The sequence below is a fragment of the Curtobacterium flaccumfaciens genome (assembly GCF_004361695.1).
In the GTDB taxonomy this organism is placed as follows: Bacteria; Actinomycetota; Actinomycetes; order Actinomycetales; family Microbacteriaceae; genus Curtobacterium; species Curtobacterium flaccumfaciens_B.
In genome coordinates, this window is record NZ_SNVW01000005.1 from 1 (window position 1) to 55,833 (window position 55,833).

Here is a 55,833-nt window from a genome sequence, read left to right on the forward strand (position 1 = left end):
ACGACGCGGTACCACCCACACGAACCATCCCCGGATCTCGAACCGACTAATCAGTCCAAGAACCGGGGACCAGTCCACTGGCACCGCGCCTCCAGTCCGTCCACCGGTCCCGCCCACTGCGCGCGGATCGCGTACCCGGGTTCGGCATCCCCCCACGAAATGCCGACCTGACGGGCGGGCCGGACCCTGGCAGAGTGGTCGGGACTGGCCGTCGCGCTGGTCCAGTTTTATCATGTCTGAGACAGATGTAAAGGGTGGGACGACGTGATCGAGTACAACGACGACGACGCGCACCGGCGCGAACTCTCCCGGAAGCTCCAGCTCCTGATGGACGTCGTCGAGGCGAACTCGGGCCAGCGACCCTCCTACAAGGAGATCGCCGCCGAGATCGAGACGCAGGGCGTCTCGATGAGCCGGCCGCGCTGGGGGTACATGCTCGGCGGCAACGGACCCGCCGTCCGCGACCAACGGCTCCTCGCCGCCCTCGCCGACTACTTCGGCGTGCCGGCGGAGTACCTGACCGACCCCGCGGGCAGCACGGACGTGCCCGAGCGGGTGCAGGCGCAACTCGAACTCGTGCTCGAGCTGCGGAAGCGCGAGGTCGTCGCGTTCGCGACCCGGCGCCTCGGCGAGTTCGCGACGGCTGACGAGATCCGCGACTTCACCGAACACGTCCGACGGCTCGACGAGTCCGGGGGTGCGTCGTGACGGCCTTCCGCGACCGGCTCGGCGCGATCCGCCGGCAGACCGAGGCGCGCCGGCGGGTGGAGCGCCTGGGACTCCCCCGCCGCCTGTCCCTGCCCGAACTCGTCGAGCGGGCCGAGACAGCGCTCGGCAAGCCGATCCGGGTCCGCACCGCAGACCTGCCCGGCGACCTGTCGGCGCGGCTGATCCAGCGCGCGGACCACGCCCTGCTCGAGACCCGGCCCGACCTCTCCGAGCGGTCGCGGGTCGCGTGCGTCCTGCACGAGCTCGCGCACGTGTTCATGGACGACCGCGGGTGCGACCACCAGGCGTACACGGGGCTGCTCACCGGCCGGACCGCGTTCACCCGCTCCCTCGACACCCCGCACGAGCACGAGGTCGAGCTCGTCGCCGACCAGCTCGCGCTCCGGATCGGGCTGCTCGACCCGGACGGCCAGCAGCCCGGGATCTTCCGGTGACGCTGCACGTCTGGGGCTCGCTCCCGGTGTGGTTCATCCTGGTCGTGCTCGTCGCACGGCTTCTGCTGGTGCGGACGCAGTCGGCGAGCGTGACGTGGCTCATGGTGTGCTGCGCCTTCGTCGCGGTGGGGCTGACGATCAACCAGGCGGACGTCCTGGACTTCCTCGCCACGGTCACGCACGAGCCGAACGTCGCCGACCTGCTCGGCCGCTGCCTGATGGTCTGCGGCCTGTTCGCCCTCGCGCAGTCGGTCGAGGCCGCCGCGAGCTCCGCGAACCTGCTCCGGCCGAGCCGCTTGATCGGCTGCGTCGCGGTCCTCGTCGCGCTCGTCGTGCTGTTCTCGTTGATCGACGCCCCGCACCCGACGTCGTCGTTCATGGCGGAGTACGGCGACCAGTGGCCCACCGCGCTCTACTCCGCCGTCGAGATGACCTACATCGCGATCGTCATCGCACGGTCGGCACTGGCGGTCCTCCGGGCGTTCCGGACGGGCGACCTCGGTCGGATGTACTGGCTGTTCGTCGTCGGCGCGGGTGCGATGGTGCTCCTCGCCGTGATCGCGATCGGCCTCGACGCCGTGCACGTCCTGGGCGCGGACGCCGCCACGAGGGTGCTCTCGGCCGTCTACGCCCCGGTGTTCCTGACGTCGATGGTGCTCCTCGCCGTCGGCGCCGCGGGCGGAGTGCTGCCCGACGCCGCGCGGGAGTTCCGCGACTGGCGCCGGACCCGCCGGCGCTTCCGGGTGCTCGAACCGGAGCTCCGCCGGCTGGAGGCCCAGTCGGGCAACCACGGCCTGTACTTCACGATCGTCTGGCAGCGTCGCCAGTGGCGGAGCCGGTTGCACCGGTTGTCCGTCGAGATCGAGGACCGCGCGCGCGAAGCCGGGCAGGACGTCCCGGCGGTCGCCGCATCCACCACCACCGCAGGCACCACCGCACGCACCAGGGAGACCACATGACAGGCGGACGCTTCGCCGCACTCGGGACCACCGTCGGCGCGGCCGGCACGCTCGGCCTCGGCGCCCTCGTGGCACGGCGGCTGATCGTCCCGACGCCGTACACCGCGACTGCCACGGTGCGGAGCTCCTCCGCCACCGAGGTCGACCTCGTGGCGACGCGGGACACCCGCCTGCCGGGCACCTACCGCCTCACGCGCGACGGGCACGACGTCCGTGTGGGCGAGGTCCTCGGCTCCGACGCCGACGGGGTCCGTCGGCGGACCGACGCCACGGCGGCCACCGGCGAGTGGACCTGGGACGCGATGCTGTTCGACGACGCCGAGGACGCCCCCGGCACCGAGCCCGCCACCGGCGACACCCACGTCGTGCACGTCCACGGGCAGTCCCTCGGGCCGCGTCAGGTCCTGCGCGGTCTCGGGGTGTGGCGTGGCCTCGGGGCGACGTCCGAGGTGCTCGACACCACCGACCTCCCGCTCCGCTCGCTGGACCCCGTCGCGGTGGACCGCATCGTCGCCGCCGTCCGGGCCGCTCGTGCCCGGGGTGTCGCCCGAGTCGTGCTGCAGGGGTGGTCCGCCGGTGCGCTGGCGTGCTCGGTGGCCGCGTCGCGCGAACCGGTCGACGGGATAGTCGGGGTCTCCCCGCTCTTGGACGTCCGGTCGGCGCTGCGCGGCGCGGTCGGGGCCGCGCGGCTCCCCCGCTTCGTCGGCACCGTGGCGGCGCGGATCGCCACGACGCCGGTGGCCTCCCGGCTGGCCGGCGCCGCACAGCCGGTGGGGACGCCCTCGTGGCAGGACACCCGGACCCCGACCCTCGTGCTGCACTCCGAGGCGGACGCGCTGGTCGCGGCCGACGACGTCACCCGGCTCACCCGACGCCGTGACGTGCGCGCGGTGACGTTCCGCACGGCACCGCACACGCTCGAGTGGAACGAGGACCCGGAGCGCTGGGAGACCGCGGTGCGCGAGTTCGCCGCGACCCTGCAGGCCTGACGCCGCAACCCCGGGAACGAGCAACGGCCCCGGTCTCCGAAGAGACCGGGGCCGCCGGCGTCTCGACCCGTTGGGGGGAACCGGTCGATCGCTGTGCGCGAGGTGTTGGGGGGAACGCCTCGCGCAGTCATCACCGTACCCCCGCAAGGGGGTCGGAGGACACACGACGCGCACACGGGACCCGGGAACGACGGGAGGCGCGGTGCCAGCTGGCACCGCGCCTCCTGTTCGGACGGGTCCTAGGACTCGATCTCGCCCTGCGGGGCGTCTGCGGCCTCGACCGCTGCTGCCCCGGCGAGGACCTCTTCGCGACCCGGCTGACGCCCGGTCTCGAACTCGAACTTGCCGTCGGCGAAGTCGACCTTCACATGGTCGCCGGCGTTGAGCTCACCCTGCAGGATGTGCTCGGACAGCTGGTCCTCGACCTCGTGCTGCATCGCGCGGCGGAGCGGGCGAGCACCGAGGGACGGGTCGAACCCGACCTTGATGAGCTGCTCCTTGGCGGCGAGCGTGAGCTCCACCGTCATGTCGCGGTCGAGCAGACGGTCCGACAGACGCTTCACGAAGAGGTCCACGATCTGCAGCAGCTCGGGCTGCGACAGCTGCGGGAACACGATCGTGTCGTCGACGCGGTTGAGGAACTCGGGCTTGAAGTGCTTCTTCAGCTCCTCGTTCACCTTGCCGCGCATCCGGTCGTAGCCGACGCCCGAGTCACCCTCGACCTGGAAGCCCACCGGGCCACCGGCGATGCCCTGCGAACCGAGGTTCGTGGTCATGATGATGACGGTGTTCTTGAAGTCGACCACGCGGCCCTGACCATCGGTCAGACGACCCTCTTCGAGGACCTGCAGCAGCGAGTTGAAGATGTCCGGGTGGGCCTTCTCGATCTCGTCGAAGAGGACCACGGAGAACGGCTTGCGGCGCACCTTCTCGGTGAGCTGGCCGCCCTCCTCGAACCCGACGAACCCGGGAGGGGCACCGAACAGGCGGGACACGGTGTGCTTCTCGCCGAACTCCGACATGTCGAGGGAGATCAGCGCGCCCTCGTCGTCGAACAGGAACTCGGCGAGCGCCTTGGCGAGCTCGGTCTTGCCGACGCCCGTGGGGCCGGCGAAGATGAACGAGCCCGAGGGGCGGTTCGGGTCCTTGAGGCCGGCGCGGGTACGGCGGATGGTCTTGGACAGGGCCGAGATGGCCTCTTCCTGACCGATGACGCGCTCGTGCAGGGCCTTCTCCATGAAGACGAGACGCGAGGTCTCCTCTTCGGTGAGCTTGAACACCGGGATGCCCGTGGCCTGCGCCAGGACCTCGGCGATGATGCCCTCGTCGACGGTGCCGGACGCGGCGACGTCACCCGCACGCCACTGCTTCTCGAGGCGGAGACGCTCGCCGAGGAGCTTCTTCTCCTCGTCGCGGAGCGAAGCGGCCTTCTCGAAGTCCTGCTCCTCGATCGCGGCTTCCTTCTGCCCGCGGACCGCCGAGATCTTCTCGTCGAACTCGCGGAGCTCCGGCGGCGCCGACAGGATCGAGAGACGCAGGCGTGCGCCGGCCTCGTCGATCAGGTCGATGGCCTTGTCCGGCAGGAAGCGGTCCTGCACGTAGCGGTCCGCCAGGTTCGCCGCGGCGACGATCGCGCCGTCGGTGATGGACACCTTGTGGAACGCCTCGTACTTGTCGCGGAGACCCTTGAGGATGTTGATCGCGTGCGGCAGCGACGGCTCGTTGACCTGCACGGGCTGGAAGCGACGCTCGAGTGCGGCGTCCTTCTCGAAGTGCTTGCGGTACTCGTCGAGCGTGGTGGCACCGATGGTCTGAAGCTCACCACGGGCGAGGAGCGGCTTGAGGATCGACGCGGCGTCGATCGCACCTTCGGCAGCACCGGCACCGACGAGCGTGTGGATCTCGTCGATGAAGACGATGATGTCGCCGCGGGTGCGGATCTCCTTCGTGACCTTCTTGAGGCGCTCCTCGAAGTCACCGCGGTAGCGGGAGCCGGCGATGAGCGACCCGAGGTCGAGGGAGTAGAGCTGCTTGTCCTTCAACGTCTCGGGCACGTCGCCCTTGACGATCGCCTGGGCGAGGCCCTCGACGACGGCGGTCTTGCCGACGCCGGGCTCACCGATCAGGACGGGGTTGTTCTTGGAGCGGCGGGAGAGGATCTGCATGACCCGCTCCATCTCCTTCTCGCGCCCGATGACGGGGTCGAGCTTGCCGTCGCGCGCCGCCTGGGTGAGGTTCCGACCGAACTGGTCGAGGACCTGCGAACCCTGCTGCGCGTTCTGCTGCTGCTCGCCGCCGACGGCGACCGCTTCCTTGCCCTGGTAGCCGGACAGGAGCTGGATGACCTGCTGGCGGACCCGGTTGAGGTCGGCGCCGAGCTTCACGAGCACCTGGGCTGCGACACCCTCGCCCTCGCGGATGAGGCCGAGGAGGATGTGCTCCGTGCCGATGTAGTTGTGGCCGAGCTGCAGCGCCTCGCGCAGGGACAGCTCGAGCACCTTCTTGGCGCGCGGCGTGAACGGGATGTGCCCGGTCGGCTGCTGCTGGCCCTGCCCGATGATGTCCTGGACCTGCTCGCGGACGGCATCGAGCGAGATGCCGAGCGACTCCAGCGCCTTGGCGGCGACGCCCTCGCCCTCGTGGATGAGGCCGAGGAGGATGTGCTCGGTGCCGATGTAGTTGTGGTTGAGCATCTTCGCTTCTTCTTGAGCGAGGACGACAACACGACGGGCTCGGTCGGTGAATCTCTCGAACATGTGCTCTCCCTTGCCGGACTCGTGGAAGACCGGTGACGTACATCGAGAGTAACCAGCGCTCACCCCGGTGGCTGCCCCTGTTCGCCGTGGGCGTGACCTCGTTGCGGGTTGTGCGCAGTGAGCGGACGGAACGGCGGCCTGGAGGCCCGTGGCGGGCCCCGCCACGCGCCTCCAGGCCGTGTCCTGGTCGCGTCGACTACGCCTGCCGCGCCGCGCGACGCACGGCCCGTCGGAACCGGCGCGGCTCGACGCCGAGGTGCTCGAGGACGTCGTGCGCGGCCCCCGTGAACGGGTCGTCGATGCCGTCGAGGACCGCGAGGACCACGTGGTGCGGCCGGACTCGTCCGTCCGCTCCGGAGAGCTGCGCCGCACGGGCCAGCACACGAGCGGCGGCGGGTGTGCAGGCGATCCGGTCGGGTTCCTGCGGTGTGGCGCCGCGAGCCCCGACGAAGGCGCTGCTGGCGGCTCGGACCCGTGCCGGGGAGACACCGTGCGCGTCGAGCACGGGGCGGAACCGGGGCATCCCGGCGCAGAGGGTGACGGCGGCGAGGAGCAGGTGCTCGGCGTCGAGGAACCCGAAGCCCGTCTGGCGCGACTCCTGCTCGGCCAGGAGCACGATCTCGCGGCCGTGCCGGAGGGTGGGCACGGGGACCGAGAGCGTGGCGATCTGCATGCATGCAGAATATCGCACATCTGCGATGAGAACCAGGGGCGTTCGGGACGAGGTCGGTACGATTCCGGCATGGAGCAGCCCGTCGTCGGCCTCGTCGTCCACCCGACCAAGAACGTGCAGGAATCGGTCCGGACCCTGCAGCGCTGGAACGCGTCCGGCCGCGGGCGTCTCGTCGCCCGTCGCGCCGACGCCCAGCGCATCGGCGGCGGCGTCGACGTCATCGGGGACGAGGACTTCACGGAAGAGGTGGACCTCGTCGTCGCACTCGGCGGCGACGGCACGATGCTCGGCGCCATGCGGCTCGTGGCGAAGCGTCCGGTGCCGGTCCTCGGGGTCAACTACGGCAACGTCGGGTTCCTCGTGGAGATCGAACCGCCCGAACTCGAGGCTGCACTCGAACGCCTCTCCGCCGGCGAGTACCAGCTCGAGCCGCACCACGCCCTCGAGGCCCGGCTGTTCTGGAGCGGGGCACGCACGGACTACCTCGCGTTCAACGACCTCACCATCGTGCGGCGCCCAGGGGCCGGTCAGGTGTCGGCCGACCTCAGCGTCGGCGGGCTCGGCTACGGCTACTACCGCGCCGACGCCATCGTCGCCGCGACCCCGGCCGGGTCCACCGCGTACAACTACGCCGCCGGCGGTCCGGTGCTCTCCCCCGCGCTGTCCGGCTCCGTGGTGACCCCGGTCGCGCCGATGGCGGGGATCGACCGCGCGGTGGTGCTCGCCGCCCGCGAGCGCTACCGGTTCGACATCGCCGAGGGCACCCGCAGCGCGGCACTCGAGGTGGACGGGCTCGTCGTCGGCGAGGTGGCCACCGGGGCGCAGCTCGACGTCCGGCTCCGGAAGGACGCCGGCAGTGTCGTCCGCCTCGACGCCGAACGGCACGGTCGGACCGGTCGGGTGAAGCTGAGCCTGCTCGACCTGCCGGTGCGGCCGGACCAGCTCATCGAACTCATCCCGCAGGACCTCCGGCAGAAGCTGGGCCGCGAGGTCGAGGAGTAGCAGGGGAATAACCGTCCTGGGTGGTTTGGTTCCTCGGACACACGCCCGAGGAGGCACTCATGTCCAGCACCGGCTCGACCCGTCCGAAACTCGCGCTCAACACCTTCGGCATCGCCTTCGGGACGGCCGGGATCGCCGGTACGTGGACGGCGGCCGGTGTCGAGCTCCACGCCCCGCAGGCCGTCGGCGAGGCCCTCTGGATCGTGACCGCGGTCGTGTGGCTGACCACGATCGTGCGGTACGCCGTCCGCGCCGGCGGCCTGCGCGGCATCCGCGATGACCTGCGGCACCCGGTGTTCGGTCCGTTCGCCGCACTCGTGCCCGCCGTCGGCTCCCTGCTCAGCGCACACCTTGCCGGGTGGCTGCCGGTCGTCGGCGCGGTCGGGGTCTGGGCGACCGCCGCCCTGTCGACCGCCTTCGGTGCCTGGTTCGTCGCGTCGCTGCTCACCGCACCCCGGGAGCCGGGGACGCTGCACGGCGGCTACCTGCTGCCGACGGTCGCGGCGTCGCTCCTCACCGCGCAGTCCCTCGCGGTGATCGGACAGCACACGCTCGCACTCGGGTTCTTCGCCGCGGGGATCCTCTTCTGGCTGCTCATCGGCGCCGTGCTGCTCGGCCGGCTCGCCACCGGACCGGCGCTCCCGCCGCCCCTCTTCCCGACCCTGGCGATCCTGTCGGCACCCCCGGCCGTCGCCGGTAACGCGTGGTGGACGATCACCGACGGCGCGTGGTCGACGATCGACACGGTGCTGGTGTCCACGATGGTGGCGTTCCTGCTGCCGCACGTCTTCCTGGTCCGGCGGTACCTGCGCACCGGCTTCGCGATCGGGTTCTGGGCGATGACGTTCACCGCAGCTGCGAGTGCCACCTACGGGGTCCGCGTCCTCACGACCACCGGGCTCGGTGGCGTCGGGACGGTGGCGGCCTGGGTCGTGGTGGCTGCGGCGACCGTGCTGGTCGGCACGATCGCCGTGCGGTCTGTCGGCCTGCTCCGCGCCGGTCGGGTCCCCGCGCGCCGGGCGTCGTGACCGCTCTCCGTGCCCGCTCTCCGTGGCGGTGGGACGCCCCGGCGCGTTCCGGTCGCCCGGAGACGTGAATGGCCCGCCCAGGCAGTGCCTGAGCGGGCCGTCCCATCACCCCACCGAGCCGCCTTCCCACGGAACGACCCGGTTCCCCGAGCCAGCACTCACGCGCCGGCCGAAGCGTTCTGACCTCAGTCGGTCAGGTACAGCTGCATGTCCTGCGAGACCGCCTTGGCGAACAGACGGAGCTTGGCGCGGGACTCCACACGGCTGACCGCCTGGCGGGTCGTGTGGACGATCTTCGAGATCTCGTCGAGCGTCATCGGCTTGTCGTCGTCGAGGCCGTAGCGCATGCGGATCACGTTCGCCTCATCGCTCGGGAGCTCGGCGACGATGGAGCGGATGTCGCGGTGCAGGAGCGTCGTCTCGGTGAGCTCGTTCGGGCTCGCGGCGTCCTCGTCCTCGATGAAGTCGCCCAGCTCGCTGTCGTCCGAGTCGCCGACCACGGTGTGGATCGAGACCGGCTCGTGCGAACGGCCCTTGAGGTCGACGAGCTCCTCGACGCTCATGCTCAGCTCGGCGGCGACCTCGTCGGGCATCGGCGCACGGCCGAGGTCGACGGTCAGGTCGCGCTCGGTGCGCGAGATCTTGTTGATCAGCTCGACGGTGTGGACCGGGATGCGGATCGTCCGGGCCTTGTCGGCGAGACCACGCGAGATCGCCTGGCGGATCCACCAGGTGGCGTAGGTCGAGAACTTGTAGCCCTGCGTGAAGTCGAACTTCTCGACCGCACGGACGAGGCCGAGGTTGCCCTCCTGGATGACGTCCATGAAGGGCAGGCCGCGCTGCGAGTAGCGCTTGGCGATGCTCACGACGAGACGCAGGTTCGACGTGATCATGCGCTCCTTGGCACGCTCACCGTCGCGGACGAGCCAGCGGAGTTCGCGCTGCAGGGTCTTCGCGAGGTCCTTCTCGGTGTTGAGCTTCTCTTCGGCGAAGAGCCCGACCTCGATGCGGCGGGCGATCTCGGCTTCTTCCTCAGCGGTGAGGAGCGAGAGACGGCCGATGTGGCGGAGGTAGTCGCCGACCTGGTCGACCGAGGCACCGCGGACGCCGGCGAGCTGCTCGTCGGCTTCGACCTCGGTGTCGAGCGTGGTGGTCTCGTTCGTGGCGGCGGAGGTCTTCGATGCTGCCGTCTTCTTGGTGGTCCGGCGCGCGGTGGTGCCAGTGGTCGTCGTCTTCGGTGCTGCGGTCGCGATCGTCATGATGACTCTCCCTGCGTTCGACGGTGTTGGCCTCGGTGGGGTGATCACGAGTAAAGCGGTCACGAGGTGTACCCCACAAACCGATCCGATCGATTCTCAGGCATCTCCGTGCTTCACCATCGGAACCGTCCCCCACGGGGTACGCCACAACGACAGTCTGGTCCCCCATCCGGCCGGAGATCAAGCCGGATTCGCCGTGTTTCCGGCGTTGCTCTCGTGTTTCGGCAGCGTTTCCGAACCTGTACCCCGCACGCTTGCGTCCTCTGGACACGAGAACGGGGTACGGCGGCCCGGATCGGTGTGATCCGGTCGCCGTACCCCGAAAGTGGAACGGGTGGGGGTCACCAGGAGGGCTCGAGCCACCCTTCGCGGCGCTTCGAGACCTCGAGATCGGCGTCGCGGTCGAACTCGTCGTACTCGCTCTCGATGTCGCCGACCAGGCTCCGGCCGGTGAAGACGGTGCCGCGGCCGGTACCGACGGCGCTCCCGCCGCTGACGACGGCGCTCCGGCCGGCGAGGATCTGCGTGATGGACATGCGGACGATCGTCACCCCGCGACGCGTCGTCCGGGTGAACGGCCGGTGACGAGCCCCGGACGGTCAGACGTCGATGTCGTCCTCGTCGCCGTCCGACCACACGGCGTCGTCGCGGGCGGCGTCGGCGATCACCGGGTGCCCGAAGGCGTCGTCGGCGTCGAGGTCGTCGACCGGCCCGGCGGGATCCGTCGCGGCAGGATCCATCGCGGCAGGGTCGTGTGCGGCGCGCATGAGCGCCAGGGTCACACCGCGCAGTGAACGCCGGGTGAACCCTCGACGGGTGGACCCTGCCCGGCGGCGCTACTCGGCCGAGGCCGGTGCCGGCGCGGGGACGCCGTGCTCACGCTCGAACCGGGCGCGCTCTTCCGCCTCGACCTTGGCGTACACGGCACGCTCGGTGCGGTCGGCCCGCATGATGGCACGCATCACGAACCAGAAGATGAGGCCGACGACGACGGTCGGCGTCAGGGCGAAGATGATCCCGGTCACGACTCCATGCGGCACCCGAGCATGGTACCTCGCCCGGCTGGGGTCACTTCACGAGCGGGAACAGGATCGTCTCGCGGATGCCGAGCCCGGTGATCGCCATGAGCAGGCGGTCGATGCCCATGCCCATGCCACCCGACGGCGGCATCGCGTGCTCGAGCGCCCGCAGGAACTCCTCGTCGACGCGCATCGCCTCCGGGTCGCCCCCGGCCGCCAGCCGCGCCTGGTCGACGAAGCGCTCACGCTGCACGACCGGGTCGACGAGTTCGGAGTACGCCGTCGCGAGCTCGAAGCCGCGGACGTAGAGGTCCCACTTCTCGACGATGCCCGGACGGGTGCGGTGCTCGCGGGTGAGCGGGGAGGTGTCGACCGGGAAGTTCATCACGAACGTCGGGCGGTCGAGCGAGTCGATGACGAAGTGCTCCCACAGTTCTTCGACGTACTTGCCGTGGGTGGCGTGCGCGACCTCGACGCCCTCGGCCGCGGCGAGCGCCTGCAGCTCGGACAGTGGCGTCTCCGGGGTGATCTCGCGACCAGCGGCCGAGGACAGCGAGCCGTACATGTCGATGCGCGGCCACTCGCCGCCGAGGTCGTACGCGCTGCCGTCGGCCAGGGTGACCTCGAGCGGCCCGCCGGTCACCGCACGAGCCGCGTTCTGCACGAGCTCCTGGGTGAGGTCGGCCATCTGCTCGTAGTTGCCGTACGCCTGGTACGCCTCGAGCATCGCGAACTCCGGCGAGTGCGTCGAGTCGGCGCCCTCGTTGCGGAAGTTCCGGTTCACCTCGAACACCCGGTCGATGCCGCCGACGACGGCGCGCTTCAGGAAGAGCTCCGGGGCGATGCGCAGGTACAGGTCGGTGTCGAAGGCGTTCGAGTGGGTGACGAACGGGCGCGCCGAGGCCCCGCCGTGCTGGGTCTGCAGCATCGGCGTCTCGACCTCGAGGTACTCGTGTCCGGCGAACGTCTCGCGGAGCGACGCCATCACGGCGGCACGGGCGCGGACGGTGGCCCGCGCGTCCTCGCGCACGATGAGGTCGAGGTAGCGCTGGCGGACCCGCGTCTCCTCGTTGAGCTCGTTGTGCAGGTTCGGGAGCGGCAGGATCGCCTTCGCCGCGATGGCCCACTCGTCGACCATGATCGACAGCTCGCCGCGGCGCGAGGAGATCACCCGGCCGTGCACGAACACGTGGTCACCGAGGTCGACGAACTCCTTCCAGCGCGCGAGGGACTCGTCGCCCACCTCGGCGAGGGACACCATCGCCTGCACACGGGAGCCGTCGCCGGACTGCAGGGTCGCGAAGCAGAGCTTGCCCGTGTTGCGCGAGAACACGATGCGTCCGGCGACGCCGACGACGTCCTGGGTCTCCTCGCCGGTCTCGAGGTGCGCGTACTGCGCCCGGACGGCCGGGATCGTCGTGGTGATCGGGAGCTCGGCCGGGTAGGCCTCGATGCCCGACTCGAGGAGCTTCGCCCGCTTGTCGAGCCGGACCTGGCGCTGCTCGCTGGTCTCCTCGGCTGACAGGACGTCTGCGGCGGTCTCTTCGCTCATGCTGGTGCGGCTCCGATGGTCGTGGGGGTCGCGTCGATGCTACCCGCGCGCGGGGTCGGACCCGGAATCGAGAGGGATCTCGCGACGCGCCGGCAGGTGGTCCGACGAGTGAACAACTAGCACGCAACTCGCCGAACTGTGGATCGGCAACCGGGGGTGCGACGGCGGCGTTTCGGTAGCCGTCACGACTACTCCCTGGGAGTGCTTACCCGCGGCCCCCAGCGGTCGGTCGCGATGGGAATCGAACGCAGTCCGGAGGACTGCGATCCGACGCCGGTGTTCAGGCGTGTAGTCGCGGTGCATAGGAAATGAGGTGAAGCTCTTATGCCTTTTTGTGATGCTCGTTCTGGCACCGGCGCCCCTCGGCGCTGTGAATACGCACTCGGTTCTGACCACGATGCTCGATCTGGTCGCTTCTGTCGTCGAGCCGACCATCGCACTTGACCGTCGTCGCCAGCTGACTCGAATGACGATGAGCACCGCCCCGCAGCAAGTGGACGCCCCAACCGAGTCAGGAAGAACGCGGAGCGTCTCCAATCCGTCGACGAACGGAGCCCGGCGCGGGCCGCCCCTGGGCGCGGAGCACCAGGAGCGTCACCGACGAGCCGGCGTAGGCGGCCGCGATGAGGACGGACGTCACGAGTCCACCGACGTCGACCGCCGAGGTGGTCAGCCCGCGCGCGACGACCGCGTCGGCGAGGAAGTACGCGGCGAGCAGGAACCCCACCACCGGGCCGGCGGTCATCCGCCACCACGGACGGGGCGGCTCGACGGGTTCGTCCGGCCCCCGGAACACGCGCACGCCGACGACGACGATCGCCAGGGACCACAGGGCGCCGATGAACGGGACGAGCGCACCGGGGACGCCGAGCGCGGCGAGCAGCAGCATGCCGAGCACCTCGATGACGACGGCACCGACGACGTAGCCGACCTTCGCCTGCGCGCCGAGGATCCGGAACGGCTCCGTCCTCACAGCGTCGCCTGCCCGTCGGCGGCGGCCAGGGCGTTCTCGACCGCCGAGCGCACCAGTGCGCCGAGGACACGGCCGGGGTGCTCCACCCCGATGCCCTCGAGCGTCCCCGCGGACTGGTCGACGATCGCCGTCGAGAAGCTCACCGCGGCACGGACGGCGTCGGCGTACGCGGGTCGGTCCTGCTCGGTCACGACGAAGGGCTCGGCCCCCATCTCGACGACGAGCGCCTGCGCGATCGGCAGCACGGGCGACGGCGCGGTCACGGCGCAGTAGGCGTCGCGGAGTCGGGCGAGGTCGACGCTCGTGCCCGTGAAGGCCATCGCCGGGTGGATCGCGAGCGGGATCGCACCGGCTGCCATGGCCGGGGCGAGGATCCCGACGCCGTGGTCCGGGCTGGTGTGCACGACGAGCTGTCCGGGCTGCCAGATGCCCGCTTCTGCGAGCCCCTGGACCAGGCCGGCGAGCTGGTCGTCCGGCACGGCGAGGAGCACGAGCTCGCTCCGCTCGACGAGGTCCGGGGTGGCGAGGACGGGGGCACCGGGCAGCATCGCCTCGGCGCGGTCGCGGCCCTCGTCGGACACGGCGGTCACCCCGACCACGGCGTGCTCCGCGTTCGCCAGGGCGGCGCCGAGCACGGGTCCGACACGTCCGGCGCCGACCACGCCGACACCCAGCCGTCCGGCCCTCACCGCGCGGCTCCCGGTGGCGGGACGGCACCCCAGGGCGAGTCGGGAGGCACGGTGCCGGTCGACGGGGTCGGCTCGGCTCCGCGCGTCGCCGGGTCGGCCCCGGTGGGGGCGGTCGTGCCGGTCGGCGCGGAACCGGCGGGGGCGGTGGACGCGGCGTCCTGCGGGACCGCGGCGTGCGCGCCGGGCCGCTGCCGGGCCTCCCGTTCGCGCCACCGGTGGGACGTGTCGGCCGCAGCGGCCTCGACGGCGCGCTCCGCGGTCTCCGCCCACAGACGCTGCGCGTCCCGCGCGTCCAGCGCACCGACGCTGGCGGACACCGGACCCTGGACCGTCTGCACGTGCACCGAGGCCAGCCGGAGCGCACGCTCGAGCGGCCCCTGGGACACCTTGATGCTCTGCACGCGGGGCAGCGGGACGATGACGAGCGACCGCCAGACGGCACCGAGCCGGAGCAGCACCGCACCCGGCACGAAGCGGTAGCCGTTGCGGCGGAAGGCGAACGGTCGGAGCCACGCACCGCGGCGCGGGGAGTGCACGAAGCCGCCCCGGTCACCCGTCGTCGTGAGGCTCTCGTCGACGACGTTCACCGCTTCGGAGGAGCCCTCGCGGAGCTCTTCCTGCGACGCCGACGCCCCCATCACCGCGGTGCCGACGAGCCCGGGCAGGATGATGTCGAGGACCTCGCGGACGTCCGTCGCGGTGCCGACCGGCAGCACGATCGACGACACCTGCTGGTTGTTCGAGGCACCGTTGCCGGCGTTCGTCGCACGGTTGATGCGCACGTCCCACCAGCCGAACGGCCGCCAGAGCAGCGGCTGCGCGACGCTCACGGCGTGGATGCGACCGGGCGGGAGCGTCTCGTTCGAGGTGGACACCAGGCCGAAGCCGATCCGGATGCCGTCCCGGGTCTCGGCGATCGTGTACTGCAGCGAGCGCGAGAACTTCCGCACGTAGTACCCGCCGGCACCGATCACGGCCGGGAACAGGCCGAAGAGGATCCCGTACTCGCCGGTGAGCGAGACGCTGACGATCATCGCCGCGACGGCCAGCAGGATGAAGATCGTCGTGCCGGAGAGCAGCATCGACGCGATCAGCCGCCCCGGGTGCACCTTCACGATGCGGGTCGCGTGCACGGCGGACGGGTCGAGCTCGGGGGCGAAGACCTGGTCGACCCGGTCCTGCAACCGGCCGTTCGAGGCGCGCGCGGGCCCGTGGCCGGTGTCGGCCTCGTCCTCCTTCGCGCCGGAGGCGAGCACGAGGATCCGCTGCCGCAGGTCGTCGGCCGCCGTCGTGCCGAGGTACGCGAGCTGCACGTTCGCGTCGTTGCCGGCCTGGGCGATCTCGAGCTTCGCGGTGCCGAAGATCCGCGGGACCAGCGGGCGCGAGATGTTGATGCCCTGGATGCGGTCCAGCCGGGCCTTGCGGTTCGTGCGGAACAGCACGCCCGAGCGGACCTCGACGATCTCGCCCGTGACGCGGAACTCGTGCATCCGCCACGACAGGTAGAACAGGCCGATCAGCACGACGAGCAGCACGACGATGCCGAGCAGGACCCAGCCGACCACGCCGTGCTCGTACACGTAGCGCACCGGGTCGCCGTCGTCCTCGGGGCCGCTGCCCGGGATGAAGAACTCGACGAGCTGGTCCCGCAGGCTGTTGAGCACGTACCCGAGGATCACGATGAGGAAGATGCCGCCCTTGAGCAGCGGTGTCAGCGGGTGCAGCCGGTGCCACTCGCCGTCGGTGAGCGGCGCGGCGGCGGCGGCGTTGCCCCGCGCGGACGGCGGCGTGGGCGGCGGCGGACCGGGTCGGAACGTCACGTCGACCCCTACAGCCCGGCCCGGCGGGACTCGGCGAGCTCGACGAGTCGATCGCGCAGCTCGTCGGCGTCGGTGAAGGGGATGCCCGGGATCCGGACGTTCGTCGACGCGGCGGCCGTCACGAACTTCAGCTCGCTCATGCCGAGCACGCGGTCGAGCGGTCCGCGGTTGACGTCCACGAGCTGCATGCGGCCGTACGGCACGGCCGTGAAGCGCTGCCACATCAGGCCGCGCCGGAGCACGAGGTCGTCGTCGCGGAGCGCGTACCCGATCGCCCGGACACGGCGCGGGGTGAGGGCGGCGGTGACGGCCGCGATCACGAACACGACGATCGCGATCGACAGCCAGACGGTGCCGGCCGTGCGTTCGAAGCCGCCGTTCACGACCCCGATGAGGACGCAACCGGCGGTGACGACGAGGCCGATGACCGCGGTGGTGATGAGCTCGGTCCAGACGAGCTTCGGCGACACCCGCGTCCAGGTGGTCCCGGTCAGGCCGAGGCCCGGCTCGTCGAGTCGTTCACGCGGCATCGCGGGTCTCCTGCGGTCTGGTCGGACGACGCACCGGGTCAGTGCGCCTGCGTCGTGCCACCCCGGGGGAGGTCGTCGTCGTCATCGTCACCGGGCGGTGCGATGCACATCCGCTCCGCCACGATGGCGCACACCGTCAGCACGAGCCCACCCCCGACCGCCACGGCGTTCGGCAGGACCGAGCCTAGCGAAGGGAACGCCGAGCGGGTCAGGAGGTACACGAGGAGCCCGACGGCGAACCCTCCGAACAGTGCTCCGGCGATGCTCGACGCCTTCGCGAGCACGACGACGCGGATCGCGTAGAGCGGGTCCACCGGACGCTGTCGGGTCGCGCCGTCGCGGGCGTGCCGGCGGACCGGGCGCGCCATCAGGACGACGGCGATGCCGATCAGGGCGAGGGTGACGCCGAGGGGCGTCGCGAGGAACAGCGTGGGCGCCTGGCGCGAGGCCAGGACGGCGTCGAGCGCGAAGCCGGCCACGGCCGCGACGACGGCGACGCTGATGAGGGTGGAGGCGCGGGTCGGCTTCACGGGCGGGCCTGCGTCCGGTCGGCGGGCGTCGCGGTTGCGGCGGGCGCGGCCGGCGCGGGCCTGGAGGCGCGGGTCGGCTCCTCGAAGAGGCGCGGCTCGTCGACGCGCTCGGTGTCGTCCCCCACCGCGGCGAGCAGGTCGGCCACCGGTCCGGCGCCGGGCAGCACGGCGTCCGGGTCGGCGTCGAGCCACGGCGCCAGCACGAAGGCCCGCTCCCCGGCGCGCGGGTGCGGGACCGTCAGGGTGTCGGTGTCGAGGGTCAGCTCGTCGAACGCGACCAGGTCGAGGTCGAGCGTCCGGTCGCCCCAGCGCACCTCGCGGGTGCGGCCGTGCGTGTCCTCGATGCCGTGCAGGGCGTCCAGGAGCTCCTGCGGCTCGAGCTCGGTGTCGACCACCACGACGGCGTTCCGGTAGCGCGGCTTCGTCGTGTCGGGGCCGTCGAGGGTGACGGCGATCGACTCGACCTCGCGGCTGGACGCCACCGGACGGACCCCCGGCAGCGCGGCGATCGCGGACGCCGCGGCGCGGAGCGTGCTGCCCCGGTCGCCGAGGTTGGCGCCGAGGGCGACGACGGCGCGGCTCACTCTTCCTCCTCCGCGCCGTCGGCGGGCAGGGAGCCCCCGCGGGTGCGTCGGACGGTGATCGAGACGTCGGTGAACGGCACCGTGATCGGCGCCTGCGGCTTGTGCACCGTGACCTCGGTCGCCAGGGCCGCACGGTGCGTGAGCACGGCGGCTGCGATGCGCTCGGCCAGGGTCTCGATGAGGTCCACCGGGTCGCGCTCGATCTCGGCCACGACCTGCTCGGCGAGCACGCCGTAGTGCACCGTGGCGTCGAGGTCGTCGGAGCCGGACGCCGCGCGGGCGTCGACCTCCACCGCGACGTCGACGACGAAGTCCTGGCCGTCGGCGCGCTCGTGGTCGAACACGCCGTGGTGTCCCCGGGCACGGACCCCGGTCAGTCGGATGGTGTCCCTCACGATCGAGCTGCCCTCCAGGCGTCCCAGACGTCGAGCACGGCACGGGTCGGTGCCGGGTCGTGCACGCGCACACCCCACGCGCCGCGTTCGGCGGCGAGCAGGCTGATGGCGGCGGTGGCGAGGTCGCGGTCCTTCGCCGGGGCACCGGCAGCGCTGCCGATCCCGTCGAGGAAGCGCTTCCGTGACGCGGCGACGAGGACGGGCAGCCCGATGGAGGCGAACCGCTCGTAGCCGGCCAGGATCTCCCAGTTCTGCGCGCCCTGCTTGGCGAACCCGAGGCCCGGGTCGATGACGACCTGCTCCTGGCGCACGCCCAGCACGATGAGCTCGGCGACGCGGAGCTCGACCTCGCGCCGGACCTCTTCCACGGCGTGCGCGTACTCGGCGTTCCGGTACATGCGGTCGCTGTGTCCGCGCCAGTGCATCACCACGAAGCCGGTGCCGGTGTCCCGCACGACGCGGGCCATGTCGGGGTCGGCCAGACCGCCGGACACGTCGTTCACGATCACGGCGCCGAGGTCGACCGCGCGCTCGGCGGTGGCGGCGTTCATCGTGTCGACGCTCACCGCGATGCCCTCGGCGACGAGCTGCTGCACGACCGGCAGGACCCGACGATGTTCGACCTCGACGGGGACGCGGTCCGCACCGGGACGGGTGGACTCGCCGCCGACGTCGACCAGGTCGGCACCGGCGGCGACGAGGGCACGGGCGTGCTCCACCGCGGCGTCGTACGCCTGGTGGAGGCCGCCGTCACTGAACGAGTCCGGGGTGACGTTGAGGATGCCCATCACCCGGGTGCCGTCGGACGTCGGGGTCCCGCGGTCGCGGTCCCGCCGCCGGCCGGTCACGATCTCCGGCACCGGTGCCGGTGCACGCAGGTCGATCGCGACCGTCGGCGGTTCTGCGGCAGCGGCACGCGCCTGGCTCACCTCGGCGAGCCGACGCGACCGCCTCGTCGGCAGGTCGGTCATGCCGGCCTACGCGGGGGCGATACCCGGGTTGCCGAAGGGACGGCGACGGGGCTTCGACGACTCGGTGTCGGAGGGCTCCGCGGCAGTCGACGCGGCCTTGCCGGGGACGCCGATCGCGGGCAGGTCACTGACCGGGCGCTTGTCGCTCGACAGCCACTGCGGGCGCTCCGGCAGCTTCCGGACGTCCTTGAAGATCTCCACGAGCTCCGGGGCGTCGAGCGTCTCCTTCTCGAGGAGCTCGCCGGCCAGGCGGTCGAGGATGTCGCGGTTGTCGTTGAGCACCTGGTAGGCCTCGTCGTGCGCGGCCTCGAGCAGGGCACGGGTCTCGGCGTCGACGGTCTCGGCGATGTTCTCCGAGTAGTCGCGGCTGGTCCCGCCGCTCATGTCGCGGCCGACGAACGGCTCACTCGACCCGGACCCGAGCTTGACGGACCCGACCGCACGGCTCATGCCGTACTCGGTGACCATCTTGCGCGCGGTGCCGGTGGCCTTCTCGATGTCGTTCGACGCACCCGTGGTCGGGTCGTGGAAGACGATCTCCTCGGCGACGCGGCCACCCATGGCGTAGGTGAGCTGGTCGAGCAGTTCGTTGCGCGTGACGGAGTACTTGTCCTCGAGCGGGAGCACCATCGTGTACCCGAGGGCACGGCCGCGCGGCAGGATCGTGATCTTCGTCACCGGGTCGGTGTGCCGCATCGCCGCCGCCGCGAGCGCGTGGCCACCCTCGTGGTACGCGGTGATCAGGCGCTCTTGGTCGGACATGATCCGGGTGCGGCGCTGCGGGCCGGCCATCACGCGGTCCACGGCCTCGTCGAGCGCGCGGTTGTCGATGAGCTGCGCGTTCGACCGTGCCGTCAGGAGCGCGGCCTCGTTGAGGACGTTCGCCAGGTCGGCACCGGTGAACCCGGGCGTCTTGCGGGCGAGGAGCTCGAGGTCGACGCTCGCGGCGAGCGGCTTGCCCTTCGCGTGCACCTCGAGGATCTGCTTGCGACCCTGCAGGCCGGGGGCGTCGACACCGATCTGGCGGTCGAAGCGGCCCGGACGGAGGAGCGCGGGGTCGAGCACGTCGGGACGGTTCGTCGCGGCGATGAGGATGACGTTCGTCTTGCCGTCGAAGCCGTCCATCTCGACGAGGAGCTGGTTGAGCGTCTGCTCGCGCTCGTCGTTGCCACCACCGATGCCGGCACCGCGGTGACGACCGACGGCGTCGATCTCGTCGATGAAGACGATGGCCGGGGAGTTCTGCTTGGCCTGCTCGAAGAGGTCACGGACACGGCTCGCACCGACACCGACGAACATCTCGACGAAGTCCGAACCGGAGATCGAGTAGAAGGGCACGCCCGCCTCGCCGGCGACCGCACGTGCGAGCAGCGTCTTGCCCGTTCCGGGAGGGCCGTACAGCAGCACGCCCTTCGGGATCTTCGCGCCGACGGCCTGGAACTTGGCTGGCTCCTTGAGGAACTCCTTGATCTCCTGGAGCTCCTCGATCGCCTCGTCCGCACCGGCGACGTCCGCGAAGGAGACCTGCGGGTTCTCCTTGTTGTTCATCTTCGCGCGGGACTTGCCGAACTGCATGACCTTCGAGCCGCCGCCCTGGGCGCTCGAGAGGAGGAACCAGAAGAGGGCGCCGATGATGAGGAACGGCAGGATGATGCCGAGCAGCGAGAGGAACCAGTTCCCCTGCTGGACGGTGTCGTTGTAGCCCTTCGGCAGGTTCGCGTCGTTGACGGCCTGGATGACCTCTTCACCGCGGGGCGTCGAGTAGTAGAACTGCTCGTGCGCGTTGCCGTCCTTGAGGGTGAGGTCGACGCGCTGCTCGGTGGAGTTCACCACCACCGACGAGACCTTGCCGTCGGAGAGCTGCTCGAGGCCCTTCTGCGTGTCGATCTGCTGTGTGCCGGACTGGCTGATCACGGCCCAGCCGATCCAGATCCCCACGATCGCAATGAGCACGTAGATGTACGGCCCGCGGAGGATGCGCTTGAAGTCCATGTGATCCGGGCAGAGCGCCCGACACCTTTCTCTGCCGAAGTTGCGTGCTGATCAGCATACGGCTGCGATTCTGTGGCGAGAATGGGTGTCCTCTGCGGGCGAACTCCCCGTTCCCCGCGACCCAGCGCGGAGCCGCGAGCCGCCTACGAGTAGACGTGCGGGGCGAGGACGCCCACGCCGCGCAGGTTGCGGTAGCGCTCGTCGTAGTCGAGGCCGTAGCCCACCACGAACTCGTCCGGGATGTCGAAGCCCACGTACCGCACGTCGACCTCGACCTTGGCGGCCTCGGGCTTGCGGAGCAGCGCGACGATCTCGACGCTCGCGGCACCGCGGGACTCGAGGTTCTGCTTGAGCCACGACAGCGTCAGACCGGAGTCGATGATGTCCTCGACGATGAGCACGTCGCGGCCGTGCAGGTCGGTGTCGAGGTCCTTGAGGATCCGCACCACGCCCGACGACTTCGTGCCGGAGCCGTACGACGACACCGCCATCCAGTCCATCCGGGCCTGCATCTTCAGGTGCCGCGAGAAGTCCGCCATCACCATGACCGCGCCCTTGAGGACACCGACGAGCAGGGGATCGCGCCCCGCGTAGTCACGGTCGACCACCGCGGCGAGCTCGGCGAGCTTGTCGTCGATCTGCTCGGGGGTGAAGAGGACTTCGGACAGGTCTGCCTGGACGTCGGAGAGTTCCACCACCCCAGCCTAACCGCCCCGACGTCACTGTCCGGCGGGGCGCTCCCCGGCGCTGAACTGCAGGCGGTCGCCGGTCCGCGATGCCCGGACGCCCGGCAGGTCGATCGGCCCCTGCCCGGTCCAGTCCGTGACGAGCCGGCACACCTCGAGCGTCTGGACGCGGGACAGCGTCACGCCGAACTCGCTCTCCACCGCGAGTCGGACGAGCCGCTGCCGGAGCGCCGGCGGGTTCGCGTGCAGTGCCCGGGCGGACAGCGAGATGCCGGCCTCCGAGTGCTCGGCGATGTCCTCCGCCATCTCCTCGGCGAAGTGGTCGAGCGCCGCGGAGTCCTCGCGGAGCTGGTCCGCCGTCCGGGCGAGGGCCTCGGGGACGCCGGCACCGAGCTCGCGCTCCAACGCGGGCATCAGCGTGTTCCGCACCCGGACCCGCGCGAACGCCGGGTCGCCGTTCTGCGGGTCGTCCCACGGCACCAGTCCGGCCGCGGCGCACACCTGGCGAGTGGTGTGCCGACGGAGCCCGAGGAGCGGCCGCCCGTACGCCGGACCGGCGTCGCGTCGCGTCAGCGGCGCCATGCCGGACAGCGAGTCCGGCCCGCTCCCGCGGGCCAGGCCCAGCAGGACCGACTCGGCCTGGTCGTCGAGGGTGTGCCCGAAGAGCACGAGTGGTGACCCCGTCTCGGAGGCGACGTCCGCGATCGACGCGTGTCGTGCCTCCCGGGCGGCCCCTTCGGGACCACCCGCGGAACCGACGGCGACCCGGCGGACCGTCACCGGTGCGAGTCCCAGCTCGGATGCCTGCCTGGAGGCGCGGCTCGCCACCGCCTCGGAGCCCGCCTGGAGCGCGTGGTCGACCACCACGGCGCCGGCTCGCAGTCCTTGCTTGGGTGCCTCGAACGCGGTGGCCGCGGCGAGCGCGAGCGAGTCCGGTCCGCCGCTCAGCGCGACGAGCACCAGGTCACCCGCACGGACGACCGATTCGTCGATGGCCTGGGCGAGGAGCATCCGGACCGCGCGACGGGCGTCGGCGACCGCGGGATCCAGCCGGGGACGCGGAGAGTTCACCCGGTAACGTTAGCCGCGCTTTCCGTTCAACCGACAGACCAGGAGCACACATGGCCGCGTACGACGTCGTCGTCGAGATCCCCAAGGGCAGCCGCAACAAGTACGAGGTGGACCACGAGACCGGTCGTGTCTACCTCGACCGCGTGCTGTTCACGTCGTTCGTGTACCCGACGGACTACGGCTTCTTCGAGAAGACCCTGGCCGACGACGGTGACCCCGTGGACGCCCTGCTCCTCCTCGAGTACCCGACGTTCCCCGGTGTGGGCGTCAAGGTCCGTCCGGTCGGCGTCTTCAAGATGAGCGACGAGGCCGGCAACGACGCGAAGGTCCTCGTGGTCCCCGCGAAGGACCCGCGCTGGGCGCACATCCAGGACATCTCGGACGTCGACGAGCAGACGAAGGCCGAGATCGCGCACTTCTTCGAGCGCTACAAGGACCTCGAGCCGAACAAGTGGGTCAAGGCCGAGGGCTGGGGCGACGCCGCCGAGGCCGAGGCGATCGTCACGGCCGGCCAGGCCGCGTACGTGCCCGGCTCGCACTGACCGACTGCGGGCTGCTCGCACTGCGGGCTGCTCGCACTGCGGGCTGCTCGCGCTGCGGGCTGCTCGCCCGCCGCGGGATCGCACCCCCGTACGAACAACGCGCCCCGTCCTGACGGGGCGCGTTGTTCGTTGCGGGCTGCGGTGCGGCGTCTAGAGCGAGCCGCTCGGACGGGCGACGTACGGCAGGAGGTCGCCCGGGGTCCAGATCGCCCGCTCGACGACGCCGACGCGGACGTTCGCCGCCTCGACCATGCGACCGTTCCCGGTGTAGATCGAGTCGTGGTACCCGCCGGAAGCGGCTCCGTTGCTCGAGTAGAAGAGGATGTCGCCGGGCTGCCGCTGCGACAGCGGGACCAGGCGGCCGATCGACTTGAAGTAGTTGTACTGCCAGACGACGTTGTGCCCGCCCGTGGTGATGCCCTGGGAGTTGTACGCCATCATCACCAGGCCGGAGCAGTCCCAGGTGGTCGGGCCGGCGCCGCCGAACTCGTAGGCGTCGCCGATCTGGGCACGGGCGTAGGCGATGGCGCCGGCGGCCCGCGAGGGGGTGCTCGGTGCCGACGGGGGTGTCGGCGTGGTGACCGGCGGGTTCGGCTTCGCGGGGGTGCTCGGCTTCGCCGGCGTGCTCGGCTGGGACGGGGTGGCCGGGGTGCTCGGCTTCGACGGGGTGGCCGGCGTGCTCGGCTTGGCGGGGGTGCCAGTGCCGGTCCCGCCGCCACCGTTGCCCGCAGTGCCACCGTTGCCCGCCGTGCCGCCGTTGCCGGTGGTGCCGCCGGAGCCGGTGGTGGTGCCGCTGCCGCCGGCCCCGCCGGACGTCGCCGTCTGCGCTGCCAGCTGCGCCTCGGCCTGCTTCGCCTGCTCGGCGTTCCAGTACGCCGTCTCCGTGGCGACGCTCGTGCCCTTGAGGAACGCCAGCTGCTCGAGGACCTCGGCCTGCTTCGTCTGCTGCTGCTGCACGCGGGTCTGCGCGGACGCAGCCGTGTCGTTCGCGGTCTCGAGCGCGCGCTTGGTGGCGTCGGTGGCCTTGGTCAGCGCCTTCGTCGCGGCGGCCTGCTGCGCGGCGATCGAGTCGACGGTGTTCTGGTCGGCGCGTGCAGCGGCGAGCACCGTCGCGGACCGCTCGGACAGGTGCGACATCGTGCCGACCCGGTAGAGCAGGTCCTTCGCGTCGGACGAGTCGACGAGCATCGACGTCGACAGGTCACCGCCACCCGTGCGGGACAGCTCGACCACCAGCCCGGCGACCTGCTTCGCGGAGTCGTCCGCTTTCTCCTTCGCGCGCTTCCCCTGCGCGGTCAGGTCGTCGAGCGCGGACTGTGCGTCCTGCTGCTGCGACGCCGCCAGGGAGTAGGTCTGCCCGGCCTGCAGCTCGGCGACCTGTGCCTCGTCGGCCGCGTCCTGCAGTGACTGCAGACGGGTGCTCAGCTCGTCGACGGTGGACTGCGCGTCGGCCGCGTCCGCCTTCGCCGCTCGCACGTCGTCCCAGCTCGGGGCGGAGGGTGCCGCCTGGGCGGGGCCGGTGATCACGCCGGTGAGGCCGATCCCGAGGACGGCGATCACCGCGATCCCGCAGGACAGGGTGCGAGCGGAGTGCTTCACGAGGGTCAGGGCCTTTCGGGCGCGCACACGGTCATACCGAGATCCCCCGCGCTGCCATGAAGGGGACCGGGTCGACGGCGGAACCGTTGATCCGGGTCTCGAAGTGGAGGTGGCATCCGGTCGACCAGCCGGTCGAACCGATCTTCGCGATCTGCTGGCCGGCCTCGACGTGCTGACCGACCGACACGAGCGTGCCGCCGTTGACGATGTGCCCGTAGGCGGTGGAGATCCCGCCGCCGTTGTCGAGCACGACCTCGTTGCCGTAGCCGCCGCCGTTCGCCGCGAAGGTCACGGTGCCGGAGTGGGCTGCGTAGATCGGGGCGTAGCAGGCGGGTGCCAGGTCGACGCCGGCGTGCAGGGCCCGGTAGTGCGTGTACGGGTCGACGCGGTAGCCGTAGGGGCTCGTCTGGTAGCCGCCGGCGGGACGCACCCAGCCGGACGCGTTCGCCGTCCCGCCCCCGGTGCCGCCCGCGCTGGTCGCCGCTGCCTTGGCCGCCGCCGCAGCGAGGGCAGCGAGCCGGGCCTTCTCGACCTGGACGCCCTTGTTGTAGCGCTTCTCGACGTCCGCCTCGTTCGTGGTCAGCAGCGTCAGCTGTGACTGCAGCCGCGCCTGGTTGTCGCTCTGCGCGTCGACGGCTGACTGCGCGTCGTCGGCTGCCTGCTGGGCGGCCTGCATCTTCTGCTGGGCCGCGTCGGCGAGCGCGCCGAGGGCGTTCTTCGCGAGGTCCGCGCGGTCGGCGAGGCCCTGCGCGACGCCCCGGTCCTGGCTCGCCTGCGAGTAGATGCCGTCCGCCTGCTCGCTCAGCTTCGACATGGCGCCGAGCTCGTAGAGCAGGTCACCCGACTTCGACGGGTGCGTGAGGATGTCCGTCGTCACGTCGTTCGCGCTCGCCCGCCCGAGCTGGGCGGCGAGCTGGCCGGCCTGCTCCTCGGACGCCGCCGCGGTCTTCTCGGCGTCGTCCGCCTGCTGCTGCAGCTTCTTCTGCGTGAGGGTGGCGTCGTCGTACTTCGTCTGGGCCGTCTGGTACGCGGTGCCGGCTGCCTGCGCGGACTTCTCCGCCGCGGAGGCCTTGGACGACAGGTCGGCGATGAGCGCCTTGATCTCGGCGACCTTCGCCTGCTGCGCCGACTTCGACGCCTTCGCCTTCTCGACGTCGGACCAGCTCGGGTACGACGCCGCACTGGCCGCCGTCACCGGAGCCAGCGCCCCGAGCGTGCCGACGGCGAGCGCGACGGCGACCGCGGCGGCGATGACGCGGCGGCGGGGACGGAGTGAGAGCGATGGTGAGGTCGACATACATCTCGATTTCGTAACAGCGCGGCAAGGCTCACGCACGTAACACTGTTAACAAGCGCAACAGTAACAACAGGTGTCGCACCCGCACACCCCCTCGCACGAGGGGTACGGGACCGACGACGATGGTCGCATCCGATCATCGACAGCACGAATCGGGGCCTGGTGCCCCAGGGTGAGTGAAGCCCTGTGGGCCGAGCGCCCGACCGCGACACGCCGGGGGTTCCGCCGCCACGGCCCCCGATTTGTGAAACCTGCGGACCATCCGTATGCTTGTCCATCGGTAGCGCGAAGCACCGCTTGCGGCCCTATCGTTTAGTGGCCTAGGACACCGCCCTTTCACGGCGGCAGCACGGGTTCGAATCCCGTTGGGGTCACTCTTCGGAGTGAGCAAGCAAGCAGAGCGGTACCGAGCAAGACAGCAATTCGCAGTACTGATAACAAAACATGGCCCTGTAGCGCAGTTGGTTAGCGTGCCGCCCTGTCACGGCGGAGGTCGCGGGTTCAAGTCCCGTCAGGGTCGCCACGGCTGGATAGCTCAGTTGGTAGAGCGTTCGACTGAAAATCGAAAGGTCCACGGATCGATGCCGTGTCCAGCCACGGTGAAAGGCCCCCTGCTTCGGCAGGGGGCCTTTTTGCGTGGGTGGTGCGGCGCGGCCGGCTCGGCGTCCGCGTGAGCCGGTCCGCCCGTCCTGGCCCGGCGTGAGCCGGCTCGCACAACCAAAGCCACGCCGAACCACGCACCTGCGCAGTTCGGGGCGACTGTGGTTGTGCGGCTCGCGTCCGCGCCGTGGCCGACAGCCTGGAGGCACGGGGTGCGCCCGGCTGCCGGCCTCCGGGATCAGGCCTCGCGGGTCTTCGGGCTGCTGTCGTTCGTCTTCGCCGGGTCGCGCTCGACCACGGCCCCGAGGGCGTCGTCGATGCGGGACATCAGCTCCGACGGGATCGTGACCCCGGCAGCGCCGGCGTTGTCGTGCACCTGCTCCGGACGCGACGCACCGATGATCGCGGACGCCACGTTCTGGTTCTGCAGCACCCATGCGACCGCGAGCTGCGCCATCGACAGGTCCAGCTCGTCGGCGATCGGCTTGAGGTCCTGCACGGCCGTGAGGACCTCGTCCCGCATGAACCGCTTGATCATGTTCGCGCCGCCCTTGTCGTCCGTGGCGCGGGAGCCCTCCGGCAGCGGCTGACCGGGCTGGTACTTGCCGGTGAGCACGCCCTGGGCGATCGGCGACCAGACGATCTGCGAGATGCCGAGCTCCTCGGACGTCGGGACGACCTCGCCCTCGATGACCCGCCAGAGCGCCGAGTACTGCGGCTGGTTCGAGATGAGCTGCACGCCGAGGTCGTCGGCGAGCTCGTGGCCGGCCCGGAGCTGCTCCGCGGTCCACTCGCTGACACCGATGTACAGCGCCTTGCCCTGCCGGACGACGTCCGCGAAGGCGAGCATCGTCTCCTCGAGCGGGGTCTCGTAGTCGAACCGGTGCGCCTGGTAGAGGTCGACGTAGTCGGTCTGCAGCCGCTCGAGCGACCCGTTGATGGACTCGAGGATGTGCTTCCGGCTGAGCCCCGTGTCGTTGTGGCCCTTCGGACCGGTCGGACCGAACACCTTCGTCGCGATCTCGAGCGACTGGCGCCGCTCCCCCTTGAGCGCCTCACCGAGGACGGTCTCGGCGCCCGTGTTCGCGTAGACGTCGGCGGTGTCGAACGTCGAGATGCCGACGTCGAGGGCTGCCCGGACGCAGGCGATGGCCGCGTCGTTCTCGACCTGGGAGGCGTGGGTGAGCCAGTTGCCGTAGGTGATCTCGGAGACCTTGAGGCCCGAGTTGCCGAGGTAGCGGTACTCCATGTGCGTGTCACTCCTGTCGTGGCCGCATCGGTGCGGCTCGGTTCGTGACGGTAGTCCCCGGATCTTGCCCGGCTCCCAAATCAGGTCGCGAAGCCGGTACGGTGATGTATCAGTTGGCCGACCGGGCAAGACGAAACCCCGGCGATGTGGCCTGGGCCAGGGATCGTTCCGGGGTCTTCGATGAAGAGTCTACATGGGAGAGGCTGATGGCGAGGAGGCCGGTGTCAGGGGATTCAGCAGCACTCGCTGGTCTTCTCACGGAGGACCGCCTGTCCTCGTACACGCGGTCGTCGGGCAGCGCCGACGGGGCCTTCCGCTTGTACGAGTGGAACATCAAGGCCGCCTCGAGCGTGATGGGACTGACGGGCGTGGTCGAGGTGATCACTCGGAACGCTCTCGACCGCGAACTGCACGCGTGGGCAGGAAGGCGACCGGGAAGGGGGGCAGTGGCTCGATGCGGTTCCACTTGACGGTCAGGGGCGTGCCGACCTCGCGAAAGCGCGATCTCGGGCGTCCCGCAAGGGCCGCCGCGATGAGGTGCACGGTCGCGTGGTGGCGGAGCTGACCTTCGGCTTCTGGCGGTACCTGGTTGAGTCGAGGTACCACACCTCGCTCTGGGTGCCGGATCTCCACCGAGCCTTCCCGCACGGCCCAGCCGATCTCCGCGTGCGGCGCAACGAAGTGAAACGCCGGCTGCAGCAGCTCCATTACGTGCGCAACCGCGCAGCTCATCACGAGCCGATCCACGAGCGGGACCTGCGCCGGGATCATGCCTACGCCGTCGAGCTGCTCGGATGGATCCATCCGAGCGCCGCGCGATGGGCGGTCGGTGTGTCCGGGCTGCCGCAGGTGCTGGACGCCCGGCCCAGCGCCGGAGGTGCAGGATCGGAAGGAGTGCGGCGCGGTGGTGCGCCGCCGGGAGCGAAGGAGCATCCATGTCGGGACCGAGCGTGCTGTTCATCGGCGGCAGCGGGGTCATCAGTGCCTCGTGCGTCCGCGAAGCCGTCGAGCGGGGGTTCGACGTCACCGTGCTCAACCGGGGGACCACCGGGGGCAGGCCGATCCCGGAGGGTGTGACGCGCCTCCAGGCCGACGTGTCGGACCGCAGCGCGCTGGCGGACGCACTCGGCGACCGCCACTTCGACAGCGTCGTCAACTGGATCGCCTTCACGCCGGACCAGGTGCAGGCGGACGTGGACTTCTTCGCGGGACGGACGCGGCAGTACGTCTTCATCAGCTCGGCGTCGGCGTACCAGACGCCCGCGACGCACCTGCCGATCACCGAGTCGACGCCGCTGAAGAACCCGTACTGGCAGTACTCGCGGGACAAGATCGCGTGCGAGGAGCTGCTCGTGCAGGCCTACCGGGAGCACGACTTCCCGGTGACGATCGTCCGACCGTCGCACACGTACGACGAGACGAAGCTCCCACTCACCGGTGGGTGGACGGCCGTCGCGCGGATGCGTGCCGGCAAGCCGATCATCATCACCGGTGACGGCAGCTCGCTCTGGACCCTGACGCACAGCCGGGACTTCGCCGTCGGCTTCACGGGGCTGCTCGACCGGGCCGAGGCGATCGGTGAGGCGTTCACGATCACGAGCGACGAGGCGCCGACGTGGAACGCGATCGCGCAGGAGATCGCGGCGGCCGCCGGGGTCGACGACCTGCGGATCGTGCACGTGCCGGCGGACGCGATCGCGGCCGTCGACCCGGAGTGGGGCGCGGCGCTCCTGGGCGACAAGGCGAACAGTTCGGTGTTCGACAACAGCAAGATCCGGTCGCTCGTGCCCTGGTACCGGCCGCGGACGCCGTACCGGCACGGGGTGCGCGAGGTGATCGCCTGGTACGAGGCGCACCCCGAGGAGCAGGTGGTGGACGAGCGGCTCGACGCGCTGATGGACGAGCTGGCGGAGCGCTGGGCGGTCTGAGGCGCGGGCGGGGGCGGGCTCGGCCGGGGCGGTCGGGGCTGGGCGGTCGGGGCGGTCGGACCTGGGCGGTCGGGCGGTCGGGCGGTCGGGCGGAATGGTCCCTCGCACAACGGAAGTCACCCCGAACTGCGCGGATGCGCGGTTCGGGGTGACTTTGGTTGTGCGGCGTGCGGAACGCGCGCGGCGGCGGCGCGGCGCGCGCCGCGGCGCGTCAGCGCGCGGCGAGCACCTCGCCGAGGGTGCCGATCGCGAGGCGCACCTCGTCGTCGGTGACGACGAGCGGCGGCGCGAAGCGGATCGTCGACCCGTGGGTGTCCTTCACGAGCACGCCGCGGTCGGCCAGGTCCTTCGCGATCGCCTTGCCGGTGCCGAGCGCGGGATCGATGTCGATGCCCGCCCAGAGTCCGGCGACCCGGTGTGACACGACCCCGGAACCGAGCAGGTCGTCGAGCAGCCCGCGCAGGAGCGGTTCGCCGTCGAGCGCCCGCTGCTGGAACGTGCCCTCGCCGAGCATCGCCACGACCTCGGAGCCGACGGCCGCCGCGAGCGGGTTGCCGCCGAACGTGGAGCCGTGCTCGCCGGGGCGCAGGACCCCGAGCACGGACGCCGACCCGACGACCGCGGACACCGGGACGATCCCGCCGCCGAGCGCCTTGCCGAGCGTGATGAGGTCCGGCCGGATGTCGACGCGCTGGACGGCGAGCGTGTGTCCGGTGCGGCCGAGCCCGGACTGGATCTCGTCGGCGACGAACAGGGCACCGAACTCGTCGCAGATCTCGCGGACGGCGGGCAGGTACGACGCCGGCGGGATGACCACGCCGCCCTCGCCCTGGATCGGCTCGAGCAGCACGGCGACGACGGTCTCGTCCATCGCCTCGCGGAGGGCCGCAGCGTCGCCGTACGGCACGGTGCGGAAGCCCGGCGTGTACGGCCCGAAGTCGTCGTGGGCCGTGGGGTCGTCGGAGAACGAGATGATCGTCGTGGTGCGGCCGTGGAAGTTCCCGGACGCCACGATGATCGTCGCCTGCTCGGCCGGCACGCCCTTGACGCGGTAGCCCCAGGCGCGGGACACCTTGATCGCGGACTCGACGGCTTCGGCCCCGGTGTTCATCGGGAGCACCATCTCGGTGTCGGTCAACGACGCGAGTGCCGCGGCGAACGGTCCGAGCTGGTCGCTCACGAACGCCCGCGAGGTCAGCGTGACCCGGTCGAGCTGCGCCCGCGCGGCGTCGAGCAGCCGCGGGTTGCCGTGGCCGAAGTTCACCGCGGAGTACGCGGCGAGGCCGTCGAGGTAGCGCTTGCCGTCGACGTCCGTCACCCACGCGCCGTCGCCGGAGGCGATGACCACGGGCAGCGGGCTGTAGTTGTGTGCAAGGGCACGGTCCTCGACGGCGAGCGCGGCAGCGGTGTTCGTCCCCAGCGCGCTGGTCATCAGGCGCCCCGCGCGACCGAGTTGCCGGTGCCGACCGGGTGCAGGTCGAGCGTGCAGCACTTCACGCCGCCACCGCCGAGCAGGAGCTCGGACAGGTCGACGCCGATCGGGTTGTAGCCCTTCTCGCGCAGCTGCTCGGCGAACGTGGTCGCGCGGGAGGCGATCACGACGTTGTACCCGTCCGAGTAGGAGTTGAGTCCGAGGATCGCGGCGTCTTCCTCCGTGGCGATGATCGCGTTCGGGAAGCGCTCGCGCAGGATCGTCAGCGACGCCTCGTCGAAGGCGCTCTCGAGGTACGCGATGTTCGAACGGCCGGAAGCGTCGGGCTCCGGGTCGAGCACGGCGATGGCGGTGTCGAGGTGGTAGAAGCTCGGGTTGATGAGCTTCAGGGTGACGACCTCGCGGCCGTAGATGCGGGCGAGCTCCTCGTGCGAGGTGCTGTCCGAGCGGAATCCGGTGCCGGCGAAGATCGTGTCGCCGATGAGCAGGAAGTCGCCCTCGCCCTCGTTGGTCTCCTCGGGCTCGGCGACGGTCAGTCCGGCCTGGCGGAACCAGTCCATGTACGCCGGACCCTCGGGCTGACGCTCGGGGTACTGGAACTTCGCGCCGTACGCGACGCCGTCGAGCACGAAGCCGCCGTTGGCCGCGTAGACCATGTCCGGCAGGCCGTCGATCGGCTTGATGTAGGAGATGTCGAAGCCGAGGCCCTCGTACACGTCGACGAGCGACTGCCACTGCTGGACGGCCTTCGACGTGTCGGTCGGGTCCTCGGGGTGCATCCACGGGTTGATCCGGTAGCTGACCGTGTAGAAGTCCGGCTTGCACATGAGGATCGTCCGCTTGGTCGCGGTACGGGCCGGTGCGTCGGTGGTCGAGGGTGCGGTGTTCGACATCAGTCCTCCTGGAGGGACCGGGGCCCGAGCCTGCCAGGAACCGAAACTACAACGGGGTGAAGTGCTCCGGCGAGATGCAGGCTCACTCGCCGTAGCGGACCAGGTCGACGCCGAGACCGATCCTCGCACGAACCGTCCGAACAGTGCAGCAACCGAGTGCGAAACGCCGTGGCACCCGTTCGGGGCGCGCACGTTTCGTGCGCGGAACCCACGGACCGTGCAAGAAGCCCGCGTAGGATGGGTGCAATGGATTCGCTCGACCACCGCATCCTGGACCAGCTCCGGGAGAACGCCCGCGCCGGCTACGGCGACATCGGGTCGGTGGTCGGACTCTCGGCCTCGGCCGTGAAGCGCCGTGTCGACCGGCTCGTGGGTGACGGGGTCATCCAGGGGTTCACGATCAAGGTCGACCCCGCCGTCGAGGACCGCGGCACCGAGGCCTGGGTGGAGCTCTACTGCCGCGGCACGGTCTCGCCCGACGAGCTCCGGTCCCTGCTCGACACCGTGCCGGAGGTCATCGACGCCGGCACCGTCACCGGCAGCGCCGACGCCGTCGTGCACATGCGCTCGAAGGACCTCTCCGCACTCGAGGAAGCGCTCGACCGGGTCCGCCTCGCGCCGCAGGTCGACCACACGCGCTCCGCGATCGTCCTCTCCAAGCTGGTCAGTCGCGAGACCGCGTAGCGTCCGGCACATGGGACGGACGGCGACGGCCTGGAGGCGCGTGGGGCCTCCCACACGATCGCGTGCGGCCCGCCGTCTGGTCGCCGCCGCGTCCGGCGCCTACCTGGCGAACTGCCTCTGGGGCACGGCCGTCGCGGTGCGGCTGATCCGGACGAAGAAACTCCGCGTCGTGCACCACGGCCTGTTCGTCGTGACCGCCACGCTCACCGGGGTCGCCGCGACGACGCCCGTGTGGACGCGGGACCGCTCCGCGCTGTTCCTGCTGCCGGCGCTCGTTCCCTTGGCGGTCGCTCCACGCACGAACCCGCGCTCCGGAGCACACTGGAGAGTCGCGGTCGCCGCTGCTCCGTCCTACCTGGGGGCGCTGTTCGCGAGGCGCTGACCGCCACCACGAGACACGAGGGAAGCAGTGGAGCTCTTCGAAGCGATCCGACGGCGGCGCACGACCAACGGGGCGTTCCTGCCCGACCCCGTCTCCGAGGAGCACCAGCGGCTCCTCATGGAACTCGCCGGACGGGCGCCCTCGCAGCTGAACAGCCAGCCGTGGCGGTTCGTGCTCGTCGAGGAGCGCGCCACGATCGACCGCGTCGCCGAGATCAGCGGCCGCTCGATGACCCGGACGATGGCCGCGGGGACGTTCTTCGAGCGGTACAAGCCGTACTTCCGGTTCTCACAGGCCGAGATGGACGAGCGCCGCGACGGGATGCTGTTCGACAAGCTGCCGGCGCCGCTCAAGCCCTTCACGAAGCAGGTGTTCACCAAGCGTGGGCAGCTCCTCATGAACACGCTCCGGGTGCCGCAGAGCCTCGGCGAGGAGAACCGGAAGCTCGTCGCCGGGTCGCCGCTGCTGCTCGGGGTGATGCTCGACCGACACGAGTACCGGAAGGAGGAGCTGTCCGGCTTCTACTCGGTGTTCAGCATGGGGGCGGCGATGGAGAACATCTGGCTCGCCACGACGGAGCTCGGCCTCGGCATCCAGTTCGTGTCGTTCCCGATGGAGACCCCTGGGGCGTGGGCGGAGATCGAGGACCTGCTCCGCGTGCCGGACTCCTTCGAGCTGATGGCCGTCTACCGGATCGGCCACCTGCCGCCGGAGCGCCGTCGTCCCGCGATCGACTGGACCTCGAGCGAGCGGAAGCGTCCGTCGCAGTACGTGTTCCGCGGGACCTGCGACACCCCGCAGCAGGGGTGGGACGACGCGCCGGTGGCGGGGCACATCGCCCCGGAGGCGACCACCTCGTGACCGCGACCACGCCCACCGGGGGCACGCCGCGCCTCCCGGCCGTCGCCCCCGGCCTGCCGGGCCGCCCCTGGATCTCGCAGGACTGGCTCGACGTCGTCTTCGTGCACTGGCGCGTCGACGTGTCGGCGGTGGCCCCGCTGCTGCCGGCCGGAACGCGACCCGACACGATGGCGCTCGACGGGACCGACGACGGCGTGACCACCTGGGTGGGTTTCATCGCGTTCGGGTTCGAGGACACCCGGTTCCCGCCCCTCGGGGCGCTGGGACGGACCGGCTCGATCGGCGACTTCGTCGAGGTGAACGTCCGCGTCTACACGGTCGACGAGCAGGGCCAGCACGGTGTCGTGTTCCTGTCGCTCGACGCCGGCAAGCTGCTGCCGACCCTCGGCGCACGCGTGGCCACCGGGCTGCCCTACTGGTGGGCGGACGCCGAGTCGCGGAGCGGCGACGGCCGCGTCGGGTACGCGATGCGGCGGCACGGTACGCACCTGCGGTCCCTCGTCGACGTGCGGATCGGCGAGGAGCTCGCGGAGCCGACCGCGCTCGAGACGTTCCTGACGGCACGGTGGGGCATGCACGTGCGACGACTCGGTCGGACCCGGTTCTGGCCGAACGAGCACGAGTCGTGGCCGTTGCACCGTGCCTCGGTCGTGTCGTTGCGGGACGACCTGGTCGGGGCCGCCGGGCTGCCGTTCGGGTTGACGGAGCTCGAGCCGGACTCGGTGCTCTACTCGCCGGGGGTCACGACGCGGTTCGGTCGGGGGCGCTGAGCGGGTCGTCGCCCGGCGGCTCCGGTCCCGGTTCTGGTTGACCGCCGACGTCCTCCGCACCGTCGAGGTCGGGGTCCGCCGTCCTCGACGCGGCTCGCCGGTTCAGCACCGCGACGACGACGGCGATCGGGATGACCAGGATGCTCCACCCGATCCACATCGACGCGTGCGCTTCGTCGACGACCGGGACCGTCAACGCCACGACCGCGTACACGGCCGCCACCACAGCGACGGCTGCCGACGCCACCGCACGACCGCGCCGCTCGAACCGCGTCGGGTCGTCCCGCCGCAGCGTGTACAGGCCCGTCGCGGCGACCACGTACCCGATCAGGAGCGTCCGCGCGCCCACCGCGAAGGCGAACACCGCCAACGCGACGCCGACCGCGTTCCACACGACGACCCGGGTGCGATGGAAGCGCCACGCCGCCGCGCGACTCGGGTACCAGTACGTCCGTCGTCCGGCGACCGCGAGCACGACTGCAGCGATCAGCCCCACGACACCGACCGGGATCACCACGGGCAGGGCGGGACGCTGCAGCCAGATGCCGAACGCCACCATCGCCATCGCCCCGACTGCCAGAGCCGTCGGCGGACCCCACCACTGCTCGGGGAGGATCGGCGCCCGGCGGATCCAGCGCGGCTGCGGCTCCGCGTCCGGCTCGGGTTCCACGGGGTCGCCTCGCGTGTCCACGCGACCATCTTGCTCGCCACTGTCCGCAGGCACAGGCCGTCGGGGGACAACGGCTGAGTGGTGCCGCCTCACCCCTGCGTACAACTGGGCCCATGACTCGAGTGGCAGTGGTGACCGGTGGATCCGCAGGACTGGGACGGGCGACCGTGCGCGAACTCGCGGCACGGGGATGGGACGTCGCGGTCCTCGCACGCGGGCGGGACGGTGTCGACGCCGCGGTCGCCGAGGTCGAGGCCGCCGGACGCCGGGGGCTCGCCCTGGTCGCCGACGTGTCCGACCGCGACGCCGTCGAGGCCGCTGCCGACCGGGTCGAGCAGGAGCTCGGGCCGATCGACCTGTGGGTCAACGGGGTGATGGTCGGCGTGTTCGGCCGGTTCCTCGAGACCGCACCAGAGGACTTCGAGCGCGCGCTGCACGTGACCTACCTCGGTTTCGTGAACGGCACCCGCGCCGCGCTCTCGCGGATGGTCCCCCGCGACCGCGGCCAGGTCATCCAGGTCGGGTCGGCGCTCGGCTTCCGGGGCATCCCCCTACAGGCCGCCTACTGCGGTGCGAAGCACGCGATCGTCGGCTTCACCGAGTCGGTCGTCTCCGAGCTCATCGAGCAGGGCAGCCACGTGCAGGTGTCCCGCGTGGACATGCCGGCGCTCAACACGATCCAGTTCCAATGGGTGAAGTCGAAGCTGCCGCACCACCCGCAGCCGGTCGCACCGATCTACCAGCCGGAGGTCGGTGCCCGCGCGATCGCCGCCACCGCCGAACGGCCGCGCCGCCGCACGTGGGTGGGCGAGTCGACGGTCTACACGATCCTCGGCAACCGGATCAGCGGGCGGTTCGCCGACTGGTACGCCGCGAAGACCCTGGTCTCCGGGCAGCAGAACCCGGAGAAGGACGGCCTGGAGCTGCACGACAACCTGTACGAGCCGGTGCCGGGCGACCACGGCGCGCACGGGGTGTTCGACGAGTCGGCGCACGCCTGGTCGCCGCAGACCTGGTGGGTGGAGCACCGTCGGCTCGGCAACGGGCTGCTCGGGGCGGTCGTCGGCGCGGCCGGGGCCGTGGGCGCCGTGGCACTCGCGGCGGGACGTCGGCGATGAGCCGGGGTGCGCGCGGCGGCCGGATCACCAGTCGTCGCCGCCTGGTCGAGGTCGCCCGCCTCGGGCTGGGCGTCTGGCACCTGGCCCGGGCGACCCGGTCGGACGACCCGCACGGGGTGCTCGACCGGGTGCTCGGCGTGCGGCAGTTCACGCAGGCCGCCCTGGTGCTCCGCGCCGGCACTGCCGAGGCGCACACCCTCAGCGCCGTCGTCGACGCGGTGCACGGCGCGACCATGGTGCCGCTCGCCCTCGACCCGACACGGCGGCGGTTCGCCGTCGGGCAGGCCTGGATCGCGCTGGCGCTCACCGTGGCCGAGGTGTCGGCGGTCGGACGCGGTCGCCGCGCCTGACACCGAGGAGCGCCCTGTCGGGGGTCGTCGGTAGCGTCCGGACATGGCCACCACCTACTCCGTCGCCTCGTCCCTCGACGGCTTCGTCGCCGCCCCCGGTGACGACCTCGACTGGCTCCTGCAGTTCGGGTTCGAACCCTTCCAAGAGCACCACGACGCCTTCTTCGCCGGCGTCGGCGCGATCGTGATGGGGTCGACCACGTACGAGTGGCTCCTGGCGAACGACGACACCTGGGCGTACCCGACGGTGCCCACCTGGGTCTTCACCTCGCGCGAGCTGCCCGTGCCGGACGGTGCCGAGGTGCACTTCGTCGCCGGGACGGTCACGGACCACCAGCCGACGCTCGAGCGCGCCGCCGGTGACCGCGACGTCTGGGTCGTCGGCGGCGGGCTCCTCGCCGCCCAGTACCAGGCGGCCGGCCTGCTCGACGAACTCCGCGTGACGGTGATGCCGATCGCGCTCGGAGCCGGCGCACCCCTGCTGCCGGTGGCCGCACCGACGGCAGTGTTCGAGCTCGTCGGGCTGACCCCGTTCAGCGGCGGCGCCGTCGAGCTGCACTACCGATCTGCGCACGCACGGACGTGATCCCGGACACCGCGGCGTAGCGTCCACGGCATGAGCGACAAGGAACAGACCGAGCCCGTCATGGACGGCGCCACCGACGCGACGAACCACGAGAAGCTGCGCGGACTCATCGAACAGGTCGACCACGACCACCACGGCGAGGGCGCCGGCGCGATCGCCGACCACCTGCGTGACCGGATGGACGAGACCGGCGTCGAGGACGAGGATGCGGGGGACGCGCAGGACTGACCCGCCCGGTCCGCCCCGGGCCCGACGACGGCGGCGTCCGGGACGCACCGTTCACGCGACGAGCACGGCTCACGCGACGTGCACGGTTCACGCGAGGTGCTCGCGGAACGTGCGCAGTGCCTCCAGGTCGTCAGCGTCGAGTCCGGAGCGGCCCACGAAGCGGTCCACGTCGAACCCGTCGAGCGCGCCGCGGAACGCACCTTCGACCGTGGTGCCGTGTTCGGCACACAGGGCCTCGATCTTCCCCTCGTTCGGCGGCACCCCGATCGAGGCGAGCAGCGCCGGTGCGTTCTCGACCGTGACGAGGTGGTCCGCGACGACCGCCTCGGGCTCGACGCCCGCGATGGTCAGGAGCGCGAGCGCCACGATCCCGGTGCGGTCCCGCCCGCCGGCGCAGTGGAACAGGACGCCGCCGGGCTCGGCGCGCGCGATCGCCCGCAGCGCCTCGCCGGTGCGCTCAGGCAGTTCGTCGAGGTGCGGCCCGTAGTACAGGGGTGTCCCGACCAGGCCGGTCTCCCAGTACGCCGACCAGAACGACGGCGCGGCGTCGAGTCCGTCGTGGTCGACGACGACGGTGGTCAGCCAGTCCGGACGGACGCCGGTGTCCTTCGCGGTCTCGGACGGAGCACGCAGGTCGACGATGGTGCGGATGCCCGCGTCGAACAGCGCCTGCCATCCGGCGGCCGTCAGCCGGTCGACGCCCTCGGACCGGAAGAGCCGACCCGACGGGGTCGTCCCGCCGCGCCAGAGCGGCAGCCCACCCAGGTCACGGCCGTTGTGCAGCCCCTCGGCGTGCAGGGTGCGCGGGTCAGACACGGAGCTCCGTGAAGTCGGGGTCGAGGTCGCCGAAGCGGTGCGCCGTCAGGGACACTGACTGCTCTCGGAGGAACGGCAGCATCTCGATGATGCCGGCCTCGACCACGGGGGCGTCGTGGATCGCCACGTCGACGCTCGCGCCGAGGGCCTCCTCGAGCGCGAGCGGGTCGCCGCCGACCAGGCGGATCCGGGCACCCGGTCCACCGAAGGCCGTGTGGGACGGGCGTTCCTGCCCCTGCGAGAGCACGGCTTCGATGGCGTCCTGCGGTTCCTCGTCCCCGGTCGACCACGACTCGCGGAACACGGCCCCGGACGCCGCGCGCCGCAGGAACTCGTCGTCGGACTCGACCAGGCTGTCGACGACGTGCAGCGGTGACCGACTCGACGCGAGCAACTGCGTGAGGGGGCCGGGGAGCGGGCTGGCACTGCTCAGCAGGACGTGGGCACGGGCCGAGGTCGCGGCGACGAGCACCCGGACGAGGTCGCCGATCGGTGCGCCCTCGGCCTGCCGGACGATCACGGACTGCGGCCGCCACCGCACCACGTTCCGCTGCACGACGAGCGCGGACGGATCGTGCGCGACGCCGAACTCGGTCGCCTGCGCGCGCACGTCGCTGAGCGCCCCTGCTCGGACCTGGTCGAACTCCTCGAACGACAGGCCGCTGCGGGCCGCCTCGATGACGGCGGTGACCCGCGGCGGCAGCCCGTGCAGCTGGATGCTCTTGTGGACGGTCCGTGGAACGGGGACCCATCGGCCGAGCGTCGCCACGTACATCGACCCGCCGGGCTTCGTTCCGGTGCCGACGGCGGAGCGCTTCCAGCCGCCGAACGGCTGCCGCCCGACGACCGCACCGGTGGTGCCGCGGTTGACGAACAGGTTGCCGGCCTGCACCCCGGCGAGCCACTCCGCGACCTCGTCGGCGTCGAGCGAGTGGATGCCCGCCGCGAGTCCGTAGTCGGTCCCGTTCTGGATCGCGAGCGCCTGCTCGAGGGTCTCCGCGCGCATGATGCCGAGGACCGGGCCGGCGTACTCGGTCTGGTGGAAGTCGCTGCCGGGGCGCACGCCGTCGCGGATGCCCGGCGACCACAACCGCCCCGAGTCGTCGAGGGGCACCGGCTGCACGAGCCAGGACTCCCCCGGGCCGAGCTCGGTGAGCCCGACACGGAGCGTGGCCGACGGCTCGGCGATCACCGGTCCGACCTGGGCGGTCGGGTCGTCCGGCCACGCGACCCGGAGTGTGCGGGTGGCGTCGACCAGCTGGCGACGGAAGCGTTCGCTCTCGCCCACGGACCCGACGAGGACCACCAGGGAGGCCGAGGAGCGCTTCTGCCCGGCGTGCCCGAACGCCGACTGCACGACGTCCTGCACGGCGAGGTCGACGTCGGCGCTCGGCGTGACGACGATGGCGTTCTTGCCGCCGGTCTCCGCCGTCAGGGGCAGGCCGGCCCGCCACCAGCGGAACGACCGGGCGGTGTCCGCCGAGCCGGTCAGCAGGACCCGGTCGACGGCCGGGTGCGCGATGAGGTCGCGGCCGAGCTCGTTCTCGTCGAGGTCGACGAGCTGCAGCAGGGAGTGCGGCACCCCGGCGTCCCAGAGCACGTCGGCGAGGAGCGCGCCGCAGCGCTTGGCCTTCGGTGCGGGCTTCAGCACGACCCCGCTGCCGGCGGCGAGCGCGGCGAAGACCCCGCCGGCCGGGATCGCCACGGGGAAGTTCCACGGCGGCACGACCACGGTGAGCCGCGGCGGCACGTACCGGGCCCCGTCGCCGTCCAGCTCGGACAGGCGTCGGGCGCTCTCGGCGGCGTGGTGGGCGAGGTCGACGGCCTCGCTCACCTCGGTGTCGGCCTCGGCGAGCGTCTTGCCGGTCTCGGACGCCATCACCTCGATCAGGTCAGCCCGACGCGTCTCGAGCTCGTGCGCGATGAGGTCGAGGAGCTCGGCCCGGTCCGACGGGTCCTGCCGCCCCCAGTTGACGCCGGCCTGGGCGGTCCGGGCGACGATGCGCTCGAGTGTCGCGCGGTCGGCGGTCTTGGCACCGCGGATGGTCTGCGCGCCGAGCTGCGACCGCGGCACGCGGCGCAGGACGTCGAGTCCCCACGCGCGGTTCGCGGCGATCGCGGGGTCGGTGTCCGGGACGTTCCGGAAGGCGTCGCGGTGCACGGGCTCACCGACGGGTGGGCGGCGGTCCTGCGTCCGGTGGGTGGTCGGCACGGGGTCCGGCGCGTCGAGTGCCTCGACCGAGGCGAGCCACCGACGGCGCTCCCGTTCGAAGACCGTCTCGTCGTGGTCGATCTCGGCGATGCCCGCCATGAAGTTCTCGGGGGCGGCGCTCTCCTGCAGCCGCCGGGCCAGGTAGGCGATCGCGGCGTCGAACTGGTCCGGCTGCACGATCGGTGTGTACAGCAGGACCTGCCCGACGTCGGCGCGCACGGCCTCGGCGTGGGTGGTGGCCATGCCGAGCAGCATCTCGACGTCGACCGCGTCGGTCACCCCGCGGCGCTGGGCGAGCACCCACGCGGTGGCGAGGTCGAACAGGTTGTGCCCGGCGACGCCGATCCGGACCGCGTCGGTGCGCTCCGGCGTGAGGGCGGCGTCGAGCATCCGGAGGTACGCGGTGTCGGTCTCGTGCTTGGAGCCCCACGTCGCCAACGGCCACTCGTGCAGGATCGCGTCGACCCGTTCCATGGCGAGGTTCGCGCCCTTCACGAGCCGGACCGTGATCGGCGCGCCGCCCCGGGCACGCCGCGCCTGCGCCCACGAGGTCAAGGACTCCAGCGCTCCGGCCGAGTCGGGCAGGTACGCCTGCAGCGCGATGCCGGCCCGGAGCCCGGTGAACTCGTCGCGGTCGAGCAGCGTCCGGAACACGGCGAGCGTGACGTCGAGGTCGCGGTACTCCTCGACGTCGAGGGTGATGGACTTCGGCGTGGGGCTCGACGCCGCCGTCCGGTACAGCGGCACGAGCCGGTCCACCGCGCGCTCGACCGTCTCGTCGAAGGCCCACATCGACATCTGCGGCACGACCGAGCTCACCCGGATCGAGACGTGGTCGACGTCGTCGCGGGCCAGGAGCTCCATCGTGCCCTGCAGCCGCCGGTCGCTCTCGGCGCTGCCCAGGACCGCTTCGCCGAGCAGGGTCACGTTCAGCCGCGTGCCCGGTCCGGCGAGCTTCGCGAGCGCGGGCCCGAGCTTCGCGGGGGTCGCGTCGACGACGAGGTGCCCGGTCATCCGGCGCAGGATCTTCCGCGCCGTCGGCACGACCGCCCACGGCGCCATGGTCGCGAACCCACCGCCGAAGGTCACCGCACCGCGGAGGTACCAGGCGAGGACGTCCGGGACGTCCTGGCCGACCTTCTCGAGGTTGCGGGCCGCGACCCGGGGGTCCTCGGGGCGGATCACCTTGTCGACGAACCCGCGCGTGAAGTCGAGTCCCTGCTCGTCGCGGAGCACCGCCGCGAGCCGGGCGGCGCCGGGCTCCGGCTTGGACGCGGCGGACGCCGCCGTCCACCGGCGCACGAGGGCGACGGCGTCGTCGGTGCAGTCCTGCAGTCGGGCGCTCGGCATGCTCCGATCGTATGCCGAGCCCCCGACCCCACCTCGGAGTCAGCCGTGCGCGCCCCGAGCATCATCCGGACGGATGATCCTCCCCGCGACCGGGTCCGGAGGTGGATACGCTGGCGCAATGTCGAACGCGGGCGCCGAAGGCCACGACTGGGCCACGTGGGACGCCTACCACGACGTCTGGCGGCGGCTCGACCGCGCGCTCGACCACGCCGTCCAGCAGGGTGCGGGGATCTCGATCCCGGAGTTCGAGATCCTGATCGGCCTGCACCGCGACCCGGAGCACCGCCTGCGGGTGCGCGACATCGCCGCCGGCATCGGCTGGGAGAAGTCCCGGGTCAGTCACCAGGTGACGCGGATGGTGGCACGCGGGCTCGTGGAACGCGCGGACTGTCCGACGGACGGGCGCGGCAGCTGGGTGGTGATGACGCCGGACGGGCGTCGTGCGGTCCTCTCCGGGATCCGCGCGCACACGGGTGCGCTCGAGGACCTGTTCTGGAGGCCCGTGGGGACCGACGCCGAGACGCTGCGGTCCGTCTCCGCGCGCGTCCAGGACGCCATCGGCCCCGACCCGGACCCGCCGCAGTCGCCGGGGTCCCCCGACCGCGACTAGAGGTCGACCGCCGCGAGGGCGTCGTCCTGCCCGCGGAGGCGGACCTGCACGCTCGCGATGTCCGTCCGCGGGACGTCGGTGGACGCGGACAGCCCCTTCGCGTCGGCGCCGGCCGCGGTCCAGGACGCCACGGTCTGCGTGGTGCCGTCGGTGCGGACCACCACGAGGTCGTACATCACGGACCCGTCGGCGCTCCACGTCCTGCCGCCGTACGAGCACCCCCAGTCGAACCGGGTCCCCCACGACTCCCCGCTGACGGCGAGGTCGACGTCGAGCCCCTGCGCGCCGGTCATCGCGTACCGGTCGGCGTCGGACCGTGCCGTGGCGGCCGGACCGGCCTGGACGGACCCACGATCGGCAGCGGTCCCGACGGCGAGACCGCCGAGGACGGCGGCGACGACCGCGAGCCCCGCGGTGGCGGCGACCCAGACCCGGCGACTGCGGCGACGGTGGCGGACGCGGTGCGCGACGGAGGCGAGGGTGCTCTCGGAACGCACGTCGCGCCTCCCGTCCGGTTCCGCGATCTCGATCGCCTGGTCGGCCGGGAGCTTCCCGAGCAGGCCGGGCAGGCCGACCAGCTCGGCGACCGCGGCGGCGCAGCGGTCGCACGTCTCCAGGTGCCGCTCGTACTCGAGTCGTTCGTCGGGTGGGAGGGACCCGAGGACGTAGGCCGCGTCCCACTCGGCGTACCGGTCGTCGCTCATCGGGTCACGCCTCGTTCCTGCAGTGCGAGCCGGAGGGCCCGCAGTCCGTAGTGCAACCGCGACTTGGCGGTGCCCTCCGGGATGTCGTGTCGTCGTGCGATCTCGGGCACGGTGTGGCCGAGCCAGTACGCGTCCACCACCACCCGGCGGTGGTCCGGGGTCAGCGACGCGAGGGCGTCCGCGACCACGATCCGGTCCAGCACGGCGTCCGTGCGGTCCGCCTCGACCCGGTCGACGGGCTGGTCGGTGCCGTGCTCACGGCGGTTGCGGGCGGACCGCGCGTCGTCGACCACCAGGTTCCGCGCGACCGTGAAGAGCCAGGCGCGGGCGCTGTCCGGCGCGCGTTCCAGCACGGCCGGTCGCTGCCACGCACGGACCATCGTCTCCTGGACGACGTCCTCGACGATCGAGCCGTCCCGCGTGAGGTGCCGGACGTAGCGCGTGAGCGCGTCGCCGTGCTCGCGGTACAGCGTCGCGAGCAGCTCGTCGGCGGACCGGCTCGTCACGGTCACTTGCCGAGGTCGAGGGAGAACTCGACCGCGCCCTTCCCGTCCACGGTGACGAACCCGAGCGAGGGTGCCTTGACGCCGTAGTCGGCGAAGGTGATCGGCACGGTGCCGGCGACCTGCACGGTGCCGCCCGTACCGACCGCGACCTGGGCCTCGGCCGTCACGGGCCGCTCGACGCCGTGCAGGTCCATCGTGCCGGTGAGGGTGACGTCCTGCGTCGAGCCGTCGAGGGCCCGGCTGACGTCCACGGGCTTCGTGAGCTCGAACGTGGCCGTGGGGTACCGGTCGGTCTGCAGCGCCGTGGAGCGGAAGTAGGCGTCGCGGGCGGACTCGGGGGTGCTGATCTTCCCGACCTGCACCGTGACGGTCGCCGTGGTGAGGGAGCCGCCGTCGACCACGGCGGTACCCGTCACGTCCTTCGTGCGTCCGACCACGTTCACATCATTGCCCTGCAGGACCTCGTGCACCCGGTACCCGGCGAACGACGTCCCCCGGCTGGTCCAGGTGCCGTCGGCGTCCGCGGGCGCGAGGGTCGCGGACGAGGTGGGCGAGAGGGTCGGTGCCGCGGCGGCCTGGCCGTTCACGGTGTTCGCGTAGATGACCGGCCCGGCGACGGCAGCGGCGGCCGCGACGACCACGACGCCGGTGGAGATGCCGATGATGACCTTGGTGCGAGTGCGGAGTCCCATACCCCGACGACGAGGTGGGGGTGCGGATCGTTCAACGGGGCGCGCGGTCCGATCCGGGAACGACGAACGGCGCCGCCCCGTTGCCGGGGTGGCGCCGTGTCGTCGGACGGGTGTTACTTGATCTTGGCGGTGATGGTCGCGACGCCCACGAGGAGGTTGGCCTTGACGGCGTCGGTCTTGAAGGTGCTGTTGAGCAGCTTCGCGGCGTCCGCGGAGACGTGCACCGTGGTGCCGGTCAGGATCGCGTTGTCGCCCTCGAGCTGCAGCGGCTTGAGCGTGCCACCGTGCAGGGAGAACAGGTACGCGTTCGCGACGGCGACCTTGCCGTTGACCAGGACGTCACCGTAGAGCTTCGACGAACCCGGGTTCACCACGAAGTTCTCCAGCGTCACCGTCGTGTCACCGGCGGAGAGGGTCAGCCCCGAGTCGTCGTGGTTCAGCAGGCCCTGCACGTACGGACGGTAGTTGCCGTCCGGGGACCAGTACGTCACCGAACCCGACGTGATCGGGAACGACACCGAACCATCGGCGAGCTTGGCGTTGCCGGACACACCCGGGGTCAGCTTCAACGCGGTCAGCGCGTCCGTGAAGCCCGAGTCGAGCTTCACCGCGGTGTCGCCACCGAGGACCTCGGGGACCGAGGCGACGGGGCCGGGGATCTTCGACGAGCTGGACGACACGGTGTGCACGGAGCCGTCGGCCTGCGCGGCCGAGACACCGAACGCTGCACCACCGAGCACGAGCGCGCCGGTCGTGGCGAGGGTGATCGAGGTCTTGAGTGACTTGCGCATGAGGTTCATTCCTTTTCTGTGTCGCGCTCGGCGCGATTTCCCTGTGGACACGCCGAACACACCCCGTGCGAGGGTGGAGAACCAGCAACGTGCGGCTGGTGAGCGCTCCGGGTGTTTCCCGGTTGATGCAGGTGATTCGGCGCCCCTCGGGAAAGGGTTTGGAGCAGTTCGCCGTCGTTACCGTTCTGTGACCGAACCGGGGGACGGAGCCTCGTGACAAGCTCGTGGGATGCAGCACCAGCAGTCCGTCCTCATCGCCGGGTGCGGCGATCTCGGCACCGAGACCGGCCTCCGGTTCGCCGCGCAGGGGTACGCCGTCACCGGGCTCCGCCGGAACGCCGACCGGATCCCGGCGCCGATCGTCGGGCGGAGCACCGACCTGCGGCGCGAGGTCCCCGAGGTCGCCCCGGACACCGCCGTGGTCGTCGTGGCGTTCGCCGCCGGCAGCCGCGACGTCGACGAGTACCGCGCCACCTACGTCGACGGGCTCCGCAACGTGCTGGACGGCATCGACGCCTCCGCCGCCGATCCCCGCCTGCTCGTCGTGTCGTCCACGGCGGTCTACGACGTCGACGACGGCAGCGTGGTCACCGAGGAGACGCCGGCCCGCGGTGGGACCCCGACCGCGGCGGTCCTGGTCGAGGCCGAGGCACTGCTGCGCGAACGCGCCCCCGGTGCGGTGCTCGTCCGGCTGTCCGGCATCTACGGGCCCGGTCGCGAACGGCTCGTCGACCAGGTCCGTTCCGGAGCCGCTCGGCTGGCGCCGGGGACGTCGCCGCACACGAACCGGATCCACCGCGACGACGCCGCCGCCGCCCTCGTGCACCTGGCGGGCGTCGCGGACCCGGCCCCCACGTACCTCGGCACCGACGACGAGCCCGCTCGGCTCGACGACGTGCTGCGGTTCCTGGCTGCCGAGCTCGGCCTGCCGGAGCCGGCACGGGGCGAGGGCGGCGGGCGCCAGGCCGGTGGGGACAAGCGGCTCACGAACGCCCTGCTCCGCTCCACCGGCTGGACACCGGCGTACCCGACGTTCCGCGAGGGCTACCGCGCGGTCCTCGCCGGCGCCGGCACGCGCCACTGACGAGCCGCGCGGCCCCGGCTCGGGTGGCGACCTAGTGGTGGCGGTGGTCCTGGATCGTCATCCGCGGCCCGAACGACGGCTTCCGGAAGCCGGACCCGCCGATGAGCCGCACGATCCGCTCGCGGTGGCCACGCCACGGTTCGAGCAGCTCGAGCATCCCGTCGTCGTCGACCGGGCCACCCGTGAGCGCCCACCCGACCAGGGCCGGCACGTGGTAGTCGCCGACGCTCGGGGCGTCCGGGTCGCCGTGCGCACGCTGCGCGGTCTCGGCAGCCGTCCACTTGCCGATGCCCGGCACCGACTGCAACCGCGAGGACACGACGGAGCCGCCGCGGCCGAGCGACAGTGTCCGTTCGAGCGCGGGCGCGACACGCACCGCCCGCATCACCGTCGCCGAGCGCCCGGGCTCGATGCCGGCCCGGTGCCACTCCCAGCTCGGGATCGCCGCCCAGCCCGCGACGGTCGGCGGGACGTACATGTCGACGGGCGCGGGACCCGGAGCCGGGGTGCCGTACCGGCGGAGCAGGTACCGCCACGCGCGCCAGGCCTGCCGTGAGGTGACCTTCTGCTCCATGATCGCGGGCACGAGCATCGCGAACACGCTGTTCGTCCGCAGCAGCCGCAGTCCGGGCTGCCGGTGCCGGGCCGCCGCCAGGAACGCGTGCCCGGAGACGTCGAGGTCGGACCAGTCGTCGCCGCGGCCGAGCAGGTCGGGCGCGTGCTCCACGGCCCAGTCCGCGCCGTCGCCCCACGCCGCCACCCGGATGCCGTCCGTCACCCGGCGGACCAGCACCGAGGCGGGGCCGGCCGGTGTGCGCAGGGCGAGCCAGATGTCGGAGCCGACCACCCGGAACGCCGGGTCGCCGGAGCCGCGCTGCAGGGGCCGGAGGGTCGCTGCCACGTCCACCGTGCCTCCAGGCCGGTACACGGTCTCGACCGGACGGCCGTCGGCGGGCGGCGTCGGCGACGAGGCGGAGGCGAGCAGGGACACACCGGGATGGTAATGCGCAACCACCGTCAGTCATGATGGGGCTGTCCCACCACCACCCGACGACGGAGTTCCCATGCGCATCGGCATCCTCACCTCCGGAGGCGACTGCCCCGGCCTGAACGCGGTCATCCGCGCGATCGTGCTGAAGGGCATCGCGATCTACGGCCACGACTTCGTCGGGTTCCGCGACGGCTGGCGCGGCGTGGTCGACGGCGACATCGTCCCCCTCGGCCGGAAGGACATCCAGGGCATCGCGAAGCAGGGCGGCACGATCCTCGGGACGAGCCGCACGAACCCGTTCGAGGGACCGAACGGCGGCGTCGAGAACATCTCCAAGACGCTCGAGCGGCACGGCATCGACGCCATCGTCGCGATCGGCGGCGAGGGCACTCTGGCCGCCGCGAAGCGCCTCACCGACGCGGGCCTGCAGATCGTCGGCGTCCCGAAGACCGTCGACAACGACCTCGGCGCGACCGACTACACGTTCGGGTTCGACACGGCCGTCGCGATCGCGACCGAGGCGATGGACCGACTCCGCACCACGGGTGAGTCGCACTCGCGCTGCATGGTCGCCGAGGTGATGGGCCGGCACGTCGGCTGGATCGCCCTGCACTCCGGCATGGCCGCGGGGGCGCACGCGATCCTCATCCCGGAGCAGAAGACGAGCATGGAGCAGATCGCGAGCTGGGTCCGTGCGGCCTACGACCGCGGCCGGGCACCGCTCGTCGTGGTGGCCGAGGGCTTCGTCCCCGACCACGAGGACAACGCGCACACGGAGCGCGGGCTCGACGCCTTCGGTCGGCCGCGACTCGGTGGCATCGGCGAGCGCCTCGCGCCGCTCATCGAGGAGATGACGGGCATCGAGACGCGTGCCACCACCCTCGGGCACATCCAGCGCGGCGGGACCCCGACGGCGTACGACCGCGTGCTCTCGACGCGGCTCGGCCTGGCGGCCATCGACGCGGTCATCGAGGAACGGTGGGGACGGATGGTCGCGCTGAAGGGGACGGACATCGTGCACGTGTCGTTCGACGAGGCGCTCGGCGAGCTGAAGACCGTGCCGCAGGCGCGGTACGACGAGGCCGCCATCATGTTCGGATAGGCCTGGCCGGGGCGGGCGGCAGCCTGGAGGCGCGGGTAGCGTCCGACGCGTGACCCGCGCAGTCCTCGTCTCCAGTTCCACCGCCCCCACCCTCACCGAGATCGACGTCATGGATCCCGGTGAGGGTGAGGCGCTCGTCGACGTCGCGTACTCGAGCGTCAACTACAAGGACGGGCTCGCCTTGGCGGGCGACCCCGGCGTCGCACGGGTCGACCCGCTGGTCCCCGGCATCGACGTCATCGGGACCGTGGCCGCGCTCGGCCCGGGGGTGCACGACGTGCGCATCGGCGACCGGGTGACGCTCAACGGCGCCGGACTGGGCGAGACCCGGCACGGCGGGTGGGCCGCACACGCAGTGGTGCCGTCCGACGCGCTCGTGGTGCTCCCCGAGTCGGTGCACGAGGACTTCGCCGCCGCGATCGGCACCGCCGGCTTCACCGCGGCGTTGAGCGTGCTGGCACTCTCGCGCTTCGTCGAGCCGGGCGACGGACCCGTGCTGGTGACCGGGTCGTCCGGCGGCGTCGGTTCGGTCGCGATCCCCCTGCTCGCCGGCCGCGGCTACCGGGTGACCGCGTCCACCGGCCGGACCGCGAACGCCGAGTCGCTCCGGGCCCTCGGGGCGACGGAGGTCGTGGACCGCTCGACCTTCGCCGAGCACGGGAAGCCGATGCAGAAGGCGACGTGGGCGGGAGCGGTGGACAGCGTCGGCGGTGCGACCCTGGCGAACGTCCTCGCGTCGACCCGGTGGGGTGGTGCCGTCACGGCGTGCGGGCTGGCGCAGGACGTGCAGCTCCCGACCACGGTCCTGCCGTTCATCCTGCGCGGGGTGTCGCTGCTCGGCATCAACTCGGTGGACGCCCCACTGGACCTCCGCCGTCGGGCGTGGGATCTGCTCGCCGCCGAACTCGACCCGGCCCTGCTCACCGCAGTGACGCGCACGGTGGGACTCGCGGAGGCGATCGCGCTCGGCCCGGAGATCGTCGCCGGTCGGGTGCACGGACGGACGATCGTCGACACGTCCAGGTGATGTACTGATGTTCTGTTATTCCACAAGCGCTTGCATATTGACACGTTAGGGTTGGAATTCCGCACGTCCGACTTGTGAGGAGCACTGCATGCCGGTCCCGAAGTCCACCGTCGAGAACTCCCCCCGGAAACTGCTGCGCGACGTCGTCTACGACAAGATGCTCGCCGCCCTCCGTGACGGCACCCTGCAGCACGGCGAACGGCTGAACGACGACGAGCTCGTGCAGTGGCTCGGCGTCAGTCGCACCCCCATCCGCGAGGCGATCGCCAAGCTCGTCGACATCGGCCTCGTCGAGATGGAGGCGAACCGGTACACCCGCGTCGCCACCCCGACCCTCGACGACTGGGTCACCGCCACCCGCGCCATGACCGGCTTCTTCGAGCTCAGCCTGCGCTGGGGCGTCCCCGAGTACAGCGACGCCGACGTCGCCGCGCTCGAGAAGCTCCTCGACCGCGCCGACGGGCTGCGCCGGGTCCGTGACTACGGGTTCAGCGGGGCCGTGACCGAGATCATCGAGTTCGCCATCGCCCACTCCGGCAACCCGCTCGTGCAGGTCGCCGCCGAGGGAGCACTCGAGCGCGTGCGCTTCACGCTCAACCCGACGCCCGCGTTCGAGCAGTACGAGTCGGAGGCGTTCTTCTCGATCCTCCGCGAGGCACTCGGCGAGCGCGACGGCGAGACCGCCGCCGAGGCCGGCCGCGCACTCACCCGGAACTTCGAGCAGCACATCGAGGCCGTCCGCGCCGCACGGAGCTGACCCGGTGAGCGGGTCCGGGGCCGAGCACTGGGAGGGCGGCTGGGGTCCGTCCTTCGAGCCCGCAGCCCGAGCGGTCCTCGGGGCGCTCCGCAGCGGCGACCTGGTCGAGGGCGCCCCGTACGACACCGTGGCGCTCGCGGGGCGCTTCGACGTCTCGCTCCCCACCGTGCGACGCGCGCTCGACCGACTCGGTGACACCGGGCTGGTCGACGTCGGCGCGGACGACACCGTCCGGTTCACCCGCCTCAGCCGGGCCGAGTGGACTGAGAGCAGCCAGCAGCTCCTCGCCTGGCTGGAGAGCGCCGTCCGCACCGCCGTGCCGGTCCTCGACGACGCCGGCGTCAAGCGGTACCGCTCCCTCGTGACCACCGCCCGCACGGCCGCCGCCCACCGCGACCCCGCGCTCGACCCGGCCTTCTTCGACACGGTCCGTTTCTGGGCGGGAGCCACGCCGAACCGCCTGATGGCCCGGCAGCTCACGCGCTCGCTCGAGCGCCTCCGGTTCGGCCCCGGCGTGGTCGTGCCCTGGACGGTGTGGGACTCGGAGGGGTGGTTCGCCGGGTCCCTCCGCGCGGCGATCGACCGCGATGCCGACGCTGCCTCCCGTGCCGTGCACACGCTCGCCCGGCTCTGGGACGGGTACCTCGCGACCGCCGACGTCGAGTGGACGGTCGAGGACACCGGCCGCGCACCGACCTGGGGCCGCTGGGACCGCGACGACCTCTGGTACGACGTGCTCGGAGCGGTGCGGGACGGCACGTTCACCCGCTCGAAGACCTACGGCGTCCGCGAGGTCGCGGCGCGCTTCCGGACGTCACCGACCGAGCTGCGACCCGTGCTCCGACGACTCGAACTCCTCGGACTCGTCGCCAGCGAAGACTCGGACGAACACGCCACCGTGCGGATCACCGACCCGGACGTGCACGACTGGATCGAGGCCGAACAGTCCCTGCAGGCGATCCACGAGGCCTGCGCGCGCTGGGCGATCCCGGTGCTCGACGAAGACGCCCGGACGACCCTCGACGCGCTGGTCCAGCGGGCGCACCGCGAGTCCATCACCCGCGACTACGCCTTCACCGCCACCATGCTCGGGTTCACGCAGTTCTACGCCGCGCACGTGCCGAACCGGTACCTCCGCGCGTCCGCCGGGCTCACGATCGGGCGCCTCGCGTACATCCTCGAGCACCCGCCGCAGTTCCGGCAGTGGGACGTCGAGGGGTACCTCGCCGCCGTCCGCACAGCCGCCGCGGACCGGACGCCGGCCAGCGCGGTCGCGGTCGGCCACGGGCTCGACCGGCAGATCGAGTCGCACATCGCCGACGTGGCCGCCCGGTACGAGAGCATGGAACCGTGAACGACGTCCTGATCAGCGCCACCGGCGTCCGGGTGACCCGGTCCGGCCGAAACCTCCTGCACGACATCGACCTGACGGTGCGGCGCGGGGAGCACTGGGCGCTCCTCGGCCCGAACGGCGCAGGCAAGTCGACGCTGCTCGCGGTCCTCGGCGCGAACGGCCACCCGACCGCCGGCGAGGTCGAGGTGCTCGGACGGCGACTCGGGCGCGTCGACGTCCGGGAGCTCCGCACGCACATCGGGCACGTCGACCCGCGGCACCGGATGCTCTCGCCCCTCACGGTGCTCGAGACGGTGCTGACCGGGCTGACCGGCACCACCGACCTCATGATGCGGTGGGAGCCCACGGCCGCGCAGATCGCCAGTGCGGAGCGGCACATCGCCGACGTCGGACTGCACCCCCGCCGGGACGCCCGGTGGCCGGTCCTGTCGCAGGGCGAGCGGGGTCGCGCCCTCATCGCCCGGGCGCTCATGTCCGAGCCGCAGCTGCTCCTGCTCGACGAGCCGGCGACCGGGCTGGACGTCGCCGCGCGGGAACACCTGCTCGAGACGGTCGACGCGCTCCGGCACCGACACCCGGAACTCGGCAGCGTGATGGTCACGCACCACCTCGAGGACCTGCCCGCCTCCACCTCGCACGCGATGCTCCTGCGCGACGGGGCAGCCGTCGCCCAGGGCACCTCGGACGAGGTCATCACGTCGTCGGCCGTGTCCCACGCGTTCGACTTCCCGCTCGCGATCCTGCGTGCGGAGGGCCGCTGGGCCGCACGCCGCGCGTCCTAGCCGACCCGCGCCTCCCGGCCCGCGCGTCCCGGTCTCGACCGTTCTCCACAGGTTGCAGAAGGCGACTTCTGTACGACCCCTCAGGGGGGCTATCCTCGCCGCGTGACCGAAGCGGAGACCACCGAGACCGGAACGACCGACGTGCGTCGTCTCCGTGCCTTCCACCAGGTCCTCGTCAACACGGCGGTCGCCAACGTCACCACGAGCTTCCTGTGGTTCGGGCTGACGTTCTGGGCCTACCTCGAGACACGGTCCGTGCTGGCCACCGGCATCATCGGCGGCACGTACATGCTGTTCGTCGCGTTCTTCGGGATCCTCTTCGGCTCCATCGTGGACCGGCACCGCAAGCACCGCGCGATGGTGCTCTCCGGCGTGATCACCCTCGTCGCGTTCTCCGTCGCCGCGGTCGTCTACCTCGCAGCCGGGCAGGATGACGTCGCCGACCTCGGACGCCCCTGGTTCTGGGTGTTCGCCGCCGTGGTGCTCGCCGGTTCCGTCGTCGAGAACCTGCGCAACGTCGCGCTGTCGACCACGGTCACGCTGCTCGTGCCGGTGGAACGGCACGCCAACGCGAACGGCCTGGTCGGCACCGTGCAGGGCGTCGCGTTCATCGTCACGAGCGTGTTCTCCGGGCTCGCCATCGGCCTGCTCGGCATGGGTGGCACGCTCGTCATCGCCCTCGTCCTGACCGCCGCGGCGTTCGTGCACCTGCTGACGATCCGGATCCCCGAGGCCGAGCCGGTGCGGGAACCCGGGCGGGTGCGGGTGTTCGACCTCGCCGGCAGTCTGCGCACCGTCCGGGCCGTTCCCGCCCTGTTCGCGCTGATCGTGTTCTCGTCGTTCAACAACCTCATCGGCGGGGTCTACATGGCGCTGATGGACCCGTACGGCCTGACGCTCTTCTCGGTCGAGGTGTGGGGCATCGTGTTCGGCGTCGCATCGACGGGGTTCATCGTCGGCGGGCTGCTCATCGCGAAGTTCGGGCTCGGGCGGAACCCGATCCGCACCATGTTGATGCTCGTGATGGTGATGGGTGCCCTCGGCAGCCTGTTCACCGTCCGCGAGTGGTGGTGGCTCTACGCCGTCGGCATCTTCCTCTACCTCGTGCTCATCCCCGCGGTCGAGGCGGCGGAGCAGACGGTCATCCAGAAGGTCGTGCCGTTCGAACGCCAGGGCCGTGCGTTCGGGTTCGCCCAGGCGTTCGAGTCGGCGGCGGCTCCGATCACCGCGTTCCTCATCGCGCCGCTCGCCGAGTTCTGGATCATCCCGACGCTCCGTTCCGACTCCGGGGCAGCCGCGTGGGAGCCCCTGCTCGGCACCGGCGAGGCGCGGGGCATCGCCGTGGTGTTCTTCTTCGCCGGGCTCGTGATGATCGTCGCGGCGGCGCTGGCGTTCGCGAGCCGGTCCTACCGCACGCTGTCGCGGGAGTACGGCACGGCCGTCCCGTCGGAGCCCGCTGCCGTCTGATCCGCGGGCGGCCGGACGCCCGCCGGACAGCCGGACGCCAGCGCGCCCGCCGGACGCCAGCGCGCCCGCCGGACGCCAGGGGCGCGGCGTCGGCTGCCCGGAGCCCGGGAACCTGGTTGAATGGCGCGCCAGGTGTCCGCGGCGCGTGTCGGGGGAGGGCTCCGGCACCGCACACCGGTGCCTCGCCGCGGACCGCAACGAGGGGGGACCACCCATGACGAACACGCCGCCGCCGTACCCGAGCCAGGGCGCCGACCAGCAGCCGAACGGACAGCCGAACGGGCAGCAGCCGAACGGGCAGGCCGCACCCGGCCAGCCCCCGTACGGTCAGCCTGGACCCGGCCAGCCCCAGTACGCGCAGCCCGCACCGGGGCAGCAGCCGTACGCGCAGCCCGCACCCGGCCAGCAGCCGTACGCGCAGCCCGCACCCGCCGGCATGCCCTACACCCCGCCGCCCAAGCAGTCCCGCGGCAAGCGCGTGCTCATCAGCATCCTCGGCGTCGTCGTCGCCCTGGTCGTCGCGTTCTTCGTCCGCCAGGCGATCACCGCGGCGTTCGGCGGCTCCACGGAGGACAAGGTCTCGAAGGCCGTCGAGCAGATCCGCGACGAGAGCGACCTGCCGAAGCAGGTCGACTCCGTGACGACGTGGACGGGCATCGAGGCCGAGGGCACCGCGATCCACTACGACTACACGGTGTCGGCGAACGTCGACCCGGCGTCGATCACCACGTCGGCGGTCCGCGACGCCGTGGGCCCGACGCTGTGCTCGACGAAGGAGACCAAGCAGCTCCTCGACGACGGCGTGGACATGCGGTACACCTACGCGTTCGACGACTCGTCGAAGACGCTCGACGTCACCTTCACGAAGGCCGACTGCTCCTGAGTCGCGACGACCCACTGAGCGAGCCGACTGCTCCTGGCCCGGAGGGCTACTCCGTCGCGGCCGCCGCCGCCTTCGCCGCCGCCGGCAGCGCCTCGAGCACCCGGCCGACGGCGCGCTCGTCGTGGGCGGCCGTGACGAACCACGCCTCGAAGACGCTCGGCGGCAGGGTCACCCCGGCGTCGAGCATGGCGTGGAAGAACGGCGCGTACCGGAAGGCATCCTGGGCCCGGACGTCGTCGTAGTTCCGCGGAGCGGTGTCCGTGAAGGCGAACGAGAACAGGTTCCCGGCGTGCTGCACGGTGTGCGCGACGCCTTCGGCCGAGAGCGCCTCGCTCGTCGCGGCGGCGATGGTCGACGCGGTCCGGTCGAGGTGCGCGTAGACGTCGGCGGTCGCGGCCCGGAGCGTCGCGATGCCCGCGGCGACCGCGAGCGGGTTCCCGGACAGCGTGCCGGCCTGGTAGACGGGGCCGAGCGGGGCGAGGAAGTCCATGACCTCGCGGCGACCACCGAGCGCGGCGAGGGGCATGCCGCCGCCGATGACCTTGCCGAACGTGACGAGGTCGGGCTTCCACCCGGCGCCGTCGGGGACGACCTTCGACGCCTCGAGCCCCCACCAGCCGGCGGAACCGACCCGGAACCCGGTGAGGACCTCGTCGACGATGAGCAGCGCCCCGTGCGACTGGGTGATCTGCGCGAGCGTCCGGTTGAAGCCGCGCTCGGGGGCGAGGACGCCCATGTTCGCTGCGGCGGCCTCGACGATGACGGCGGCGATGCGCTCGGAGTGCTCGTCGAAGGCGCGGCGGACGGCGTCGAGGTCGTTGTACGGCAGCACGAGCGTCTGCGCCGCGGTCTCGGCGGTGATGCCGGCACTGCCG

Annotated in this window: 58 protein-coding genes and 3 tRNA genes (1 of these 61 only partly in view); 28 read left to right on the forward strand and 33 right to left on the reverse strand. The window is 71.7% G+C overall.

The features are described 5' to 3' along the window. The first annotated feature begins 264 nt into the window (after window positions 1–264). From EDF64_RS08700 to EDF64_RS08715, 4 genes are read left to right on the forward strand one after another with little or no spacing between them, the layout of a single operon-like run. On the forward strand, window positions 265–708 hold the full coding sequence (locus tag EDF64_RS08700) for a hypothetical protein (RefSeq protein ID WP_133519626.1): 444 nt from the start codon (window positions 265–267) through the stop codon (window positions 706–708). After that, window positions 705–1,163 (forward strand): hypothetical protein, encoded by a 459-nt coding sequence (locus EDF64_RS08705; RefSeq protein ID WP_133519627.1) that lies wholly within the window; start codon window positions 705–707, stop codon window positions 1,161–1,163. The genes EDF64_RS08700 and EDF64_RS08705 overlap by 4 nt, the downstream gene beginning before the upstream one ends. After that, the gene (locus EDF64_RS08710) at window positions 1,160–2,122 is read left to right on the forward strand and encodes a hypothetical protein (RefSeq protein ID WP_133519628.1); all 963 of its coding nucleotides are present in this window, start codon (window positions 1,160–1,162) and stop codon (window positions 2,120–2,122) included. The genes EDF64_RS08705 and EDF64_RS08710 overlap by 4 nt, the downstream gene beginning before the upstream one ends. Further along, window positions 2,119–3,111: an alpha/beta fold hydrolase gene (locus EDF64_RS08715; protein ID WP_133519629.1), complete on the forward strand. Its 993-nt coding sequence runs from the start codon at window positions 2,119–2,121 to the stop codon at window positions 3,109–3,111. The genes EDF64_RS08710 and EDF64_RS08715 overlap by 4 nt, the downstream gene beginning before the upstream one ends. 239 nt (window positions 3,112–3,350) lie before the next feature. Here the strand turns inward: EDF64_RS08715 and EDF64_RS08720 are convergent, their stop codons facing one another. Both EDF64_RS08720 and EDF64_RS08725 read right to left on the reverse strand, forming a co-directional pair. After that, entirely contained in the window at window positions 3,351–5,867 is a 2,517-nt protein-coding gene (locus tag EDF64_RS08720; RefSeq protein ID WP_133519630.1) for an ATP-dependent Clp protease ATP-binding subunit, read from the reverse strand. Window positions 5,868–6,063: 196 nt separating this feature from the next. Beyond that, window positions 6,064–6,540: a Clp protease N-terminal domain-containing protein gene (locus EDF64_RS08725; protein WP_133519631.1), complete on the reverse strand. Its 477-nt coding sequence runs from the start codon at window positions 6,538–6,540 to the stop codon at window positions 6,064–6,066. 69 nt (window positions 6,541–6,609) lie between these two features. On the opposite strand from EDF64_RS08725, the gene EDF64_RS08730 reads away from it, so the two are divergent. Then, entirely contained in the window at window positions 6,610–7,542 is a 933-nt protein-coding gene (locus EDF64_RS08730; protein ID WP_133519632.1) for an NAD(+)/NADH kinase, read from the forward strand. Between the two features lie 59 nt (window positions 7,543–7,601). Then, the gene (locus EDF64_RS08735) at window positions 7,602–8,570 is read left to right on the forward strand and encodes a C4-dicarboxylate transporter (protein WP_133519633.1); all 969 of its coding nucleotides are present in this window, start codon (window positions 7,602–7,604) and stop codon (window positions 8,568–8,570) included. Between the two features lie 185 nt (window positions 8,571–8,755). Here EDF64_RS08735 and EDF64_RS08740 read toward each other — a convergent pair whose 3' ends face one another. From EDF64_RS08740 to tilS, 16 genes are all read right to left on the reverse strand, one after another. Continuing rightward, complete coding sequence (locus EDF64_RS08740) at window positions 8,756–9,829, reverse strand: sigma-70 family RNA polymerase sigma factor (protein WP_133519634.1); 1,074 nt, start codon at window positions 9,827–9,829, stop codon at window positions 8,756–8,758. 341 nt (window positions 9,830–10,170) lie between these two features. After that, on the reverse strand, window positions 10,171–10,365 hold the full coding sequence (locus EDF64_RS08745) for a hypothetical protein (protein ID WP_133519635.1): 195 nt from the start codon (window positions 10,363–10,365) through the stop codon (window positions 10,171–10,173). 63 nt (window positions 10,366–10,428) lie between these two features. Further along, on the reverse strand, window positions 10,429–10,569 hold the full coding sequence (locus EDF64_RS18160) for a hypothetical protein (protein ID WP_166645663.1): 141 nt from the start codon (window positions 10,567–10,569) through the stop codon (window positions 10,429–10,431). Between the two features lie 96 nt (window positions 10,570–10,665). Beyond that, entirely contained in the window at window positions 10,666–10,869 is a 204-nt protein-coding gene (locus tag EDF64_RS08750; RefSeq protein ID WP_133519636.1) for a hypothetical protein, read from the reverse strand. A 28-nt stretch (window positions 10,870–10,897) separates the two neighbouring features. After that, entirely contained in the window at window positions 10,898–12,400 is a 1,503-nt protein-coding gene (gene lysS, locus EDF64_RS08755) for a lysine--tRNA ligase (RefSeq protein ID WP_133519637.1), read from the reverse strand. A gap of 511 nt (window positions 12,401–12,911) precedes the next feature. After that, entirely contained in the window at window positions 12,912–13,373 is a 462-nt protein-coding gene (locus tag EDF64_RS08760) for a hypothetical protein (RefSeq protein ID WP_133519638.1), read from the reverse strand. Beyond that, the gene (locus EDF64_RS08765; protein ID WP_133519808.1) at window positions 13,370–14,095 is read right to left on the reverse strand and encodes a Rossmann-like and DUF2520 domain-containing protein; all 726 of its coding nucleotides are present in this window, start codon (window positions 14,093–14,095) and stop codon (window positions 13,370–13,372) included. Before EDF64_RS08765 ends, EDF64_RS08760 begins: the two co-directional genes overlap by 4 nt. Continuing rightward, window positions 14,059–15,882 (reverse strand): PH domain-containing protein, encoded by a 1,824-nt coding sequence (locus EDF64_RS08770; protein ID WP_133519639.1) that lies wholly within the window; start codon window positions 15,880–15,882, stop codon window positions 14,059–14,061. The genes EDF64_RS08765 and EDF64_RS08770 overlap by 37 nt, the downstream gene beginning before the upstream one ends. 8 nt (window positions 15,883–15,890) lie before the next feature. Then, window positions 15,891–16,412 (reverse strand): PH domain-containing protein, encoded by a 522-nt coding sequence (locus EDF64_RS08775; RefSeq protein WP_133519640.1) that lies wholly within the window; start codon window positions 16,410–16,412, stop codon window positions 15,891–15,893. A 38-nt stretch (window positions 16,413–16,450) separates the two neighbouring features. Continuing rightward, window positions 16,451–16,942, reverse strand: coding sequence for a DUF3180 domain-containing protein (locus EDF64_RS08780; protein WP_071293363.1), 492 nt, complete (start codon window positions 16,940–16,942; stop codon window positions 16,451–16,453). Next, window positions 16,939–17,526, reverse strand: a complete 588-nt coding sequence (folK, locus tag EDF64_RS08785) for a 2-amino-4-hydroxy-6-hydroxymethyldihydropteridine diphosphokinase (RefSeq protein WP_133519641.1) — start codon at window positions 17,524–17,526, stop codon at window positions 16,939–16,941. The genes EDF64_RS08780 and folK overlap by 4 nt, the downstream gene beginning before the upstream one ends. Beyond that, window positions 17,523–17,921, reverse strand: a complete 399-nt coding sequence (gene folB / locus EDF64_RS08790) for a dihydroneopterin aldolase (protein WP_133519642.1) — start codon at window positions 17,919–17,921, stop codon at window positions 17,523–17,525. Before folB ends, folK begins: the two co-directional genes overlap by 4 nt. Then, window positions 17,918–18,892 (reverse strand): dihydropteroate synthase, encoded by a 975-nt coding sequence (folP, locus tag EDF64_RS08795; protein ID WP_133519643.1) that lies wholly within the window; start codon window positions 18,890–18,892, stop codon window positions 17,918–17,920. Before folP ends, folB begins: the two co-directional genes overlap by 4 nt. A 6-nt stretch (window positions 18,893–18,898) precedes the next feature. After that, entirely contained in the window at window positions 18,899–20,884 is a 1,986-nt protein-coding gene (gene ftsH, locus EDF64_RS08800) for an ATP-dependent zinc metalloprotease FtsH (RefSeq protein ID WP_133519644.1), read from the reverse strand. A 143-nt stretch (window positions 20,885–21,027) separates the two neighbouring features. Beyond that, window positions 21,028–21,579 (reverse strand): hypoxanthine phosphoribosyltransferase, encoded by a 552-nt coding sequence (gene hpt, locus EDF64_RS08805; RefSeq protein ID WP_071293359.1) that lies wholly within the window; start codon window positions 21,577–21,579, stop codon window positions 21,028–21,030. A gap of 24 nt (window positions 21,580–21,603) precedes the next feature. Continuing rightward, complete coding sequence (gene tilS / locus EDF64_RS08810; RefSeq protein WP_208108872.1) at window positions 21,604–22,641, reverse strand: tRNA lysidine(34) synthetase TilS; 1,038 nt, start codon at window positions 22,639–22,641, stop codon at window positions 21,604–21,606. A 50-nt stretch (window positions 22,642–22,691) separates the two neighbouring features. Here tilS and EDF64_RS08815 point away from each other — a divergent pair, with 50 nt between their 5' ends. Beyond that, window positions 22,692–23,183: an inorganic diphosphatase gene (locus tag EDF64_RS08815; protein WP_133519645.1), complete on the forward strand. Its 492-nt coding sequence runs from the start codon at window positions 22,692–22,694 to the stop codon at window positions 23,181–23,183. Between the two features lie 150 nt (window positions 23,184–23,333). Here EDF64_RS08815 and EDF64_RS08820 read toward each other — a convergent pair whose 3' ends face one another. Then, complete coding sequence (locus EDF64_RS08820) at window positions 23,334–24,782, reverse strand: NlpC/P60 family protein (RefSeq protein ID WP_133519646.1); 1,449 nt, start codon at window positions 24,780–24,782, stop codon at window positions 23,334–23,336. A 31-nt stretch (window positions 24,783–24,813) separates the two neighbouring features. After that, window positions 24,814–26,079 carry a M23 family metallopeptidase gene (locus tag EDF64_RS08825; protein WP_133519647.1) on the reverse strand — a complete coding sequence of 422 codons (1,266 nt, stop codon included), beginning with the start codon at window positions 26,077–26,079 and terminating at the stop codon, window positions 24,814–24,816. 301 nt (window positions 26,080–26,380) lie between these two features. Between EDF64_RS08825 and EDF64_RS08830 the strand changes: the two genes are divergently transcribed. The 3 genes from EDF64_RS08830 to EDF64_RS08840 all read left to right on the forward strand — a co-directional run bounded on the left by EDF64_RS08830 (window position 26,381) and on the right by EDF64_RS08840 (window position 26,676). Next, a tRNA-Glu gene (locus EDF64_RS08830) sits at window positions 26,381–26,453 on the forward strand. A gap of 72 nt (window positions 26,454–26,525) precedes the next feature. Then, window positions 26,526–26,602 (forward strand) — tRNA-Asp (locus EDF64_RS08835). 1 nt (window position 26,603) lies between these two features. Further along, window positions 26,604–26,676, forward strand: a tRNA-Phe gene (locus EDF64_RS08840). 241 nt (window positions 26,677–26,917) lie between these two features. Here EDF64_RS08840 and EDF64_RS08845 read toward each other — a convergent pair. Beyond that, the gene (locus EDF64_RS08845) at window positions 26,918–27,928 is read right to left on the reverse strand and encodes an aldo/keto reductase family protein (protein ID WP_133519648.1); all 1,011 of its coding nucleotides are present in this window, start codon (window positions 27,926–27,928) and stop codon (window positions 26,918–26,920) included. 381 nt (window positions 27,929–28,309) lie between these two features. After that, complete coding sequence (locus tag EDF64_RS08850; protein WP_133519649.1) at window positions 28,310–28,732, reverse strand: hypothetical protein; 423 nt, start codon at window positions 28,730–28,732, stop codon at window positions 28,310–28,312. Between the two features lie 131 nt (window positions 28,733–28,863). Here EDF64_RS08850 and EDF64_RS08855 point away from each other — a divergent pair, with 131 nt between their 5' ends. Next, window positions 28,864–29,856 carry an NAD-dependent epimerase/dehydratase family protein gene (locus EDF64_RS08855; RefSeq protein WP_133519650.1) on the forward strand — a complete coding sequence of 331 codons (993 nt, stop codon included), beginning with the start codon at window positions 28,864–28,866 and terminating at the stop codon, window positions 29,854–29,856. Window positions 29,857–30,067: 211 nt separating this feature from the next. Here EDF64_RS08855 and rocD read toward each other — a convergent pair whose 3' ends face one another. Next, entirely contained in the window at window positions 30,068–31,288 is a 1,221-nt protein-coding gene (gene rocD / locus EDF64_RS08860) for an ornithine--oxo-acid transaminase (protein WP_133519651.1), read from the reverse strand. Continuing rightward, entirely contained in the window at window positions 31,288–32,181 is an 894-nt protein-coding gene (gene ddaH, locus EDF64_RS08865; protein ID WP_133519652.1) for a dimethylargininase, read from the reverse strand. Before ddaH ends, rocD begins: the two co-directional genes overlap by 1 nt. 246 nt (window positions 32,182–32,427) lie before the next feature. On the opposite strand from ddaH, the gene EDF64_RS08870 reads away from it, so the two are divergent. The 4 genes from EDF64_RS08870 to EDF64_RS08885 are packed head-to-tail and all read left to right on the forward strand — an operon-like array spanning window position 32,428 to window position 34,878. Then, a complete protein-coding gene (locus EDF64_RS08870) occupies window positions 32,428–32,865 on the forward strand; it encodes an Lrp/AsnC family transcriptional regulator (RefSeq protein WP_133519653.1) in 438 nt (145 codons plus the stop codon). Between the two features lie 10 nt (window positions 32,866–32,875). Next, entirely contained in the window at window positions 32,876–33,247 is a 372-nt protein-coding gene (locus EDF64_RS08875; RefSeq protein WP_133519654.1) for a hypothetical protein, read from the forward strand. Between the two features lie 27 nt (window positions 33,248–33,274). Then, complete coding sequence (locus EDF64_RS08880) at window positions 33,275–34,108, forward strand: nitroreductase family protein (protein ID WP_133519655.1); 834 nt, start codon at window positions 33,275–33,277, stop codon at window positions 34,106–34,108. After that, window positions 34,105–34,878, forward strand: a complete 774-nt coding sequence (locus tag EDF64_RS08885) for a YqjF family protein (RefSeq protein ID WP_133519656.1) — start codon at window positions 34,105–34,107, stop codon at window positions 34,876–34,878. The genes EDF64_RS08880 and EDF64_RS08885 overlap by 4 nt, the downstream gene beginning before the upstream one ends. Here EDF64_RS08885 and EDF64_RS08890 read toward each other — a convergent pair. Then, window positions 34,850–35,569, reverse strand: coding sequence for a hypothetical protein (locus EDF64_RS08890; RefSeq protein WP_133519657.1), 720 nt, complete (start codon window positions 35,567–35,569; stop codon window positions 34,850–34,852). The genes EDF64_RS08885 and EDF64_RS08890 overlap by 29 nt on opposite strands. A 92-nt stretch (window positions 35,570–35,661) precedes the next feature. On the opposite strand from EDF64_RS08890, the gene EDF64_RS08895 reads away from it, so the two are divergent. From EDF64_RS08895 to EDF64_RS08910, 4 genes are read left to right on the forward strand one after another with little or no spacing between them, the layout of a single operon-like run. Next, entirely contained in the window at window positions 35,662–36,666 is a 1,005-nt protein-coding gene (locus EDF64_RS08895) for an SDR family oxidoreductase (RefSeq protein WP_133519658.1), read from the forward strand. Further along, window positions 36,663–37,016, forward strand: coding sequence for a hypothetical protein (locus EDF64_RS08900; RefSeq protein ID WP_133519659.1), 354 nt, complete (start codon window positions 36,663–36,665; stop codon window positions 37,014–37,016). The genes EDF64_RS08895 and EDF64_RS08900 overlap by 4 nt, the downstream gene beginning before the upstream one ends. A gap of 43 nt (window positions 37,017–37,059) precedes the next feature. After that, entirely contained in the window at window positions 37,060–37,602 is a 543-nt protein-coding gene (locus EDF64_RS08905; protein ID WP_133519660.1) for a dihydrofolate reductase family protein, read from the forward strand. A 30-nt stretch (window positions 37,603–37,632) separates the two neighbouring features. After that, window positions 37,633–37,830, forward strand: a complete 198-nt coding sequence (locus EDF64_RS08910; RefSeq protein ID WP_133519661.1) for a hypothetical protein — start codon at window positions 37,633–37,635, stop codon at window positions 37,828–37,830. Between the two features lie 87 nt (window positions 37,831–37,917). Here EDF64_RS08910 and EDF64_RS08915 read toward each other — a convergent pair whose 3' ends face one another. Together EDF64_RS08915 and EDF64_RS08920 are read right to left on the reverse strand one after the other, a co-directional pair. Continuing rightward, entirely contained in the window at window positions 37,918–38,646 is a 729-nt protein-coding gene (locus EDF64_RS08915) for a tyrosine-protein phosphatase (RefSeq protein WP_133519662.1), read from the reverse strand. Next, the gene (locus EDF64_RS08920) at window positions 38,639–42,208 is read right to left on the reverse strand and encodes a bifunctional proline dehydrogenase/L-glutamate gamma-semialdehyde dehydrogenase (RefSeq protein ID WP_133519663.1); all 3,570 of its coding nucleotides are present in this window, start codon (window positions 42,206–42,208) and stop codon (window positions 38,639–38,641) included. The genes EDF64_RS08915 and EDF64_RS08920 overlap by 8 nt, the downstream gene beginning before the upstream one ends. 118 nt (window positions 42,209–42,326) lie before the next feature. Here EDF64_RS08920 and EDF64_RS08925 point away from each other — a divergent pair, with 118 nt between their 5' ends. After that, window positions 42,327–42,818, forward strand: a complete 492-nt coding sequence (locus EDF64_RS08925; RefSeq protein ID WP_166645664.1) for a MarR family winged helix-turn-helix transcriptional regulator — start codon at window positions 42,327–42,329, stop codon at window positions 42,816–42,818. Here the strand turns inward: EDF64_RS08925 and EDF64_RS08930 are convergent. The 4 genes from EDF64_RS08930 to EDF64_RS08945 form a co-directional block, all read right to left on the reverse strand. Further along, a complete protein-coding gene (locus EDF64_RS08930; protein WP_133519665.1) occupies window positions 42,815–43,522 on the reverse strand; it encodes an anti-sigma factor in 708 nt (235 codons plus the stop codon). The two genes, EDF64_RS08925 and EDF64_RS08930, sit on opposite strands and share 4 nt — an antisense overlap. Further along, complete coding sequence (locus EDF64_RS08935; RefSeq protein ID WP_133519666.1) at window positions 43,519–44,034, reverse strand: sigma-70 family RNA polymerase sigma factor; 516 nt, start codon at window positions 44,032–44,034, stop codon at window positions 43,519–43,521. Before EDF64_RS08935 ends, EDF64_RS08930 begins: the two co-directional genes overlap by 4 nt. Further along, on the reverse strand, window positions 44,031–44,720 hold the full coding sequence (locus EDF64_RS08940) for a YceI family protein (RefSeq protein WP_133519667.1): 690 nt from the start codon (window positions 44,718–44,720) through the stop codon (window positions 44,031–44,033). Before EDF64_RS08940 ends, EDF64_RS08935 begins: the two co-directional genes overlap by 4 nt. A 113-nt stretch (window positions 44,721–44,833) precedes the next feature. Then, window positions 44,834–45,511 (reverse strand): hypothetical protein, encoded by a 678-nt coding sequence (locus tag EDF64_RS08945; protein WP_166645665.1) that lies wholly within the window; start codon window positions 45,509–45,511, stop codon window positions 44,834–44,836. Between the two features lie 229 nt (window positions 45,512–45,740). Between EDF64_RS08945 and EDF64_RS08950 the strand changes: the two genes are divergently transcribed. Beyond that, complete coding sequence (locus EDF64_RS08950) at window positions 45,741–46,595, forward strand: NAD-dependent epimerase/dehydratase family protein (RefSeq protein ID WP_133519668.1); 855 nt, start codon at window positions 45,741–45,743, stop codon at window positions 46,593–46,595. A gap of 31 nt (window positions 46,596–46,626) precedes the next feature. Here EDF64_RS08950 and EDF64_RS08955 read toward each other — a convergent pair whose 3' ends face one another. Next, window positions 46,627–47,586, reverse strand: a complete 960-nt coding sequence (locus tag EDF64_RS08955) for a DNA-3-methyladenine glycosylase family protein (protein WP_133519669.1) — start codon at window positions 47,584–47,586, stop codon at window positions 46,627–46,629. 73 nt (window positions 47,587–47,659) lie between these two features. Between EDF64_RS08955 and EDF64_RS08960 the strand changes: the two genes are divergently transcribed. The 7 genes from EDF64_RS08960 (at window position 47,660) to EDF64_RS08990 (ending at window position 54,958) form a co-directional block, all read left to right on the forward strand. Beyond that, window positions 47,660–48,688, forward strand: coding sequence for a 6-phosphofructokinase (locus tag EDF64_RS08960; protein WP_133519670.1), 1,029 nt, complete (start codon window positions 47,660–47,662; stop codon window positions 48,686–48,688). A 49-nt stretch (window positions 48,689–48,737) separates the two neighbouring features. Continuing rightward, window positions 48,738–49,715, forward strand: coding sequence for an MDR family oxidoreductase (locus tag EDF64_RS08965; protein WP_133519671.1), 978 nt, complete (start codon window positions 48,738–48,740; stop codon window positions 49,713–49,715). Window positions 49,716–49,803: 88 nt separating this feature from the next. Then, window positions 49,804–50,472, forward strand: coding sequence for a GntR family transcriptional regulator (locus EDF64_RS08970; protein ID WP_133519672.1), 669 nt, complete (start codon window positions 49,804–49,806; stop codon window positions 50,470–50,472). Window positions 50,473–50,476: 4 nt separating this feature from the next. After that, on the forward strand, window positions 50,477–51,826 hold the full coding sequence (locus EDF64_RS08975) for a GntR family transcriptional regulator (protein WP_133519673.1): 1,350 nt from the start codon (window positions 50,477–50,479) through the stop codon (window positions 51,824–51,826). Then, window positions 51,823–52,608: an ABC transporter ATP-binding protein gene (locus tag EDF64_RS08980; RefSeq protein ID WP_133519674.1), complete on the forward strand. Its 786-nt coding sequence runs from the start codon at window positions 51,823–51,825 to the stop codon at window positions 52,606–52,608. Before EDF64_RS08975 ends, EDF64_RS08980 begins: the two co-directional genes overlap by 4 nt. A gap of 102 nt (window positions 52,609–52,710) precedes the next feature. Continuing rightward, entirely contained in the window at window positions 52,711–54,075 is a 1,365-nt protein-coding gene (locus EDF64_RS08985) for an MFS transporter (protein ID WP_243736309.1), read from the forward strand. Between the two features lie 214 nt (window positions 54,076–54,289). Next, window positions 54,290–54,958: a hypothetical protein gene (locus EDF64_RS08990; RefSeq protein WP_133519675.1), complete on the forward strand. Its 669-nt coding sequence runs from the start codon at window positions 54,290–54,292 to the stop codon at window positions 54,956–54,958. Window positions 54,959–55,004: 46 nt separating this feature from the next. On the opposite strand, the gene hemL is transcribed toward EDF64_RS08990, so the two are convergent. After that, window positions 55,005–55,833: the 3' portion of a glutamate-1-semialdehyde 2,1-aminomutase gene (gene hemL / locus EDF64_RS08995; RefSeq protein WP_133519676.1), read on the reverse strand. The gene runs 518 nt beyond the window's last position; 829 of the gene's 1,347 nt are visible here — the last part of the coding sequence; its start codon lies off the right edge, out of view — the gene reads right to left on this strand; it ends in the stop codon at window positions 55,005–55,007.

Bases quoted from the DNA above. Each gene is read 5' to 3' on its own strand.
- EDF64_RS08715 (WP_133519629.1), top strand. From the start codon at position 2,119: ATGACAGGCGGACGCTTCGCCGCACTCGGGACCACCGTCGGCGCGGCC.
- folP (WP_133519643.1), bottom strand. From the start codon at position 18,892: ATGACCGACCTGCCGACGAGGCGGTCGCGTCGGCTCGCCGAGGTGAGC.
- EDF64_RS08945 (WP_166645665.1), bottom strand. From the start codon at position 45,511: ATGCGCAAGTCACTCAAGACCTCGATCACCCTCGCCACGACCGGCGCG.
- EDF64_RS08960 (WP_133519670.1), top strand. From the start codon at position 47,660: ATGCGCATCGGCATCCTCACCTCCGGAGGCGACTGCCCCGGCCTGAAC.
- EDF64_RS08905 (WP_133519660.1), top strand. From the start codon at position 37,060: ATGGCCACCACCTACTCCGTCGCCTCGTCCCTCGACGGCTTCGTCGCC.
- EDF64_RS08730 (WP_133519632.1), top strand. From the start codon at position 6,610: ATGGAGCAGCCCGTCGTCGGCCTCGTCGTCCACCCGACCAAGAACGTG.
- EDF64_RS08720 (WP_133519630.1), bottom strand. From the start codon at position 5,867: ATGTTCGAGAGATTCACCGACCGAGCCCGTCGTGTTGTCGTCCTCGCT.
- EDF64_RS08870 (WP_133519653.1), top strand. From the start codon at position 32,428: ATGGATTCGCTCGACCACCGCATCCTGGACCAGCTCCGGGAGAACGCC.
- EDF64_RS08895 (WP_133519658.1), top strand. From the start codon at position 35,662: ATGACTCGAGTGGCAGTGGTGACCGGTGGATCCGCAGGACTGGGACGG.
- EDF64_RS08970 (WP_133519672.1), top strand. From the start codon at position 49,804: ATGCCGGTCCCGAAGTCCACCGTCGAGAACTCCCCCCGGAAACTGCTG.
- EDF64_RS08825 (WP_133519647.1), bottom strand. From the start codon at position 26,079: ATGTCGACCTCACCATCGCTCTCACTCCGTCCCCGCCGCCGCGTCATC.
- rocD (WP_133519651.1), bottom strand. From the start codon at position 31,288: ATGACCAGCGCGCTGGGGACGAACACCGCTGCCGCGCTCGCCGTCGAG.
- EDF64_RS08745 (WP_133519635.1), bottom strand. From the start codon at position 10,365: ATGTCCATCACGCAGATCCTCGCCGGCCGGAGCGCCGTCGTCAGCGGC.
- EDF64_RS08725 (WP_133519631.1), bottom strand. From the start codon at position 6,540: ATGCAGATCGCCACGCTCTCGGTCCCCGTGCCCACCCTCCGGCACGGC.
- EDF64_RS08845 (WP_133519648.1), bottom strand. From the start codon at position 27,928: ATGGAGTACCGCTACCTCGGCAACTCGGGCCTCAAGGTCTCCGAGATC.
- EDF64_RS08850 (WP_133519649.1), bottom strand. From the start codon at position 28,732: ATGGATCCATCCGAGCAGCTCGACGGCGTAGGCATGATCCCGGCGCAG.
- EDF64_RS08815 (WP_133519645.1), top strand. From the start codon at position 22,692: ATGGCCGCGTACGACGTCGTCGTCGAGATCCCCAAGGGCAGCCGCAAC.
- EDF64_RS08950 (WP_133519668.1), top strand. From the start codon at position 45,741: ATGCAGCACCAGCAGTCCGTCCTCATCGCCGGGTGCGGCGATCTCGGC.
- EDF64_RS08735 (WP_133519633.1), top strand. From the start codon at position 7,602: ATGTCCAGCACCGGCTCGACCCGTCCGAAACTCGCGCTCAACACCTTC.
- EDF64_RS08855 (WP_133519650.1), top strand. From the start codon at position 28,864: ATGTCGGGACCGAGCGTGCTGTTCATCGGCGGCAGCGGGGTCATCAGT.
- EDF64_RS08925 (WP_166645664.1), top strand. From the start codon at position 42,327: ATGTCGAACGCGGGCGCCGAAGGCCACGACTGGGCCACGTGGGACGCC.
- EDF64_RS18160 (WP_166645663.1), bottom strand. From the start codon at position 10,569: ATGGATCCTGCCGCGACGGATCCCGCCGGGCCGGTCGACGACCTCGAC.
- EDF64_RS08940 (WP_133519667.1), bottom strand. From the start codon at position 44,720: ATGGGACTCCGCACTCGCACCAAGGTCATCATCGGCATCTCCACCGGC.
- EDF64_RS08910 (WP_133519661.1), top strand. From the start codon at position 37,633: ATGAGCGACAAGGAACAGACCGAGCCCGTCATGGACGGCGCCACCGAC.
- ddaH (WP_133519652.1), bottom strand. From the start codon at position 32,181: ATGTCGAACACCGCACCCTCGACCACCGACGCACCGGCCCGTACCGCG.
- ftsH (WP_133519644.1), bottom strand. From the start codon at position 20,884: ATGGACTTCAAGCGCATCCTCCGCGGGCCGTACATCTACGTGCTCATT.
- EDF64_RS08900 (WP_133519659.1), top strand. From the start codon at position 36,663: ATGAGCCGGGGTGCGCGCGGCGGCCGGATCACCAGTCGTCGCCGCCTG.
- EDF64_RS08990 (WP_133519675.1), top strand. From the start codon at position 54,290: ATGACGAACACGCCGCCGCCGTACCCGAGCCAGGGCGCCGACCAGCAG.
- EDF64_RS08920 (WP_133519663.1), bottom strand. From the start codon at position 42,208: ATGCCGAGCGCCCGACTGCAGGACTGCACCGACGACGCCGTCGCCCTC.
- lysS (WP_133519637.1), bottom strand. From the start codon at position 12,400: ATGAGCGAAGAGACCGCCGCAGACGTCCTGTCAGCCGAGGAGACCAGC.
- EDF64_RS08740 (WP_133519634.1), bottom strand. From the start codon at position 9,829: ATGACGATCGCGACCGCAGCACCGAAGACGACGACCACTGGCACCACC.
- EDF64_RS08775 (WP_133519640.1), bottom strand. From the start codon at position 16,412: ATGCCGCGTGAACGACTCGACGAGCCGGGCCTCGGCCTGACCGGGACC.
- EDF64_RS08930 (WP_133519665.1), bottom strand. From the start codon at position 43,522: ATGAGCGACGACCGGTACGCCGAGTGGGACGCGGCCTACGTCCTCGGG.
- EDF64_RS08875 (WP_133519654.1), top strand. From the start codon at position 32,876: ATGGGACGGACGGCGACGGCCTGGAGGCGCGTGGGGCCTCCCACACGA.